This window comes from Streptomyces sp. NPDC107562 (assembly GCF_055657325.1).
This window is the reverse complement of the sequence record NZ_JBVKBE010000006.1, coordinates 228,026-283,646: the sequence shown is the minus strand read 5'-3', so window position 1 is coordinate 283,646 and position 55,621 is coordinate 228,026. Positions and strand designations below refer to the sequence as shown.

At 73.0% G+C, this 55,621-nt stretch carries 51 protein-coding genes and 1 pseudogene (2 of these 52 cut by a window edge); 24 read left to right on the top strand and 28 right to left on the bottom strand.

Features of this window, described 5'->3' with window-relative positions:
- Together ACZ7LV_RS19695 and ACZ7LV_RS19690 are read right to left on the bottom strand one after the other, a co-directional pair.
- Positions 1–178: the start of an ABC transporter permease gene (locus ACZ7LV_RS19695; protein ID WP_471940825.1), read on the bottom strand. The gene continues 740 nt to the left of window position 1, outside the view; the window shows 178 of its 918 coding nt (coding positions 1–178); the start codon lies at positions 176–178; its stop codon lies off the left edge, out of view.
- Positions 179–478: 300 nt separating this feature from the next.
- On the bottom strand, positions 479–562 hold the full coding sequence (locus tag ACZ7LV_RS19690) for a putative leader peptide (RefSeq protein WP_349817350.1): 84 nt from the start codon (positions 560–562) through the stop codon (positions 479–481).
- Positions 563–697: 135 nt separating this feature from the next.
- On the opposite strand from ACZ7LV_RS19690, the gene ACZ7LV_RS19685 reads away from it, so the two are divergent.
- Positions 698–1,120: a secondary thiamine-phosphate synthase enzyme YjbQ gene (locus ACZ7LV_RS19685; protein WP_471940823.1), complete on the top strand. Its 423-nt coding sequence runs from the start codon at positions 698–700 to the stop codon at positions 1,118–1,120.
- Between the two features lie 47 nt (positions 1,121–1,167).
- Here the strand turns inward: ACZ7LV_RS19685 and ACZ7LV_RS19680 are convergent, their stop codons facing one another.
- On the bottom strand, positions 1,168–1,815 hold the full coding sequence (locus ACZ7LV_RS19680) for a maleylpyruvate isomerase N-terminal domain-containing protein (RefSeq protein WP_471940821.1): 648 nt from the start codon (positions 1,813–1,815) through the stop codon (positions 1,168–1,170).
- Between the two features lie 195 nt (positions 1,816–2,010).
- Here ACZ7LV_RS19680 and ACZ7LV_RS19675 point away from each other — a divergent pair, with 195 nt between their 5' ends.
- Both ACZ7LV_RS19675 and ACZ7LV_RS19670 read left to right on the top strand, forming a co-directional pair.
- Entirely contained in the window at positions 2,011–3,000 is a 990-nt protein-coding gene (locus tag ACZ7LV_RS19675; RefSeq protein WP_471940820.1) for a pirin family protein, read from the top strand.
- A 193-nt stretch (positions 3,001–3,193) separates the two neighbouring features.
- Positions 3,194–4,720, top strand: a complete 1,527-nt coding sequence (locus ACZ7LV_RS19670) for a serine/threonine-protein kinase (protein WP_471940818.1) — start codon at positions 3,194–3,196, stop codon at positions 4,718–4,720.
- Between the two features lie 10 nt (positions 4,721–4,730).
- Here the strand turns inward: ACZ7LV_RS19670 and ACZ7LV_RS19665 are convergent, their stop codons facing one another.
- The 4 genes from ACZ7LV_RS19665 to ACZ7LV_RS19650 all read right to left on the bottom strand — a co-directional run bounded on the left by ACZ7LV_RS19665 (position 4,731) and on the right by ACZ7LV_RS19650 (position 11,078).
- Complete coding sequence (locus tag ACZ7LV_RS19665; protein ID WP_471940817.1) at positions 4,731–7,640, bottom strand: ATP-binding protein; 2,910 nt, start codon at positions 7,638–7,640, stop codon at positions 4,731–4,733.
- Positions 7,641–7,823: 183 nt separating this feature from the next.
- Positions 7,824–8,831, bottom strand: coding sequence for a (-)-alpha-amorphene synthase (locus ACZ7LV_RS19660; protein ID WP_471940815.1), 1,008 nt, complete (start codon positions 8,829–8,831; stop codon positions 7,824–7,826).
- A 28-nt stretch (positions 8,832–8,859) separates the two neighbouring features.
- Positions 8,860–10,254, bottom strand: coding sequence for a cytochrome P450 (locus ACZ7LV_RS19655; RefSeq protein WP_471940813.1), 1,395 nt, complete (start codon positions 10,252–10,254; stop codon positions 8,860–8,862).
- A gap of 248 nt (positions 10,255–10,502) precedes the next feature.
- Positions 10,503–11,078 (bottom strand): TetR/AcrR family transcriptional regulator, encoded by a 576-nt coding sequence (locus ACZ7LV_RS19650; protein ID WP_471940811.1) that lies wholly within the window; start codon positions 11,076–11,078, stop codon positions 10,503–10,505.
- A gap of 277 nt (positions 11,079–11,355) precedes the next feature.
- Between ACZ7LV_RS19650 and ACZ7LV_RS19645 the strand changes: the two genes are divergently transcribed.
- From ACZ7LV_RS19645 to ACZ7LV_RS19630, 4 genes are read left to right on the top strand one after another with little or no spacing between them, the layout of a single operon-like run.
- Entirely contained in the window at positions 11,356–11,928 is a 573-nt protein-coding gene (locus ACZ7LV_RS19645; protein WP_471940809.1) for a (2Fe-2S)-binding protein, read from the top strand.
- Positions 11,925–12,920, top strand: coding sequence for an FAD binding domain-containing protein (locus ACZ7LV_RS19640; protein ID WP_471940807.1), 996 nt, complete (start codon positions 11,925–11,927; stop codon positions 12,918–12,920). The genes ACZ7LV_RS19645 and ACZ7LV_RS19640 overlap by 4 nt, the downstream gene beginning before the upstream one ends.
- Positions 12,917–15,034 (top strand): xanthine dehydrogenase family protein molybdopterin-binding subunit, encoded by a 2,118-nt coding sequence (locus tag ACZ7LV_RS19635; RefSeq protein ID WP_471940805.1) that lies wholly within the window; start codon positions 12,917–12,919, stop codon positions 15,032–15,034. The genes ACZ7LV_RS19640 and ACZ7LV_RS19635 overlap by 4 nt, the downstream gene beginning before the upstream one ends.
- Entirely contained in the window at positions 15,027–16,142 is a 1,116-nt protein-coding gene (locus ACZ7LV_RS19630; RefSeq protein ID WP_471940804.1) for an XdhC family protein, read from the top strand. The genes ACZ7LV_RS19635 and ACZ7LV_RS19630 overlap by 8 nt, the downstream gene beginning before the upstream one ends.
- A gap of 51 nt (positions 16,143–16,193) precedes the next feature.
- On the opposite strand, the gene ACZ7LV_RS19625 is transcribed toward ACZ7LV_RS19630, so the two are convergent.
- Positions 16,194–16,580 (bottom strand): DUF5997 family protein, encoded by a 387-nt coding sequence (locus tag ACZ7LV_RS19625; protein WP_471940802.1) that lies wholly within the window; start codon positions 16,578–16,580, stop codon positions 16,194–16,196.
- A gap of 58 nt (positions 16,581–16,638) precedes the next feature.
- Here ACZ7LV_RS19625 and ACZ7LV_RS19620 point away from each other — a divergent pair, with 58 nt between their 5' ends.
- Entirely contained in the window at positions 16,639–17,430 is a 792-nt protein-coding gene (locus ACZ7LV_RS19620) for a LysR family substrate-binding domain-containing protein (RefSeq protein ID WP_471940800.1), read from the top strand.
- An 8-nt stretch (positions 17,431–17,438) separates the two neighbouring features.
- On the opposite strand, the gene ACZ7LV_RS19615 is transcribed toward ACZ7LV_RS19620, so the two are convergent.
- Together ACZ7LV_RS19615 and ACZ7LV_RS19610 are read right to left on the bottom strand one after the other, a co-directional pair.
- On the bottom strand, positions 17,439–18,134 hold the full coding sequence (locus ACZ7LV_RS19615; RefSeq protein ID WP_471940799.1) for an HAD family hydrolase: 696 nt from the start codon (positions 18,132–18,134) through the stop codon (positions 17,439–17,441).
- Positions 18,135–18,138: 4 nt separating this feature from the next.
- On the bottom strand, positions 18,139–18,630 hold the full coding sequence (locus ACZ7LV_RS19610) for an Lrp/AsnC family transcriptional regulator (RefSeq protein ID WP_471940798.1): 492 nt from the start codon (positions 18,628–18,630) through the stop codon (positions 18,139–18,141).
- 254 nt (positions 18,631–18,884) lie between these two features.
- On the opposite strand from ACZ7LV_RS19610, the gene ACZ7LV_RS19605 reads away from it, so the two are divergent.
- Both ACZ7LV_RS19605 and ACZ7LV_RS19600 read left to right on the top strand, forming a co-directional pair.
- A complete protein-coding gene (locus ACZ7LV_RS19605) occupies positions 18,885–20,381 on the top strand; it encodes an FUSC family protein (protein WP_471940796.1) in 1,497 nt (498 codons plus the stop codon).
- A 112-nt stretch (positions 20,382–20,493) separates the two neighbouring features.
- On the top strand, positions 20,494–21,513 hold the full coding sequence (locus ACZ7LV_RS19600) for a lactonase family protein (protein WP_471940794.1): 1,020 nt from the start codon (positions 20,494–20,496) through the stop codon (positions 21,511–21,513).
- Positions 21,514–21,589: 76 nt separating this feature from the next.
- Here ACZ7LV_RS19600 and ACZ7LV_RS19595 read toward each other — a convergent pair whose 3' ends face one another.
- The 4 genes from ACZ7LV_RS19595 to ACZ7LV_RS19580 form a co-directional block, all read right to left on the bottom strand.
- On the bottom strand, positions 21,590–22,513 hold the full coding sequence (locus ACZ7LV_RS19595; RefSeq protein ID WP_471940793.1) for a sirohydrochlorin chelatase: 924 nt from the start codon (positions 22,511–22,513) through the stop codon (positions 21,590–21,592).
- Positions 22,514–22,691: 178 nt separating this feature from the next.
- The gene (locus ACZ7LV_RS19590; RefSeq protein ID WP_471940791.1) at positions 22,692–23,699 is read right to left on the bottom strand and encodes an N-acetylglucosamine kinase; all 1,008 of its coding nucleotides are present in this window, start codon (positions 23,697–23,699) and stop codon (positions 22,692–22,694) included.
- A complete protein-coding gene (locus tag ACZ7LV_RS19585) occupies positions 23,696–24,373 on the bottom strand; it encodes a uracil-DNA glycosylase (RefSeq protein WP_471940790.1) in 678 nt (225 codons plus the stop codon). The genes ACZ7LV_RS19590 and ACZ7LV_RS19585 overlap by 4 nt, the downstream gene beginning before the upstream one ends.
- An 81-nt stretch (positions 24,374–24,454) precedes the next feature.
- The gene (locus ACZ7LV_RS19580; protein ID WP_471940789.1) at positions 24,455–25,594 is read right to left on the bottom strand and encodes a WD40/YVTN/BNR-like repeat-containing protein; all 1,140 of its coding nucleotides are present in this window, start codon (positions 25,592–25,594) and stop codon (positions 24,455–24,457) included.
- Between the two features lie 191 nt (positions 25,595–25,785).
- Here ACZ7LV_RS19580 and ACZ7LV_RS19575 point away from each other — a divergent pair, with 191 nt between their 5' ends.
- Positions 25,786–26,370, top strand: coding sequence for an Rv1733c family protein (locus ACZ7LV_RS19575; protein ID WP_471940787.1), 585 nt, complete (start codon positions 25,786–25,788; stop codon positions 26,368–26,370).
- 386 nt (positions 26,371–26,756) lie between these two features.
- On the opposite strand, the gene ACZ7LV_RS19570 is transcribed toward ACZ7LV_RS19575, so the two are convergent.
- Positions 26,757–28,412 carry a DNA alkylation response protein gene (locus ACZ7LV_RS19570; protein ID WP_471940785.1) on the bottom strand — a complete coding sequence of 552 codons (1,656 nt, stop codon included), beginning with the start codon at positions 28,410–28,412 and terminating at the stop codon, positions 26,757–26,759.
- A 76-nt stretch (positions 28,413–28,488) separates the two neighbouring features.
- Here ACZ7LV_RS19570 and ACZ7LV_RS19565 point away from each other — a divergent pair, with 76 nt between their 5' ends.
- From ACZ7LV_RS19565 to ACZ7LV_RS19555, 3 genes are all read left to right on the top strand, one after another.
- On the top strand, positions 28,489–29,235 hold the full coding sequence (locus ACZ7LV_RS19565) for a PaaX family transcriptional regulator C-terminal domain-containing protein (RefSeq protein WP_471940784.1): 747 nt from the start codon (positions 28,489–28,491) through the stop codon (positions 29,233–29,235).
- 168 nt (positions 29,236–29,403) lie between these two features.
- Positions 29,404–29,907 (top strand): hypothetical protein, encoded by a 504-nt coding sequence (locus tag ACZ7LV_RS19560; protein WP_471940783.1) that lies wholly within the window; start codon positions 29,404–29,406, stop codon positions 29,905–29,907.
- Positions 29,908–29,968: 61 nt separating this feature from the next.
- On the top strand, positions 29,969–34,456 hold the full coding sequence (locus ACZ7LV_RS19555) for an HAD-IC family P-type ATPase (protein WP_471940781.1): 4,488 nt from the start codon (positions 29,969–29,971) through the stop codon (positions 34,454–34,456).
- Positions 34,457–34,522: 66 nt separating this feature from the next.
- Here ACZ7LV_RS19555 and ACZ7LV_RS19550 read toward each other — a convergent pair whose 3' ends face one another.
- Positions 34,523–35,602: an NADH:flavin oxidoreductase/NADH oxidase gene (locus ACZ7LV_RS19550; RefSeq protein ID WP_471940780.1), complete on the bottom strand. Its 1,080-nt coding sequence runs from the start codon at positions 35,600–35,602 to the stop codon at positions 34,523–34,525.
- 120 nt (positions 35,603–35,722) lie between these two features.
- Between ACZ7LV_RS19550 and ACZ7LV_RS19545 the strand changes: the two genes are divergently transcribed.
- Entirely contained in the window at positions 35,723–36,088 is a 366-nt protein-coding gene (locus ACZ7LV_RS19545) for an ArsR/SmtB family transcription factor (protein ID WP_471940779.1), read from the top strand.
- On the opposite strand, the gene ACZ7LV_RS19540 is transcribed toward ACZ7LV_RS19545, so the two are convergent.
- The 3 genes from ACZ7LV_RS19540 to ACZ7LV_RS19530 all read right to left on the bottom strand — a co-directional run bounded on the left by ACZ7LV_RS19540 (position 36,005) and on the right by ACZ7LV_RS19530 (position 39,734).
- Positions 36,005–37,396 (bottom strand): nucleobase:cation symporter-2 family protein, encoded by a 1,392-nt coding sequence (locus ACZ7LV_RS19540; RefSeq protein WP_471940777.1) that lies wholly within the window; start codon positions 37,394–37,396, stop codon positions 36,005–36,007. The two genes, ACZ7LV_RS19545 and ACZ7LV_RS19540, sit on opposite strands and share 84 nt — an antisense overlap.
- 145 nt (positions 37,397–37,541) lie before the next feature.
- Complete coding sequence (locus ACZ7LV_RS19535; RefSeq protein ID WP_471940776.1) at positions 37,542–38,882, bottom strand: FAD-dependent oxidoreductase; 1,341 nt, start codon at positions 38,880–38,882, stop codon at positions 37,542–37,544.
- Between the two features lie 171 nt (positions 38,883–39,053).
- Positions 39,054–39,734 (bottom strand): DUF305 domain-containing protein, encoded by a 681-nt coding sequence (locus tag ACZ7LV_RS19530; protein ID WP_471940774.1) that lies wholly within the window; start codon positions 39,732–39,734, stop codon positions 39,054–39,056.
- 63 nt (positions 39,735–39,797) lie between these two features.
- On the opposite strand from ACZ7LV_RS19530, the gene ACZ7LV_RS19525 reads away from it, so the two are divergent.
- Positions 39,798–41,300, top strand: coding sequence for an LVIVD repeat-containing protein (locus ACZ7LV_RS19525; protein ID WP_471940772.1), 1,503 nt, complete (start codon positions 39,798–39,800; stop codon positions 41,298–41,300).
- On the opposite strand, the gene ACZ7LV_RS19520 is transcribed toward ACZ7LV_RS19525, so the two are convergent.
- From ACZ7LV_RS19520 to ACZ7LV_RS19505, 4 genes are all read right to left on the bottom strand, one after another.
- Positions 41,288–41,986: a TetR/AcrR family transcriptional regulator gene (locus tag ACZ7LV_RS19520; protein WP_471940770.1), complete on the bottom strand. Its 699-nt coding sequence runs from the start codon at positions 41,984–41,986 to the stop codon at positions 41,288–41,290. The genes ACZ7LV_RS19525 and ACZ7LV_RS19520 overlap by 13 nt on opposite strands.
- A 150-nt stretch (positions 41,987–42,136) precedes the next feature.
- Positions 42,137–42,820 carry a phosphatase PAP2 family protein gene (locus ACZ7LV_RS19515; RefSeq protein WP_471940768.1) on the bottom strand — a complete coding sequence of 228 codons (684 nt, stop codon included), beginning with the start codon at positions 42,818–42,820 and terminating at the stop codon, positions 42,137–42,139.
- Between the two features lie 130 nt (positions 42,821–42,950).
- Complete coding sequence (locus ACZ7LV_RS19510; protein ID WP_471940766.1) at positions 42,951–43,886, bottom strand: M56 family metallopeptidase; 936 nt, start codon at positions 43,884–43,886, stop codon at positions 42,951–42,953.
- Between the two features lie 72 nt (positions 43,887–43,958).
- Positions 43,959–44,510: a DUF5134 domain-containing protein gene (locus tag ACZ7LV_RS19505; protein WP_471940764.1), complete on the bottom strand. Its 552-nt coding sequence runs from the start codon at positions 44,508–44,510 to the stop codon at positions 43,959–43,961.
- 189 nt (positions 44,511–44,699) lie between these two features.
- On the opposite strand from ACZ7LV_RS19505, the pseudogene ACZ7LV_RS19500 reads away from it, so the two are divergent.
- A pseudogene (locus ACZ7LV_RS19500) lies at positions 44,700–46,401 on the top strand (FUSC family protein).
- A complete protein-coding gene (locus tag ACZ7LV_RS19495; RefSeq protein ID WP_471940763.1) occupies positions 46,398–47,018 on the top strand; it encodes a MarR family winged helix-turn-helix transcriptional regulator in 621 nt (206 codons plus the stop codon). Before ACZ7LV_RS19500 ends, ACZ7LV_RS19495 begins: the two are co-directional and overlap by 4 nt.
- A gap of 13 nt (positions 47,019–47,031) precedes the next feature.
- On the opposite strand, the gene ACZ7LV_RS19490 is transcribed toward ACZ7LV_RS19495, so the two are convergent.
- Both ACZ7LV_RS19490 and ACZ7LV_RS19485 read right to left on the bottom strand, forming a co-directional pair.
- The gene (locus tag ACZ7LV_RS19490) at positions 47,032–47,796 is read right to left on the bottom strand and encodes a VOC family protein (RefSeq protein WP_471940761.1); all 765 of its coding nucleotides are present in this window, start codon (positions 47,794–47,796) and stop codon (positions 47,032–47,034) included.
- Positions 47,797–47,880: 84 nt separating this feature from the next.
- Positions 47,881–48,273, bottom strand: a complete 393-nt coding sequence (locus ACZ7LV_RS19485) for a VOC family protein (RefSeq protein ID WP_471940760.1) — start codon at positions 48,271–48,273, stop codon at positions 47,881–47,883.
- Positions 48,274–48,483: 210 nt separating this feature from the next.
- Between ACZ7LV_RS19485 and ACZ7LV_RS19480 the strand changes: the two genes are divergently transcribed.
- Complete coding sequence (locus tag ACZ7LV_RS19480) at positions 48,484–49,023, top strand: GNAT family N-acetyltransferase (RefSeq protein ID WP_471940758.1); 540 nt, start codon at positions 48,484–48,486, stop codon at positions 49,021–49,023.
- A 3-nt stretch (positions 49,024–49,026) separates the two neighbouring features.
- Here ACZ7LV_RS19480 and ACZ7LV_RS19475 read toward each other — a convergent pair whose 3' ends face one another.
- Positions 49,027–49,710 (bottom strand): glycerophosphodiester phosphodiesterase, encoded by a 684-nt coding sequence (locus ACZ7LV_RS19475; RefSeq protein ID WP_471940756.1) that lies wholly within the window; start codon positions 49,708–49,710, stop codon positions 49,027–49,029.
- 246 nt (positions 49,711–49,956) lie between these two features.
- Here ACZ7LV_RS19475 and ACZ7LV_RS19470 point away from each other — a divergent pair, with 246 nt between their 5' ends.
- From ACZ7LV_RS19470 to ACZ7LV_RS19450, 5 genes are all read left to right on the top strand, one after another.
- A complete protein-coding gene (locus tag ACZ7LV_RS19470) occupies positions 49,957–51,354 on the top strand; it encodes a DUF6421 family protein (protein WP_471940755.1) in 1,398 nt (465 codons plus the stop codon).
- Positions 51,355–51,392: 38 nt separating this feature from the next.
- Positions 51,393–52,139 (top strand): SDR family NAD(P)-dependent oxidoreductase, encoded by a 747-nt coding sequence (locus ACZ7LV_RS19465; protein WP_401671594.1) that lies wholly within the window; start codon positions 51,393–51,395, stop codon positions 52,137–52,139.
- On the top strand, positions 52,136–53,206 hold the full coding sequence (locus tag ACZ7LV_RS19460) for a threonine aldolase family protein (protein WP_471940753.1): 1,071 nt from the start codon (positions 52,136–52,138) through the stop codon (positions 53,204–53,206). Before ACZ7LV_RS19465 ends, ACZ7LV_RS19460 begins: the two co-directional genes overlap by 4 nt.
- 109 nt (positions 53,207–53,315) lie before the next feature.
- Entirely contained in the window at positions 53,316–53,888 is a 573-nt protein-coding gene (locus ACZ7LV_RS19455) for a transglutaminase-like domain-containing protein (RefSeq protein WP_471940751.1), read from the top strand.
- 13 nt (positions 53,889–53,901) lie between these two features.
- Positions 53,902–54,603, top strand: coding sequence for a B3/B4 domain-containing protein (locus ACZ7LV_RS19450; protein ID WP_471940750.1), 702 nt, complete (start codon positions 53,902–53,904; stop codon positions 54,601–54,603).
- 21 nt (positions 54,604–54,624) lie between these two features.
- On the opposite strand, the gene ACZ7LV_RS19445 is transcribed toward ACZ7LV_RS19450, so the two are convergent.
- On the bottom strand, positions 54,625–55,353 hold the full coding sequence (locus tag ACZ7LV_RS19445; RefSeq protein WP_471940748.1) for a lysophospholipid acyltransferase family protein: 729 nt from the start codon (positions 55,351–55,353) through the stop codon (positions 54,625–54,627).
- Positions 55,354–55,540: 187 nt separating this feature from the next.
- Positions 55,541–55,621 carry the 3' end of a DUF4395 domain-containing protein gene (locus tag ACZ7LV_RS19440; protein ID WP_471940746.1) on the bottom strand. Its footprint extends 336 nt past the window's final position, so 81 of the gene's 417 nt are visible here — the last part of the coding sequence; its start codon lies beyond the right edge, outside the window; its stop codon occupies positions 55,541–55,543.

The window sequence follows — 55,621 nt, the reverse complement described above, 5'->3', positions numbered from 1 at the left end:
GGCGGAGCCAGCGGGGGACGCGGGTGCGGCGGGACGAGGTGGGGCGCAGGGGTTCGAGCCGGAAGCCGGGCTGGGCGTCGGAGGGACCTGCGGCGTTGGCGAGGGAGGCCGCACGGTCGGATGACATAGGCGAAATATCGGGCTCAGGTGAGTTGGGTGGGGCATGGCTGATGCTCATGACTGCTCCAGGGCTACACAGCGGCGACATAGTGGCGACAAGGCGGTGAGCAAGGCGACGACAAGGCGATACGGCGACAAACCGACACGACGAGCAGCGACGTGGCGACGTGGCGGCGAGGCGACAAGGCGGAGTGGCGACGAGGCGAAGTGAGGGGCCGCCGACCCCGCCGCCGGCGCGACACGGAGAAGCGGCGGTCAGGCAAGGAGCGGCTAGCCCTGTGCGCTCCCGCTCAGAGCAGGACCGGCTGACCCACCCCAGGCAGGGGTGGACGCGAGGGCGCGAGAAGGAAGAAGGGCGTCAGCAGCCGCGGCGACACGCGGCGGAAGCCACCCGCAGCAGGTCGATGTGACCGCGCGTGGTGAGCAGAGCTGAACGCAACATGCGGCTGAACGTAGCCAGATGGCGTGTCCGCGGTCAATGGCCGTCTCGCCCAGTGGACCTGGCGTATCGGCGTCCGGGCGCGCGACGGGCCGCAGAAGTCGAGGCGGGCGTCGGGGATGGGTCAGGATGGGATACATGTCAGACGCGTTCACCACCCGAGTCCTCCAGGTCTCCTCCGGCTCCGAGGAGACGGTCGTCGATCTCACCCGTGCCTGCGAGTCCTTCCTGGCGGAGGTGGCCGCGGGCCGCGACGGCCTGCTCAACGTCTTCGTCCCCCACGCGACCGCCGGGATCGCGGTCATCGAGACGGGCGCCGGCAGCGACGACGACCTCCTCGCCGCCCTGCACACCCTGCTCCCCGCCGACGACCGATGGCAGCACCGCCACGGCAGCCCCGGCCACGGACGCGACCACGTCCTCCCGGCGATCGTCCCGCCCCACGCGACCCTGCCGGTCGTGGACGGGCGGCTGGAACTCGGGACGTGGCAGGCGGTGTGCCTGGTGGACACCAACAAGGACAACCCGGACCGGCAGGTGCGGTTGAGCTTCCTGGGCTGATCGCGGCCGCCGACCAGGTGCCCGCCCCCGGAAGGGCGGAAGGCGGGTCACCCGAGGTACAAGGGCAGTCGTCCCCCCAGTTCGGCAGCCTCGGTGTCGGTCGGACGGCGCCGTCCCGTCCCGAGCAGCAGGACGTCGCGGTCGGTGAGGGACGCGGGGTACGCGCCCCCGGCGATCTCCTCCAGCATGGCGCGGCTGCGGGCGAGTCCCTCCGGGGGCGGGTCCGCCAGGTGCGGGAGGTGTGCGACCAGGTCGAGGTGGTGCAGCGTCCACTCCAGGACGTACGCCGAGAGGTAGGCGTCCGTGGTGAGCACCTGGTCGCGTGTGCTGATTCGGAGGCCGGGGTCGGCGAGCGCGGCGGCTCGTCCGGCGGCGGAGCCGACGTCGTCGAGGTGGAACGTGAGCAGCGAGGGCTCCTGGTATGCCGCCGCGAGCCGGACGATCAGCGCGTCCAGCGGGTCCTCGCCGGTCGGTGCGGTGTCGGCCACCTCCCAGTAGGTCACGGCGTCGCGGGTCGGCGGGGCCTCCGTGGGCGTTGCGAGGGTGATCAGGACGTCCTGGGCGTCGATGACCAGATGGCACACCAGGTCCCGTACGAGCCAGCCGGCGCAGCCCGAGGGCTGGGCGAAGTCCTCGTCCGCGAGCCCGGCGACCGCCGCGCGCAACGCGGACCACGACTGCGAGAAGAGATCCACCTCGGGACCGTAATGCGGTGCCGCGCGGGCGTACAAGCGCATTCCCGTCGACGCCTGTCAGTACGCTGAGGTCCATCAGGGGTCCCAGGGGTCAAGTGGTACCCGCCAGAATGGTTTAATTGTCAACCGTTTACACTTCCCCGTGGTGGACGAGGCGCGGTCGCTGACCGCGGGAGCGGGCGGAAGGTGATCGCGATGAGCAACGTGGAAGCGGAGCCCTCGGAGGTACGGTGCGGAGCGCTGGTCGACGACCGGCAGCCGGCCGAGTCGCCGCGTGTCGACGTGCTCTCGGCGCGGGAGGTCCCCCTCGGCGGGCCGCGGGCGATGCCGGTACGGCGGACGCTGCCCCAGCGGGCCCGGACACTGATCGGCGCCTGGTGCTTCGCCGACCACTACGGCCCGGACGACGTCTCCCGCACCGGCGGCATGGACGTCGCCCCGCACCCCCACACCGGCCTCCAGACCGTGAGCTGGCTCTTCAGCGGCGAGATCGAGCACCGCGACACCCTCGGGAGCCACGCCCTCGTCCGGCCCGGCGAGATGAACCTCATGACCGGCGGGTACGGCATCGCCCACACGGAGGTCTCCACCCCCGAGACCACCGTGCTGCACGGCGTCCAGCTGTGGGTGGCGCTGCCCGAGGAGCACCGCAACACCGCACGCGACTTCCAGCACTACGTACCCGGAACCGTACGGCTCGACGGCGCCGAGATCAGGGTCTTCCTGGGGTCGCTCGCAGGCGACACCTCCCCGGTGCGGACCTTCTCGCCCCTGCTCGGTGCCGAGATCGGCCTCGCACCGCACGCGGAGATCACCCTCCCCGTGGACGCCGCCTTCGAGCACGGCCTCCTCGTCGACAGCGGCGAGATCCGCCTCGCCGGCACCCCGCTGGCCCGGGCGGAGCTGGGTTACGTCCATCCCGGCGCCGACTCCCTGACGCTGGTGAACGAGTCGGACGCGCCCGCGCGGGCGGTGCTGCTCGGCGGTACACCGTTCGACGAGGAGATCGTGATGTGGTGGAACTTCGTCGGCCGCAGCCACGAGGACATCGTGCGCGCCCGCGAGGACTGGGAAGCGGCCTCCGACCGCTTCGGCACCGTCGAAGGCTACCCGGGCGACCGCCTTCCCGCCCCGAGCCTGCCCAACGCCGTCATCACGCCGCGCCGCAACCCTCCGCGCCGCTGAGCTTCGCACGACGCCCGTACGGGGTCCGGCAGCCTCACACCGGACGGCGCGATGCACCGGTGGCAACGTGCGGGCCGCGGCCGGCCCGCGGACCCCGCTCGGGCGCACATCGGCCGATCTTCACCCTTGGGTGCGAGGTGGATCAGGGAGGTCGCCCCGCGACCGTGCCGCTTCCTGCCCTAACCTATGGCGGGTGAACGCACCGGGGGACATGGTCGACGGACGCTTCCAGCTGATCGAGCGGCTCGGCAGCGGGGGGATGGGCACGGTCTGGCGGGCCCGGGACACCGTGCTGCATCGCGACGTCGCGCTGAAGGCCGTACGCCCGGACGCCGAGGCGTCCGAGGCCGTACGGGAACGGGTCATGCGCGAGGCGAGGGCACTGGCCCGGCTCAGCAGCCCCTACGTGGTGACGATCCATCAGATAGTCGAGGCGGACCCCCATCCGTGGATCGTGATGGAGCTGGTGCCGGGCGTCTCGCTCCAACGGCGTCTCACGGACGGCCCGTTGGGACCGGCGGAGGCGGCACGCGTGGGCCGTCAGCTGCTCTCCGGGCTGCGTGCCGCCCACGCCGCCGGCATCCAGCACCGTGACGTGAAACCGGCCAACGTCCTGCTCCGCCCCGACGGCACCGCCGTCCTCACCGACTTCGGCATCGCCGCCCTCCAGGGCGCGAGCGCGCTGACGGTCACCGGCGAACTCGTCGGATCCCCCGAGTACATGGCGCCCGAACGGGTCCGTGGCCGCGGCGACGACCCGGCGGCCGACCTGTGGTCCCTGGGCCTCGTCCTGTACGTCTGCGTGGAGGGCGTCAGCCCGTTGCGCCGGGAGACGACCCTCGCGACGCTGGCCGCGGTCCTCGACGACCCTGTGCCCCCGCCGGTCCGCTCCGGTCCCCTCGCTCCCGTCCTGCAGTCCCTCCTCGTACGCGACCCGGCGGCGCGGCCCGGCGCCGGGCAGCTGGACACGATGCTGGCGCAGGCCGAGTCCGGCGCCACTCCGCAGTGGGCCCAGCCGACGCTGACGGTGGCACCGGGTCCGCCGCCTCCGCCGCTCCCGACGCCGACGCCGACGCGGCTGGACACGCCGCGTCCGAGCACTCGGTCGCGTGGCCGTGGGCCGCTCCTGATCGCCGCCGTCTCGGCCGCGCTGGCGGTGGGCGTGGTCACCGTCCTGGCCCTCACCCTGTTCACGCCCGACGACGGCAAGGGGGACGACAAGCAGACCGTCGGAGTGCGGGGAAGTTCGACGACCACCTCCTCGGAGCCGGCCGACCCGACTCCTTCGCCCTCGCCCTCGCCCTCGACACCGACGCCCAGCGAAAGCCCGACGCCGACCCGGCCCGAGCCGCCCGCGCCCTCGCCCTCACCGTCGGCCCCGGCCGAAGCGGGCCGCTGGATCGCCCAGCTCTACTCCGAGCCGGTCTCCACGGGCACCGCGGCGCGCGACCAGCGCCTCGCCCGGGTACGCGAGTCGGTGCCCGAGGCCGTCTTCGTCCGCAGCGACGACTACGCCTCACTGCGACCGGGCTACTGGGTGATCTACGCCCCCGGCCCCTTCGCGGACGGCCGCGCGGCGCTGACCTTCTGCGCCGAACGCGGGCGCACCACGCCGAACGACTGCATGGGCCGCTACCTGAGCACCAGCCCGGCCGACTACGCCCTCCAGTGCCGGCCACCGGCCACGAGCCCGACGGGGCGCTGCACGCGCGGGAGTTAGAGGCGCGGGGTCACGACCGCTGCCGGGGAAACGCCTCCAACGCCCGTGCCAGCCCGGCCGCGTCCGTCCCGACCTTGCGATACACCAGGGACAGCAACTGCCGAACCCCCTGCTCGGTGAGCCGCAGCTCCTTGGCCACGACCGCCACCGGCTTGCCCAGCGCGGTCAACTCGGCGGCACGGCGCTCCTGTGCCGAGAGGGTGTCCGTCTGGGCGTAGCGAAGGGGCAGGGGGCGCAGACCGGCGGCGGAGAGCTCGTCCCGCGCACGCGCGGCCAGGGCCTCCGCGCCGCAGTGCACGGCCCCTTCCAGCCCCTGGTACAGCCGGTCGGCGGCCTCCTGCACCCGGCCGTTGCGAGAGAGCGCGGCACCATGACCGACCAGTGCCCGCGCGAGTTCGTACGCCGCGGGCGATCGCTGCAGTGCCTCCACGGCCTCGGCGTACAGGTCCAGTGCGGCAGGCCCACCGGTCACCTCCGCCTCGGTGTGGAGCGCCTGCCCGATGGTCGAGGCCGCGCCGAAGTCCCGGGCCCGCTTGACCGCGTCACGGGCCAGGCCGACCGCCCGTTCCGGCGTGGACGGCGCGACGGCGTACGCCAGGTTCAGCTGCCACGGGCACCAGGCGGGGTTGCGCCACGCCCGGGTCTCCAGGCGTTCCCCGACGGCGGTCAGCAGACGTTCCGCTTCCGCCTGCCGGCCCTCCGCCAGAAGCAGCTCGGAGTAGACCGTGCGCGGATCCGGGTAGATGACGGCGTTCGGGACGACGTCACCGTAGTGGTACGCGTCGACGAGTGCGCGGGCGTCGGCGGTGCGGCCACGGGCCAGCAGCGTCTGGATGAGGATGCCGATGGCGAACCACTGAGCGGGGACGGCGCCCTCCACCCGCTCGGCGGTGCGCAGGCCCTCCTTCACCCAGTGCTCCGCCTCGGTGAGCAGGCCTCGCCGGTAGCGGATGTAGCCGAACAGGGTCTGGCCGACGGCCAGGTGGGAGCCGCGCCAGCCCTTGCGCGCACACTCGGCCATGCCCTTGGTGAAGAGCTCTTCGGCCCGCCCCGGCTGGTCCCCGTACATGAACACGAGGGCGACGGAGACGGGTACTTCGAAGCCGCGGTTCTCCTCGGTCCAGCTCATGCCGTCGCGCAGGGCTTCCTCGGCGCAGGTGAGAGCGGTGTGCCGGGGCTCGCCACGGACCAGCGCGTCCCAGCCCCGCAGCCCCAGGATGTAGCGCTCCTCCAGGCCCCGGCCGGTCAGATGGTCGGCGAGCCGTGCCAGCCTGCGGGAGCGGGCGGGGGAGTCGGGTTCGTCGGCGCGGAACATGCTCCACACGAAGTGATCCGCCTGCATGCGCCATTTGACCCGCGCGTTGGTGGCCTGACGCGCCTCCTGCTCGGCCACGGCGGCCGCCTCCGCCATCTGGTCCGTGTGGGCCAGCGCCTGGGTGAGGCGGTAGACGATGGAGGCACGCAGGTCGGGCGGGATCCCCGGCTCGGTGAGCGCCTCCCGGAGATGCCTGACCGTGGCCGTCGGCTCGATCAGGAAGGTGGAGCAGGCCAGGTCATGGAGGAGTGCGGCACGGTCCTCCGCCTCGGGCGGCTCCTGCAGTGCCCGGGCGAGCAGCCGCCGGGCGGCCTCGGGGGCACCGGCGCGAAGGTACTCGCGGGCCGCCTCCCAGAGACAGGTGACCGCTTCGGCGTTGCTCTCGCAGGGCACTTCGAGCAGGTGCCGGGCCGCGGCGGTGGGGCCGAGCCCGGCGGCACGGACCGCCACCGCGGCCGCGTTGTGCATGCCGGCCCGGAACCGAGGGCGGATCGACCGGTAGACGGTGGTGGCGATCAGCGGGTGCACGAACTCCAGGCCGCCTCCCGGCCCGTGGCCCTCGGCCAGGATGCGGGCCGCCCGCAACTGCTCGGTGGCCTCGGTGGCCTCCTCGCTGCCGATGCACGCGATCGTGGCGGCGATGTCCGGTGAGAACGGGGCGCCCAGCACGGCGCCGGCCTCGGCGAAGTGGACGGCGCTCGTGCTGAGCCCTCCGAGGCGTTCGATGAGGCCCGGCCCTTTGACCGCCGTCGCGAGATCCCGCATGGCCGACAGGTCGTCCGTCGTGCCTTTCAGCTGTCGTTCACCGAGCCTGATCGCGAGTTCCACCGCCTCGAAGGGACTTCCGCTCGTGACTTCCCAGCATTCGTCGCAGAAGCCGTCGTCGGCCCCTTCGCCCAGCTCGTCGCGCACGATCCGCGCCACGGCGGCGCGGGTGAGCGGTGCCAGCGAGTAGGGGCGAATCCCCTGGCTCGTCACGAGAGCGCGGAAGGGGGCGGCCTCGGGCGGCAGTTCGTGGGGCCGGTAGGCGACGACGACGAGCAGCGGGAGGCCCTCGGCACGGGCGGCGAAGGAGGTGAGCCAGCCGAGGGACTCGATGTCGGCCCAGTGCAGGTCGTCCAGGAGCACGACCACGGGTGCCATCGTCACCGTCAGCCGCGTCATGACCCAGTCGAGCCCGTCGCGCACGCCGGCCGGATCGGGCATCTGGTCGGTCTCCGTCGCCTCCAGCCCGAGGGCGACCGCGACGATGTCGTACCAGCTCCCGAGGAAGGTGCGGAGCTGCTGCCGCTCCATGGTCGCGAGGGCGGGCTGAACGAGCTGGCGCACCACGTGGAACGCCAGCTCGTGCTCGTTCTCGCCACCTCTGCACGAGAGCACGGTGAACCCGTGTGCGACGGCCCGGGCACGTGCCTCCGCGAGCAGCCTGGTCTTGCCCATTCCGGCGGGGCCGGTGAAGGCGAGCAGTCTTCCCGGCCCCTGGTGCGGGGTGCCGTCGGCGGCACCGCGAAGCTCCGACAACGCGGCTTCGAGCCCTTGCAGTTCCCGGTCGCGCTCGAACAATGACCGGGGCTCCGTGATCGGTTGTCGCGATGCTGGCGCCATGTGCGCTACCGCTTCCTGTCATTGATCCTCGGAGGACAGAGCCGAGAGTACGCGCCGGTCGACGCTCCGTGGCCGAATCCCGGTGTGAGGATGACAGGTACGGGTGAATCGGGCGGCGGCACGGTTTGATTGTCAGTTCTTCGGGTAAAGTCCTCCGGTCCTCGCCTGTCGCGCCGCTGGACCTCATGGACCCACACGCGCCACGGCCGCGTCCTCGTACCGCGGTACGGTCCGCGACCAGTGGTAGCAGCCACGGATCCAGCCGATCATGCCTTCCACGTAGCCGGCGCCCGCAGGGCTCAACTCCGGTGCGATCCTCGCGTGCAGTTCCTCGAACTCATGAATGGTGTCGTTGATCTGCCGTACGGCCAGTGCGACCGCCGTCGGCAAGGAGCACCGTTGCGCGCGCTGATGGGCCAGGGCCAGATTGATCAACCCGCCGGCCCGCTGCTCCTTCACCGTGGAGAACAGGTCGGCCGTCCACACGGCCGCGTCGACCGACAGCCGCGTCATGCGCTCCATCACCGGATGGTGCAGCTCCTCGTCGCTCAGCTCGCGGGACTGCGCCGCCTCGTAGAGCGGGTAGAAGGGTTCGACGCCCGCGGTGAGGGACCGTACGGTCGTGCAGACACCGGTCGAGACGGGTGCGGAGTCCGTCTGGGCCACGGATTCGTGGAGCAGACCGTGTGCGTACTCGCGACTCCGCCAGCTCCACCGGGCCGCCTGCGCGGGGGTGCACCGCTCCTGTACCTGGCGGCGGAGGTCGGTGAGCGCGGCGCCCAGGGGGGTACTGGGAGCCCGGCCGTCCCGCAGAATTCCGATGGTCTCGCTCAGCATGGGCAGCAGCCTGCCCGGACGTCGGCGTCCGACTTCTTCGGCTCGGTCGTCGAAGACGAATTGATAGGCGATCTGATGCGCCACGATCTGGAGAATGTCGCGGTCCACCGTCGGGCTGTTGTAGGACGCGAGCTGGGCGGGCCGGGTGCGGACGATCATGTCCGCCACGGCCGGATCGTCGGTCAATCCCCATGCGCTCAGCCAGGCGTCGACTCCGGCCGCGACATCGGCCTCATGAGGATTGCTGAGAAACGGGAAGGGCATGTAGAGGGACGCGTCTATCAGGTCCTTGAGCGTGCCTCGGGAAAGTTCGCCGTACGTCCTGGTCGGGATCTTCTGGCGTACTGCGGGCATCTTTGTCACCTGCCGTTCGGAAGTCCTGTCATGCCTGACGTGGCTCGCAGATCATCGCGAGGGACCGCGGACCCAATGTCACCGCCGGACGCGGCCGCCTCTCCCGCCCCGGTACCGGCCGCAGACGCCAGTGAGCGGCCACCGACGCGACCCCCACCATCGCCTCCGCGACAGCGAACCGGTCGCCGATGCATTTGCGGTTGCCCGCGGCGAAGGGCAGCATCGCGCCCTTCGGGACGGCCGACTGCCGCTGCGGCAGCCAGCGTTCGGGAAGGAACCGTTCGGGCTCGGGGAAGGACGCCGCGTCGTGGTGCAGCAGATAGGGGCTGTACAACACCATCGCTCCGCGCGGCAGCCGTCGCCCGCCGAGCTCCGTCTCGCGCGTGGTGATCCGGGTGAACAGCCAGCCGGGCGGCCGCGCGCGCAGGGTCTCGGTGACCACGCACCGGGTGTACTCCAGCCGCGTCAGCTCCTCGTGACCCGGCGCCCGCCCGTCGGGGAGCACCGCGTCGACCTCGCGGTGCAGCGCGCGCTCCGCCTGCGGGTTCACCGCCAGCAGACCGAACGCCGAGGCCAGGCACATCGCCGTGGTCTCCACGCCGGTGAGCAGGAGGGTGAGGACCTGGTCGTGGATCTCCTGGTCGGTGATGCGGGGGAGTGCCGTCCCGCTGCCGTCCGGGGCGCCGTGGCCCGTGCCCTCCCGCGCGGCGAGCAGCGTGCCCAGGAGGTCCTCACGCGGCGGAGCCACGCGTCGCTCCGCGATGATCGTGTCGATCAGTCCGTGCAGCCGGCGCAGCGCGTCCCGGTAGCGCCGGTTCGCGGGCGTGGGGACGCGGAAGACGGCGTCGACCGGCACGACCGTGCGGACGAACAGGCCCCGCACCACGGCGGCGAGACAGTCCCGCACGACCGCCGACCGCTCGGCGTCCAGCGACCCGGAGAACAGCACCCGGCTGGTCACCCGCGTGGTCAGGGTCATCATCGCCGCGGTCACGTCCACCACCTCGCCCGCCCGCCACCCACGACACAGCGCGCCGGCCTCCTCGGCCATCAGCGCGGTGTACGCGGCGATCCTGGACGGCTGGAAGCCGGGCTGCAGGAGCGTGCGCTGGCGGCGGTGCTCGGACTGGGGGCAGGTGACGATGCCGTTGCCCATGAGCGCGCCGAGCCGGTCGTACTGCGTGCCGCCCTTGTCGAAGGTGTGCGGGTCCATGAGCATCCGGTGGACCAGCCGCGGATCGCAGAGCATCCAGGCGCGCTGCGGACCGAGGCGTAACTCGACCAGATCGCCTTGCGCGGGAAGGGAATTCAGAAAGTCGAGCGGGCGCCGGAACAAGGCAATAGCATGACTGACGGGCGGGAATATGCCTGGTGCAGTACCCACCTTCGATAGTCGCGTCGGATCGGTCACGGCACCGCTCATCGAATACCCCCTGCCTCAGCCGACACACGGAATGCCGATGACTGCTCACCGGCCCCGCTCTTGAATCCTTGTTCTGCCCAGTGCAACCCGGGACCGGGCCCGCGAATGCCTTTTTCCGGGGGCGCACGGGAGCACAAAGAAGCGTCGGTGAACGGCAGTTGATATCGCTTGCACGAAACGACTATTGACTTCGGCGAAATGCGGTGGACCGTCGACGGGCCGCGGTGCTCGACCTCGGCACGGGGGCCTCAGCGCCCCGGAGCCCCCGCCCGCAGTCCGTCCATCACGAGGTCCAGCAGCCGGGTGGCACGCGTCTGCCAGTCGGTGTGGGGGTCGAGCTGCCAGAGGCCGGAGATGGCGAGGGTGAAGTCGTCCGCGGTCACGTCGGGGCGGACGGTGCCGGCCTTCTGGCCGGCGCGCAGCAGGAGGTCGGCGGCGGCGATCACGGGGGTGGGGCCCGGCTTCTGCGCTCCCGACGAGCCGATGGCCTGCCGGATCGCCTCCGCCAGACCCGCCTTGGTCATGGCGAAGCGGGCGAGGTGGTCCATCCACGCCCGCAGCGCCTCGTCCGGCTCCCGGCTCTCCAGCAGCTCGGTCGCGCTGTCGGCGACCTGCTGCATCTCGTGCCGGTAGATCTCCAGGACCAGCGCCTCGCGGTTCGGGAAGTTCCGGTAGAACGTGCCCTGCCCCACGCCCGCCTTCTTGGCGATCGCGCTCAGGGGGGCGTTCGCGCAACGGGTCAGTTCGGCCACCGCGACCTCCAGGATGCGTTCGCGGTTGCGCTGGGCGTCCGAGCGCTGGGGCCCTGCCTGCTTCTCCTGCACTCGTCCTCCCCACGGGCCGTGCGCCGAGCCCGGTCTTGCTAAGCGGACAACTGTCCGTTACGTTGGATGAGAATGGACAGTTGTCCGGTTGACACCACCATAGCGGCGAGCGAGCGGTTTTCGCCATGTACAGCGCCCTTTGCGGCCCCCTCCGCCCAGCTCCGACCCCCCACCTCCGACCCCCACCTTCGCCGGTCTCCCCGCCCTCGCCTCCGACGTTCCACCTCGTCCGTTCTTCCTCGTCCGCGTGCCTCGGATACGTGAAAGAAGGCTGATCATGGCCCCCTCGACGTCCAGCGCCATTACCTTGAACATCAATGGCGAGAAATATCCGCTGTCCGTCGACCACCGCACCACCCTGCTCGACGCACTGCGCGAGCGCCTCGATCTGACCGGTACGAAAAAAGGCTGTGACCAGGGTCAATGCGGTGCCTGCACCGTCCTGGTCGACGGTCGCCGGACCGTGTCCTGTCTGCAGCTGGCGGTCGCCGCCGACGGGCGGGAGATCACCACCATCGAGGGCGTGGCCGACGCTGACCGGCTGCACCCGGTGCAGCAGGCGTTCCTCGACCTCGACGGCTTCCAGTGCGGTTACTGCACACCCGGACAGATCTGCTCGGCGATCGCCGTCATCGAGGAGCACGCGGCCGGCTGGCCGAGCGCGGTCACCGACGACGTACGTCCCGAAGCGGGTCCCCCACCCCTGACGCCGGAGGAGATCCGCGAGCGGATGAGCGGCAACCTGTGCCGCTGCGCCGCCTATGTGTCGATCGTCCAGGCCGTCGGCCGCGCGGCCGACCAGCACCACGCGTCCGACGTGCGCGACGAGACCGAGGAGGCGGCGGCATGAGGGAGTTCGGCTACGAGCGCGCCTTCGACGTCTCCGGGGCCGTCGCGCTGCTCGGCGACGACCCGGACGCCCGCTTCCTCGGCGGCGGCACCAACCTCGTCGACCTGATGAAGACCGGCGTCGAGCGGCCAGCCCGGCTCGTCGACGTGCGTGAGCTGCCCCTCGACCGGATCGAGCCGGCCGAGGACGGCGGACTGCGCATCGGCGCCACCGTCACCAACAGCGACCTCGCCGCCCACCCCGAGATCCGCCGCCGCTACCCCCTGCTGACGCAGGCGGTGCTGGCCGGCGCCTCCGGGCAACTGCGCAACATGGCCACCGTCGGCGGCAACCTGCTCCAGCGCACCCGCTGCGGCTACTTCGCCGACGTGACCCAGCCCTGCAACAAGCGCGTTCCCGGCAGCGGCTGCCCCGCCATCACGGGGGAGCACCACAACCACGCCATCCTGGGCGCCTCCGACGCCTGCGTGGCCACCCACCCCTCCGACATGGCGGTGGCGCTGGCCGCCCTGGACGCGGTCGTCTCCTACGAAACGGCGGACGGGCCCGGGGAGTTGCCGCTCGCCGAGTTCTACCGGCCGGTCGGCGACACCCCGCACCTGGAGACCACTCTGCCGCAGGGCGCGCTGATCACCGCCGTCACCCTGCCGCCCGCCCCGGTCGCCGCCCGCTCCCGCTACCGCAAGGTGCGTGAGCGTGCCTCGTACGCCTTCGCGATCGGCTCCGTCGCCGCCGCGCTCGACGTCGAGGACGGGACCGTACGAGAGGTGCGCCTCGCGTTCGGCGCGGTCGCCTCCCGGCCGTGGCGGGCGCGCAAGGCCGAGGAACTGCTGACCGGAGCCCCCGCCGACGCCGCGACCTTCGCCGCCGCGGCGGACGCCGAACTGGCCGCTGCCCAGCCGCTCCCGCACAACCGATACAAGGTGACCCTCATGCGCAACCTCGTGGTGGCCGTGCTGACCGAACTCGCCGAGGAGGCCGACGCCCGATGACCACCGTCACCCGCCCGACGTCCTCCGTCGGAACCCCCCACACCCGAATCGAGGGCCGGGACAAGGTCACCGGCGCCGCCCGCTACGCGGGGGAGATCCCCTTCGCCGAACTCGCCCACGGCTGGCTGGCGTTGTCCACGATCGCCCGTGGCCGCGTCAGTGCCCTGGAGACCGACCGCGTCCTCGCCATGCCCGGCGTCCTCACGGTGCTCCACCACGGCAACGCGCCCCGCCTCGACACCGACCACATCGGCCTCCTGGGCGTCCCGCCCGACCCGTCGGCCGCGCTCTTCCAGAGCGACCGGGTGCCGCACGCCGGCTGGCCGGTGGCGCTGGTCGTCGCCGAGACCTCGGAGCAGGCCCGGGAGGCCGCCGAGGCGCTGGTCGTGCACTACGCGCAGGAGCCGCACGAGGTCGTCTTCGCCGCCGACCACCCCGGGGCCCGGCCGCTGGAGGGCCACATGCCGGCGGTGACCGAGAAGGGCGAACTGGAAGCCGAACTCGCCGCGTCCGCTTTCGTCGTCGACGCCGAGTACACCACGCCGGAAGAGCACCACAGCCCGATGGAGCCGCACGCGACGACCGCCCGCTGGGACGGCGGACGGCTCGACGTCTTCGACTCCAACCAGGGCGCCACCTGGGTCCAGGACAGCCTCGCGAAGATCTTCTCCCTCGACCCGGGCGCGGTGCGGGTCCGCTCCGAGCACGTCGGCGGCGGCTTCGGCAGCAAGGGCGTCCGAGCCCACCAGGTGGCCGCCGTGATGGCCGCCACCGCCCTCCAGCGCCCGGTCCGGGTCGTCCTGACCCGCCGTCAGATGTTCACGCTGGCAGGCCATCGCAGCCCCACCACGCAGCGTCTGCGGCTCGGCGCGGACGCCGACGGACGACTGCGGGCCCTGGAGCACCGCTCCCTCAACCACACGTCGACGGTGTTCGACTACGTCGAGCCCAGCGCCGGCGTGGCCCGCGTGATGTACGACGCCGACGCCCACCGCACGGCCAACGAGGTCGTACGGCTCGACGTGCCGACCCCGACCTGGATGCGTGCGCCGGGCGAGGCACCGGGTGCGTTCGCGCTGGAGTCGGCGCTGGACGAGCTCGCCGAGAAGTGCGGCATCGACCCCATCGCCCTGCGCGCCCGCAACGAGCCCACCGCCGGACCCGTCTCCGGACTGCCCTTCAGCAGCCGCAACCTGCTCGCCTGCTTCGAGGAGGGCGCACGCCGCTTCGGCTGGGCGGACCGCGACCCGCGTCCCGGTGTCCGCCGGGACGGACGCTGGCTGATCGGCACCGGCACGGCGGCGTCCTCCTTCTTCGCCGGGGCGGCGCCCTCGACGGCCGCGATCACGGCCGAGGCGGACGGCACCTTCACGGTGCGCACCGCCGCCGCGGACATCGGCACCGGAGCCCGTACGGCACTGACCCTGGTGGCCGCGGACGCGCTGGAGGTGGCGCCGGACCGGATCCGGGTGCGGATCGCGGACAGCGACTTCGGGCCGGCGATGATCGCCGGCGGTTCGATGGGCACCCGGTCCTGGGCCTGGTCGATCACCGTCGCCGCCGGGGAACTCCGCGAGCGGCTCGCCCTGGGCGCGGACATCCCCCCGGAGGGCATCACCGTCCGGTCCGACACCACCGCGGCCCTGGGCGCCCTGTCCGCCAAGGAACGGCACTCCTTCGGGGCGCAGTTCGCCGAGGTCGCCGTGGACGTCACCACCGGCGAGGTACGGGTCCGGCGGATGCTCGGCATCTTCGCCGCGGGCCGGATCGTCAACCCGCTGACCGCGCGCAACCAGCTCGTCGGCGGCATGATCTGGGGCATCTCCATGGCCCTGCACGAGGAGGCCGTCCGGGACCGGGCCTCCGGCGCCAACGTCGGCGCCGACCTCGCCGGTTACCACGTCGCCGCCCACGCCGACGTGCCCCCCGTCGAGGCGGACTGGGTGGACGACCCCGACCCCGACGACCCCGTCGGCATCAAGGGCATCGGCGAGATCGGCATCGTCGGCGCCGCGGCCGCGGTCGCCAACGCGGTCTGGCACGCGACCGGCGTACGCCACCGCGACCTGCCCATCCGGCCCGACCGTGTCCTGCGGGCGGCCACCGATGCTTGACATCGCGGGCGAACTCGCGGACTGGGTGGCGCAGGGCCGTGACTTCGCCGTGGCGACGGTCATCTCCGCCGGCGGCAGCGCCCCGCGTGCCCCCGGCGCGGCCCTGGCCGTCGACACGGAGGGCGCGGTCATCGGCTCGGTCTCCGGCGGCTGCGTCGAGGGAGCGGTGTACGACCTGTGCGTCCAGTCCCTCCAGGACGGCGAGACGGTCGTCGAACGCTTCGGCTACAGCGACGAGGACGCCTTCGCCGTGGGCCTGACGTGCGGTGGCGTGATCGAGGTCCTGGTCACGCCGGTCACCCGTGAGTCACGGCTCGTCCGGGACGCGCTGGCGGCCGCGTCCCGGGGCGGGACGGTGGCGCTGGCGCGGGTGACGAAGGGCCCCGAGGGGTTGCTCGGCAGCCCGCTGCTGGTCCACGCCGACGGTACGTACGAGACGGAGGCGCCCCGTGAGGGGCGCGGTGCACCGGACGCGGCACACCGCACCCGCGCCGTGACCGAGGCCCACGCCATGCTGACCGAGGGCCGCACGGGCACGCTCGAACTCGACGGGCTCACCCTGTTCGTGGAGTCCGAGGTGCCCGCACCCCGCATGATCGTCTTCGGCGCGATCGACTTCGCGGCCGCCCTCGTCCGCACCGGCAAGCTCCTCGGCTACCACGTCACCCTCTGCGACGCCCGCGCGGTCTTCGCGACCCGTGCCCGCTTCCCCGAGGCCGACGAGATCGTCGTGGACTGGCCGCACCGCTACCTCCGGCGGACCCGGACCGACGGGCGCACGGTCCTGTGCGTCCTCACGCACGACGCCAAGTTCGACGTACCGCTGCTCACCGAGGCTCTTCGGCTGCCGGTCGCGTACGTCGGCGCGATGGGGTCCCGTCGCACCCACGAGGACCGCGAGCGGCGGCTGCGCGAAGCGGGGCTCGGGGAGCGGGAGTTGGCCAGGCTGCGCTCACCGATCGGCCTGGACCTCGGCGCCCGTACGCCCGAGGAGACCGCCGTGTCGATCGCTGCCGAGATCATCGCGGCCCGGCAGGGCGGCACGGGCCTGCCGCTGACCGGCTCGGGCACCCCGATCCACCGGAAGGAGGCCGCCGTGGCCGCGTAGCGCGGCGACGGCAGATCAGCCAAGCGACGCCCGGCAGGGGGGCGGGAGGCTTCAGGAGTCTTCTGCCTGAGCCTTCCGCTCCTTCAGCCGGGCCGCTTCCTTGCGTACCTCGGCCTGCGTGGCCTGTTCCTTCTCCAGCCACTCGGGACGTTCCTGCTTCAGTGTCTCGATCTGCTCGGTGGTGAGCGGCTCGGTCATCCCGCCGCGCGCCAGCCCCGCGATGGAGACGCCCAGCTTGGCAGCGACCACCGGCCGCGGGTGCGGGCCGTCGCGCCGCAGCTCCCGCAGCCACTCGGGCGGGTCGGCCTGCAGCTCGTTCAGCTCGGCGCGCGAGACCACGCCCTCCTGGAACTCGGCGGGGGTGGCGGGGAGGTACACACCCAGCTTCTTCGCCGCGGTCGAGGGCTTCATCGTCTGGGTGGTCTGGTGCGACTTCATGCACTCCAGACTATCCGCCGGATACGAGACATCCGACCACAGCCGGTAACCTGGCGGCGTGACAGGCACGGAAGCACCCTCCACGTTCCGGCTCGCGTACGTCCCTGGGGCGACACCCGGCAAGTGGGTGCGGATCTGGAACGAGCGCCTGCCCGACGTCTCCCTCTCCCTCCTCCCCGTGACGGCCGCCGAGGCATCCGATGTGTTGCGCGACGGGGGCGCCGACGCCGGGATCGTCCGGCTGCCCGTGGACCGTACGGTCTTCAGCGCGATCCCCCTCTACACCGAGACGACGGTCGTCGTGGTCCCCAAGGACCACCTGATCACGGCGGCGGACGAGGTGACCGTCGAGGACCTCGCCGACGAGGTCGTCCTCCACCCCCTCGACGACGTGCTCGGCTGGGAGCGGCCGCCGGGGGAGCCTGCCTTCGAGCGCCCCGCCACCACCGCCGACGCCGTAGAACTCGTCGCGGCGGGCATCGGCGTCCTCGCCGTCCCCCAGTCCCTGGCCCGCCTCCACCACCGCAAGGACCTCACCTACCGGCCGCTGGTGGACGCGCCCCAGTCGGGCGTTGCCCTGTCCTGGCCGGAGGACGCGCACACCGACCTGGTCGAGGACTTCATCGGCATCGTGCGCGGCCGGACGGTGAACAGCACCCGCGGCCGCACCCAGCCGGAGACCCGTCCGAACGACAAGCGCGGCGCCGAGGCCGCCGCGAGCCGCAAGCCGGCGGCGAAGCAGGCCTCACGGTCCGGCACCGCCAAGGGCGGCGGCAAAGGCGGTGCCAAGGGCAGCGGCAAGGGCGCTTCTCAGGGCGCCCGCCGCGGCAAGCCCCGGCGCCGTTCCTAGCGGCGAGGTCAGCGGGTGCGGGCCGAGTGGGTGAGCCAGTCGAACGCCGCCTGTGCCGTGAACTCCGCCTGTCCGCCGCGCACCAGCAGCCCGGCCGTCGCGAACTCCGGGCCGTCCGCCTGGTCGGCGACATAAGGCAGGGCGATGCAGCGCATGCCGGCCGCGTGGGCGGCGGCCACGCCCGGGGCGGCGTCCTCGACGACCACGCAGTCGGCGGGATCGGCCCCGAGGCGGCGGGCGGCCTCCAGGAACACGTCGGGAGCGGGCTTGCCGTGGGCCACCTCGTCGGCGGAGACCAGGGTGCGCAGGGTGCCGTCCAGGCCCGTACCGGCCAGCACCGCCGCGATGGCCTCGGGTGAGGAACCCGAGGCCACGGCCATCGGGACGCCGTCCGCGGCCAGCAGTTCCACGAGCTTGTGCATCTGCGGGTAGGCCCGCGTGGAGGCGTGGGCGAGTGCGAGGTAGCGCCGGTTCTTGGCGGCGAGCAAGTCGGCCACCGGGGCGCGCAGTCCGTAGCGTTCGCGCCAGTCGACGATCGTGTCCAGCGTGCTGATGCCGATGTACCGCTCGTGCTCGGCCCAGGTGTAGTCCGGCACGCCGTGCTCGGCGAGGGTCAGCCGGCCGGCCTCGTAGTAGTTCGGCTCGCTGTCCACGAGCGTGCCGTCGAGATCGAAGATGACCGAGAGGCCCGCGAGATTGCTCATGGGGTCATGATGGCAAGGGTGGTCTGCGGGCCGTCCGCCCGATCGACTCCACCAGCGGCAGCAGCCGGTGCGGGACGCGTTCGCGCAGCGCCACCTCGGTGCGGGTGCGGACCACGCCCGGCATGCTGATCAGCTTCTGGATCACGTCCTCGAGGTGCGCGTTGTCGCGGGCCACCACCCGCGTGAGCAGATCACCCCCGCCCGTGATCGAGAAGGCCTCGACGATCTCCGGTACGGCGGCCAGCGCGTCACCCACCTCGTCGAGGTGGCCCTGCGTGACCTCGACGTGGACGAAGGCGAGCACCGGGTGGCCGAGCGCGGCGGCGGAGAGCGCCGGACCGGTACCGGTGATCACACCGTCGCGCTCCAGCCGGTCCAGGCGGGCCTGGAGGGTGCCGCGGGCGACACCGAGGATGCGGGCGTACTCGCGCACGCTGGTGCGCGGCTGCTCCAGCAGCAGGCGCAGGATGCGGGTGTCCAGCTCGTCCACGGCCATGGTGCCCGGCCTCCTCCGTCGATCATTGCCGACTGTACCAATGGCCCAACCGCCGACTTTCTAGGCCCGCCCTCCGACGTGGGCCGTTGGCCCTGAGGCGACCCGACAGCGGTGGCCGCCCCTGGGCCAATGGCCCAGGGGAGCGCGGCCGACTTGAGCCACTGGCGGGAGAGATGCTGTCATGGGGGAGTCGATGGCGCTGCGGATCTCCGCGGCGCCTTTTTCATGCCGATGCGGAGCAGGGGCGGGAAGCAGTGCTGAAGAGGGTGTTCATGGCGCCGGACCCGGGGCGGGCGCGACTGCGCTTCGCCGGGCGGGCCGTGCTCGGCATCGGCCTCGCGGTCGTGGTCTGCGGGCTCGCCGGTCACTCCCTCGTCGGCGCCGTCACCGGGGGGCTGGCCGCGCTCCTCGCCCTGTTCACCGTCACGGACGCCACCGTGCGCGGGCAGGCCGTCACCACCGCGCTGCTGCCGGCCGTCGGGCTGCCGGTCCTGGCCGCCGCCGCCGTACTGCACGACCGCCCCGTCGCCCGTGACCTCGCCTTCCTCGCCGTGGTCGGCCTCGGCGTGTACGCCCGCCGCTGGGGGCCGCGCGGACACAGCCTCGGCGTGTTCGCCTTCATGACCTTCTTCATCGCGCAGTTCCTGCGGGCCACGCCCGACCGCCTGCCCGAGCTGGCGGCCGCCGTCCTGCTGTCCGTGCTCAGCGCGTCCGCGGTGCGCTTCGGGCTGTGGTGCTACGAGCGCCGGACGCCCCCGGCGACGGCCGTCGCCCCGGCGGGCGGCTCAGGGCTCTCCCGGATCACCACCCGGCAGGCGGTCCAGGCGACCGCCGGCGCCGGCTTCGCGCTCGTCGTGGGCCAGGCCGTGTCGGCGGAGCGCTGGTACTGGGCGGTCGGGGCCACCTGGTGGATCTTCGTCAACACCACGTCGCGCGGCGAGACCCTGGTCCGCGGTTTCCGCCGCGTCCTCGGCACCGTGCTGGGGATCGGTCTCGGCCTGCTGATCGCCGTCCCGCTGGACGGCGCCCCGGTGCCCTCGGCCGTGCTCCTCGCGGCCTGCGTGTTCGGCATCTTCTACACGGCCGCCGTGTCCTACACCTGGATGATGCTCTGCGTCACCGTGCTCGCCGAGCTGCTCTACGGCCTGCTGAACCTGCTCCACCCCGCCCTGCTCGCCGTCCGCCTGGCCGAGACCGGCATCGGGGCGCTGGGTGCCGTGCTGGCCGTGCTGTTCGTGCTGCCGGTCACCACCCACACGGTGAACAACGCCTCGATCCAGCGGGCCCTGCGCTGCGTCCACGCCTGCACCGCCGAGGCCGCCGCCCGTCTCGCGGGCGATCACACCGCCGACCCGGCGCCGCGGGTGGCGGAACTGGAGCAACTCCTCGGCCGGGTCCGGCTGGCCCTGGCACCACTCGTCCACCCGCTCAACCCGATGCGCGGCCGCAAGCGGCGCGCCCGGCAGGTCATCGCCCTGCTGGACGACTGCGCCCGCGAGATCCGCGGCCTCGTCGCCGTCGCCGCCGACCCGGAGGCCTCCCACGACGCCCGCCTGACCGCCGCCTGCTGGCGCGCGCAGGCCGCGGTGGAGGCCCTCACGGACGGTACGGCGGGCAGCGCCGCCTCCCTCGCGCCCGCACCGCACGCGCACGAGGGGGCCCTCGCACACCTGCACGGACTGGAACGCGCCCTGTCCGAACTCGCCGCCCCCCTGCGCGCGCCGTCGGGCTCGCCGCTGGTCGGGGCCTGACGGCCGGACCGCGCGCCCTCTCCGTCCGCCCCGCTCGCGCACCTTGGTCTAGACCGATGGGGATCAGCTGCTAGCGTCGCCCGCGACACCCGGCAATCGAGAGGGGACAGCGGTGGCGAACGGCGGGCGGGCGTTCATCGGGTCGTTCACGGCGGCGGGCGGCCCCGGCGTGGTGACCGCGGCGGTGGACGCCGCGAGCGGTGCTCTGAAGGTGCTGGGCAGCCTGAACGGCGTGCCGGACCCCTCGTACCTCGTCCTTTCGTCCGGCGGGGACACCCTCTACGCGGTCAGTGAGACGACCGACGGCGCGGTCGCGGCCTACCGTGTCACCGGCGCCGTACCCGAACCGGCCGGCCGCCCCGTCCCGGTCGGCGACGGACCCACCCACCTCAGCGTCGTCGCCGGTCACGTGCTGACGGCCAACTACGGCTCCGGCAGCGTCACCGCCGTGCCGCTGCGGCCCGACGGCACCCTCGGCGCCGCCCCGTCCGCCGTGCTGCGGCACTCCGGCTCCGGCCCCCACACCCTGCGTCAGCGGCGCCCGCACGCCCACCAGGTGCAGGGCGACCCGAGCGGACGCTGGGTCGTCAGCGTCGACCTGGGCACGGACTCCGTGCGCGTGTGCACGCTGACGGACGACGGTCTCGCCCTGCACCGGGAGACCGCGCTGCGACCCGGCTCCGGCCCCCGCCACCTGGCCTTCCATCCCGACGGCGACCGCGTCTACGTGCTCAACGAACTGAGCCCGAGCGTCACCGTCTGCCGCTGGGACGCCGCGGACGGTTCGCTGGAGCCGCTGACCGAGACGCCGGTCCTGCGTGGCGCCCCGGCGGGGGACGCCTACCCGTCGGGCATCGTCGCCTCCGCCGACGGCCGCTTCGTGTGGACCGCGACGCGCGGGGAGGACGTGCTGTCGGTGTTCGCGGTCGAGGGGGAGGAGGTACGGCTGACCGGGACCGTTCCGTGCGGAGGCCACTGGCCGCGGGCGATCGCCGTCTCGGGCGGTCACCTGTACGTGGCGAACGAGCGCTCCGGCGACGTGACCTGGTTCGCCCTCGACGCGGACACGGGGCTGCCCGAGCGGGCCGGCTCGGTCGCCGTGCCCGCGGCGTCCTGCGTGGTGTTCGGCTGACCGTCGCCGCCGAAGCCGGGGGCCCGCTCCGACGTCCGGAGCGGGCCCACCATCGGTACGGCTGTCGTGCGCCGGGTCAGCGCACCGGCGCACCCTGCGGCTGCTGCGGGGCGATGCCCAGCGCCGTCGTGTACTTGGCCAGCGCCAGCTTGCCGATCGCCGGGTAGGGGCCGAGCGCCTCGGCGGCGGCGCAGCCCACCTCGGCCGCGGCCTCCTCGACCAGACCCGGGTCGATCTCGGGGCCGATCAGATACGGGGCGAGCGCCAGCTGCTGCGAGCCCGAGGAGCGCAGCTGCTCGGCGACGGACGAGATCGAGCCCTCCTGGTCGAGGGCCGCCGCCATCACCGGCACGGCGAGCCGCGCGGCGAGCAGCATGCCGGTGATACCGGCCGCCTGCACGGCCTCCTCGCCGCCCACGGAGGCCAGGATGATGCCGTCCGCGGCCGTCGCCACGGTGAACAGCCGGGCGCGGTCGGCGCGGGCCAGGCCGGCTTCCGACAGGCGCACGTGCAGCGCCTCGGCGAGCAGCGGGTGCGGGCCGAGGACGTCGGTCAGCTCCGCGGCGATCCGGCTGTCCATCACGGCCTGACGGATGTGGCGCAGCAGCGCGCCGTCCGGGCCGGCGAGCAGCGGCACCACGACGGCGACGGGACCGTCGGGCTCCTTGACGTCCATTCCCGCGGCCCGCGCCTGCTCGTAGCGGGCGGTGCGCTCCTCGGCGGCCTGCGTGAGCACGGCCTGCAGGGTGGGGAACTCCGAGCCGTCCCCGTCGACGTAGCCGATCCGGGCGTCCAGGCCGGGGAGCTCGGAGCGGGCGATGCTCACGACCTCCTCGGCGAGGCCGCGCGTGGCGGCGCTGGGCGTGCCGGGGACCGCGAGGACGAGCGCGGGCGCGCCCTCGGGAGCCGCCAGCGGCTCGGGTCGGCGGTGCCGCCCGGGCTGGCGGGGTCGCGGCATTCGTACTGGCAGGCCGGACGCGGGTCCAGTGGGGGAGCTCATGGCGCCGCATGTTACTGGCTTACTGGGCTCCTCTGTTCGGGGAGGGTGCAGGTGAGCGGTATCCGTCCTGTTTTGTCTGATGAGTTACGTCCGAATGGGGAGTGATCAGCGGGTTTCCCTGCGGCGGGCGGCGGCATGTGCAGGACGAAAGGGGGATGCACGGGGGCAACTCGGAGGATCAGTCCTCCTGCGCGGTCACCACGTACAGCATCTTCTCGTCACGCGGCAGACCGAGCGCTCCCGTCGCCAGGTCGGTCGCGATCCGCACCGCGCCGTGCAGCGGATCACCCTCGGCCGCCACCCGCCGTGCCCGCGGCAGCCGCGTGGACAATTCCTCGTCCAGCGGCGCGAGGAGCGGCGCACCGATCTTGAACAGGCCGCCGGTGAAGGCCACTTGGGGCTCGCCCTCCGCCGGGCAGACGGCGCGTGCGGAGTCGGCCATGTGACCCGCCGCCGCGCGCAGCACCTCCACGGCGACCGGGTCGCCCTCGCGGGCGCAGTCCGCGACCCGGGGGGCGAAGGAGGCCAGGACGGCGGGCCGGTCCGGGCGTGGGTACAGCTTGCCGGGCAGGGCCGGCATCGGGCCGAACAACTCCTCGGCGCACCGCAGCAGTCGGGCCGAGCCGCCCTCCCGTCCGTCGTGCGCCCGCAACGCGGCCTCCAGCCCGGCCCGCCCGATCCAGGCGCCACCGCCGCAGTCGCCCAGCAGATGCCCCCAGCCATCCGCCCTCCGCCAGCGGGTGAGGTCGGTGCCCACGGCGATCAGTCCCGTACCGGCGGCGACGACGGCACCGGGCCGTGACCCCAGCGCGCCCGCGTACGCGGTGACCGCGTCGGCGGCGAGGGCCACCGCCCGGATCCCGCACTCGCGGCGCAGCGCACCGGGCAACTCGGCCCGCAGGGCGTCACCGAGCGTGCCGAATCCCGCGGCGCCGACAGCGGCGGTGCCGAGTGCCGGGAGCCCGGCCTCGGCAGCCGAGGACCGCACCAGGGGCACCAGTTGCTCCATCAGGTGCCCGGCGTCGATGCCCCGGTCACCCGTCCGCACCGGCACCGGGGACTCGCGCACGGCGAGCGGCCCCCGTGCGACGTCCCCGACGACCACACGGAGTCCGGAGCCGCCGGAGTCGACGGCGAGGAAGCCGCCTTCACCGACCGATGCGTCGGCGCGCCGCTCGCCCGTCACGGCAGACGCCAGTCCACCGGCTGACCCCCCTGGCGCATCAGCAGGTCGTTGGCGCGGCTGAACGGGCGTGAGCCGAAGAAGCCGCGGTCGGCCGACATGGGGGAGGGATGCGCGGACTCCACCGAGGGCAGATCGCCGAGCAGCGGGCGCAGATTGCGGGCGTCACGCCCCCAGAGGATCGACACCAGCGGCTTGCCGCGCGCGGCCAGGGCGCGGATGGCCTGTTCGGTGACCTCCTCCCAGCCCTTGCCCCGGTGCGCGGCCGGCCGTCTCGGGGCCGTGGTGAGCGCCCTGTTGAGCAGCAGCACGCCCTGCTCGGTCCACGGGGTCAGATCGCCGTTCGTGGGCTCGGGCAGCCCCAGGTCGGTGTTCAGCTCCCGGTAGATGTTGATCAGACTGCCGGGCAGCGGGCGCACCTCGGGCGCGACGGAGAAGGACAGGCCCACCGCATGGCCCGGAGTCGGATAAGGGTCCTGCCCGACGATCAGGACGCGTACCTCGTCGAAGGGCTGCTGGAAGGCTCGCAGCACATTCTGCCCGGCCGGGAGATAGGTGCGTCCCGCGGCGATCTCCGCGCGCAGGAAGTCACCCATCTCCGCGATCCGTCCGGCCACGGGTTCCAGGGCCTGCGCCCAGCCCGCCTCGACGATTTCATTCAAGGGTCGTGGTGCCACGGCGTCACCCTACTGCCGTACAGGCGGCGGCGATCAACCTATGGCCGACGCGGCACGATCCCGTTCCCCCCGGTCGCCTCATCAGATCGCCGCGGCCCGCACACAGAGCACGTCCGGCAGATGCGACGCCAACTGCCGCCAGCTGTCGCCGTCGTCGGCCGACGCGAAGACCTCGCCGTTGCGGTTGCCGAAGTAGACGCCCGCCGGGTCCGCGTCGTCGGTGCACAGGGCGTCGCGCAGCACGGTGCCGTAGTGGTCCTCCTGGGGGAGGCCCGCCGTCAGCGGTTCCCACGACTTGCCCGCGTCCGCCGTGCGGAAGACCCGGCAGCGCCGGTCCGCGGGCACCCGGTCGGAGTCGGCGGTGATCGGGAAGACGTACGCCGCCTCCGCACGGTGCGGATGGGCCGCGGCGGCGAAACCGAACGTCGACGGCAGGCCCTCACCGATGTCGGTCCAGTGCGCGCCCGCGTCGTCGCTGCGGTAGACGCCCCAGTGGTTCTGCAGATACAGCCGGTCCGGCGTCCCCGCGTCCTGCGTGACCTTGTGCACGCACTGGCCGAACTCGGGGTTCGGATCCGGCAGGAACACCGCCGCGACACCGGAGTTGGAGGGGGCCCAGGTCTCGCCGCCGTCCGTCGTGCGGAACACGCCCGCCGCCGACACCGCGACCGTGACCGCCCTCGGGTCGCGCGGGTCGGTGACCACGGTGTGCAGGCCCTCACCGCCGCCGCCCGGCTCCCACCGGGCCCGCGTGGGGTGCTCCCACAGGGGACGGATCAGTTCGAACGTCTCTCCTCTGTCCCGCGAGCGGTACAACGCGGCGGGTTCCGTGCCCGCGTAGACCACGTCCGGTTCCGCGGCGGCCGGGTGCAACTGCCACACGCGCTCCAGGGAGGCGCCGGTGTCCTTGGGGAACTTCACGGCCGGCTGCGCCGGTTCGGCCCACGTCCGGCCCAGGTCGTCGGAGTGGAACACCGACGGCCCCCAGTGGGCGCTGTCGCCCCCGGCCAGCAGTCGTGGGGTCGTACCGCGCGTGTCGATGGCCACCGAGTAGACGGCCTGGGCGTTGAAGTAGGGGCTTTCGTCGAACTCCCAGGCGCTACCGCGCCGGCGCCCGATGAAGAGGCCTTTTCGTGTACCTACGGCGAGCAGTACTTCGGTCATGCCGATCACCTCCGCGACGTCTTTGTCCCAGACATCGGCCAGTCTGCACCCCAGCACTGACAGTGACCCCCGAAACCCGCTGCGTCGCAGGTCGGCACGGTGTCGCCGGACGGACGCGGGACGTGCGCGGGGTCGGTCGGCCTCCTTGGCCCGGGCGTGGTGGCCCGGGCCGTGAGCAACGGCGGGCCGTGCGCCGTATGGGAGGGCGGCCGGGGGAGGTTCGCGCGCTCACGAGGAGGAAGCCTGCGATGGCGTTCGCTGGTCCGAGGGTGTGGCTGTGGCGCTGGCGGCGGAACCCGCTCAGGCGCCGCTCCGACAGGGTGGAGGCCTGGGTCCTGCTCCTTGGCTGGGCGCTCGGCGTGCCGGGCGGCGTGCTCGTCGGCCTGACGGTGAGCGGGACCGTCGAGGCGGAACTGGCCCGCGAGCGCGTCGAGTGGCGCCCGGTGCAGGCACGGCTGACCCAGCCGGTGCCCGGATCGTCCCTCGCGCGCTCGGGGGTGCCTGGCATCGAACGGGTGTGGGCCGAGGTCCACTGGTCCGCGTCGGACGGTTCCGACCGGCGCGGTCAGGCCAGGGTGCGGTCCGGCAGCCCCGCCGGCGCCCCGGTCACCGTGTGGACCGACCGGCAGGGCCGTCTGGTCGCCGAGCCGACCACCCCGTCCGAGGCCCGCGTCCGGGCCGTCCTGACCGGCGCCTTCGTGGGCGTCGCGGCCGCCGCCCTGCCGCTCGCCGGCGGCCGCCTGCTGCGCGTCCGGCTGGAACGCGAGCGCCTGGAACAGTGGGAGACCGACTGGGCCCGCTTCGACGCACGGTGGCGCCGCAGAGCGAGCTGACACCGGGCCCGCGGCCGGGCCCCGGGCGCGCACTGCGAGGCGGCTGCGGGCCGCGGCGGGCCCGAGCGCGCCCCCGGCCGGCGTGCACATGGACGCGCGGGTCGGGCCCCTGCGGGACCGGCGGGTCGCCGCACCCGACGTCCGGGTCCGGCCCTGGCGGTCCCGTCGTGCCGGAAGGCCGGGTTGCGCAGGCAGTTCCCGTCAGGCTCGACGACGGGACAGGACACCGCCTGCGCCGCTGCCGTGCCGGAAGGCCGGATGGGCACCGGCAGTCCCGTCACGCTCGCCGACCCGGCAGGACACCGCCTGCGCCGCTGCCGTGCCGGAAAGCCGGATGGGCACTGGCAGCCCCGTCACGCTCGCCGACCCGACAGGCCCTGGTCCCCTCACGCCGGAGGCAACCCCCTGTCCAGGATCGCGTCGAGATCCGCCCCCTCGGGCAGCGTGCCGAAGGCGTGCCCCCAGTCGCCGCCGAGCCGCGTCGCGCAGAACGCGTCGGCGACCGCGGGCGGCGCGTGCCGGACCAGCAGCGACCCCTGAAGGGTGAGCGCCATCAGCTCCACCAGCCGCCGGGCGCCCGACGGCGAGCCCTGCGCCAGCGTGTCCTTGAGCCGGGTCACCGCGGCGTCCAGCCGGGCGTCCGCCCCCTGTGCCAGGGCCAGTTCGGCGAACAGGGCCTGTGCCGTGCCCGGTTCGCGGCTCAACGCGCGCAGTACGTCGAGCGCGTTGACGTTCCCCGAGCCCTCCCAGATCGACAGCAGCGGCGCCTCGCGGTAGTGGCGGGGCATGCCCGAGTCCTCCACGTAGCCGTTGCCGCCGAGGCACTCCAGGGCCTCCGCGGTGAAGGCCGGGCCCCGCTTGGTGACCCAGTACTTGCCCACGGCGGTGGCGATCCGGCGGAACGCCGCCTCGTCCGTGTCCCCGCGCACCGCCCGGTCGGCCGCCCCCGCCAGCCGCAGGGTGAGCGTCGTGGCCGCCTCGGACTCCAGCGCCAGGTCGGCCAGCACGTTGCGCATCAGCGGCTGGTCCACCAGGCGCGCCCCGAACGCGCTGCGGTACCGTGCATGGTGCCCCGCCTCCACCAGCGTCTTGCGCATCAGCGTCGCCGAGGCCATCACGCAGTCCAGCCGGGTGCAGTTGACCATCTCGATGATCGTCTTGACGCCCTGTCCCTCGGGGCCGACCAGCCAGGCGACGGTCCCGTCGAACTCGGGCTCGGACGAGGCGTTCGAGCGGTTGCCGAGCTTGTCCTTCAGACGCTGGATGCGGAAGGTGTTGCGGCCGCCGTCGGGCAGCACACGCGGCACCAGGAAGCAGGACAGCCCGTCGGGAGCCTGCGCCAGCACCAGGAACACATCGCACATGGGTGCCGACGTGAACCACTTGTGCCCCCGCAGCGTGTACACGCCGGGCTCGGCGGTCGGCGTGGCGACGGTGGTGTTCGTGCGGACGTCCGAGCCGCCCTGCTTCTCGGTCATCCCCATGCCGGCCAGCAGTCCGCTCTTGTGCGTCGGCACGCCGAGCTCGGGGTCGTACTCACGGCTCGTCAGCAGCGGCTCGTAGACCTTTGCCAGGTCCGGCTGTCGGCGCAGGGCGGGGACGGCGGCGTACGTCATGGACGTCGGGCAGCCGTGTCCCGCCTCGGTGTGCCCCCACACCAACCCGCCCGCCGTACGGGCGACATGGGCTCCTATCCGGTCGTCCGCCCACGGGGCGCCCGCCAGGCCCTCGGCGACCGCGACGCGCATCAGGTGGTGCCAGCTCGGGTGGAAGTCGACCTCGTCGACCCGGTTGCCGTACCGGTCGTGGGTGCGCAGCACCGGCTCGTGCCGGTTGGCCAGCTCACCCCATTCCTGCGCCTCCTCGCTGCCGGCCTGCCGGCCGAGCCGCCGGATGCCGTCCTCGGCCCACCCGGCGCCCTCGCGCCGCAGCCCCTCCAGCAGGGCCCGGTCGTCGGACGCGTCGTACGGGGTCAGGGCGGGGGGCTGGTTGGTGACGACGTGCGTGGCGCCACCGGAGGGACCGTCATGAGTCGAGACCATACGGGCGAGTGTTGCACTCGTGCTGCGGTCGCAGCAATACTGCAACAGCAAAATCCGGCCCGTACAGTACGACCTCATGCGCATCGAGGAGACCGCTCCGCCCGGCGACGCCGCCCTGCGCCCGCTGTCGGCCCGGTCCGTCGTGCTGAGCCTGCTGCTCGGCGCCCATCCGCCGGAGCTCTCGGGGCGCGATCTCGCCCGCGCGGTGGAGCCCTTCGAGGTCGGCGGCTCCACGCTGCGGGCCGCGCTCAGCCGCATGACGGCCGCCGGCGACCTGGTGCGCACCGACACCGGGTACCGGCTGAGCGAGCGGCTCCTGGACCGTCAGCGCCGTCAGGACGACGCCCTGGACCCCCGCACGCGCGCGTGGGACGGCGACTGGGAGATGGCCGTGATCACCGTGACCGGCCGCGGCCCCGCCGAGCGCGCCGATCTGCGCACCCGCCTCGGGGCCCTGCGGCTCGCGGAACTCCGTGAGGGAGTCTGGCTCCGTCCGGCCAACCTGCGCCGTCCCCTGCCCGGCGACCTGGCCGCCGTGCTCCAGCCCTTCACGAGCCGCCCCGCAGGACCCGCGCGCGACCTCGCGGCGGCCCTGTGGCCGCTGGAGACGTGGGCCGCCACGGCGCGCGTACTGCTCGGCCACATCGCGCGCGTGGAGCGTCCCGCCGACCGTCTCACCGCCTACGCGGCCGTCGTGCGCCATCTGCTCACCGACCCCGTGCTGCCGCCCGCGCTCCTGCCCGCCGACTGGACGGGTGCCGCGCTGCGCACCGCCTACGCCGACTACCAGCGTGAGCTGACGGGGGCTGCGCGGCGGGCGTGACGTGACGGTGCGCGCCCCGCACGCGACCGCCTCGACACCTCCTCACATAGAACGACATAAAACGTGATTCATCCGCTTGTCGGACTTTTCGTCATTCGTACGGATGACACCCCGTATCACGGGAACCCGGCCGGGTGAGACATGGATCTGCCAGGGAGCGTGAGTGTCATGGCACCGCAGAAGACTTCGTCCGAGCTCCCGGCACCGCTGCGCGCACCCGTGACGGCGCTGCGCAAGGTGCCCGGGGCAGGGGTGGTGACCAAGGCGGCCGGTGGTGCGCTGGACGCGGTGGGCACCGTGTCGCCGCGCGGTCGCCGTGTCGCCGTGTACACCGGGGCAGGGCTGCTCGGCGTCGCGGGTGTCGTGGAGTGGCCCATCGCCCTCACGGTCGCCGGCGTGGCCTGGCTGACCCAGCCGAAGCCCGGCCACGAGGGCAACGGCGGGGCCACCACGGCGGGCGCCGCCACGAGGACGACCGCCACGAAGACGGCTGCGAAGAAGACGGCCGCCAAGAGGACGGCCGCCAGGACGACGTCCTCCGGGTCGTCCACGGCCAGGCGCTCGACGAGCGGCCGTGGGAGCGGGAAGACGACGACCGCCGGTCGGCGCTCGACGTCGGCGAGCAAGCGCACGACGTCCGGCGGCCGGCGCAAGGCGACCACCGGCGGGTAGGCAACGGCGGGCCGGGGCCCTGTTCCCCCGGCCCGTCTCGGGTACGAGCAGAGGGCGAGACATGGGGCTTTGGTTGCTGACCGGCTCATCGGCGGCCGTCTCCGACATCGTCATGGCCGGTCCGCGCCTTCTGGTGCGTGGCACCGCCCCCGCGGTCGGGGCCGCCGCCGGTGCCGTGGCCGGGACCGCGCGCGCCGGGGTGCGCGGCGCGGAGGCCATGGTGCGGGTCTCACGGGTGGCGCGTGCGGCGCTGCCCGGAGGCGGACGCCACTGGAAGGCCGGCAACCGGGTGCATCTGGCGCTGCGGGCGGCCCCCGACTTCGGACCGGAGGAGTGGGCGGACGGTGCCGCGCCGACGGACTGGGCCGAGGAGACGGACCTGTTCGACGAGGCGGACCGCACGGAACGCGCGCTCCGTGCGAACCAGGACCTGGCGGACCGGGGCCCGGAGCAGGACGAGGCCGGCGAGCAGGGCGCGGCGGGACGCGCCGGCCCTGCCGGGGCCACCACGCGGGCGGCCCGGCGCATGGCCGAGGAACTCGCCGAACACCCGGACGTGCTCTGCGCGTACTGGGACGGCGGGCTGGCCCGGCTGGTCGTGGTCGCGTGCGAGAGCGCCCTGACCGACGGGGTGCTGGACCACGCCAACGACATCGCCGACCGGTACGGACTGGTGCCCGCGGACGTCCCGGTCGAGGAGTTCGCGCACCCCGGCGACCCGGGCGAGGTGCGCACCGTGTCCGCGGCGATCGTGGCCGACGCCGCGGGCATCGTCGTCGCGATCACCGGGTCCATGCTGCGGCTGCCGCCCTCGCCCCGGTTCGTGACCGCCGCCGTCACCCTGCTGCGCGAGAACCCCCGCTTCCGTGGCTTCCTGCGATCCCGGTTCGGCGCCTCCTCCACGGACCTGATCCTGGCGGTGGCCAACGCGGCCGCGCACGGCGTCGGGCAGACCCCTGCCTCCCTCGTGCTGGACGGCGCCCTGCGCTCCCTCCAGCTCGCCGAGGCGCTGGCGCGGGGTGCCGCCTTCGACTCGGTGCACGACCAGGTGGTCGGACCCGGCAGGGACGACGTCGCCGCGCACCGCTTCCCGCGCCCTCCGCTGCGGACCGCTCCGGCGCAGGAGTACGCCATCCACGCCGAGACCGGCAGCCTGGTGGGCGCCGCCGTGACGCTGCTCGTCAAGCACAGCGGCGCCGAAGCGGCCGAGGCGATCCTCGCGGGCTCCCCGAAGGCGGCACGCTACGGCCCCGCCGCCTTCCACGCGGTCCTCGGCTGCGCGCTGGCCCGCACCGGAGTGCTGGTGCGCAACATGGACCGGCTGCGGCAACTGGAGACGGCCGGTACCGTCTTCCTGCATCCGAGCGCCCTGCACAGCGCGGACGGCAGCGCGGACCCGATGGCCGAGGCGGTCCTCGACGCGGCGCGCCGCGCCGGACTGCGCGTCGTGGTCGTCGCCGATCCCGAGCTCGGCGAGTTCGCCGCGCTCGCGGACCACATCGTCCCCGCCGACCGGCCCACCGGCGAGGTGGTGGCCCGGCTACGCGGCCGTGGCGGCGTCATCACCGTGGCCCGTCCGTCCTCCTCGGACGACACCGACGCGTTGGCCGGCCTGCTCGCCGGGGACGTGGCCGTCGCGCTCGCCGACGCGGACGCGGCCGTCGCCTGGGGCGCGGACCTCGTCGCGCCCGGCGGTCTGGGCGACGTGTGGCGGCTTCTCAGCGCGGTGCCCCCGGCCCGCGGGGTCGGCCGGCGCGCCCAGGTCCTGGCCCGCTCCGGCGCGGCCCTGTCCGGACTGCTGGTCGCCGTCGGCGAGTCGGGCAGCGGTACCGGCATCCCGCTGGTCGGTCTGCGGCACGCGCCCGTCGACATCGGTGCCGCGCTCGCGCTGGTGAGCGGCACCCGGGCGGCGATCGGCGTCGCGGTGGCCCGCGCGCCGCACCCGCGGCCCCGGGTGCCCTGGCACGCCCTGAAGGTGAGCGACGTCCGCGCGCGCCTGGAAGGCCGGGCGAACGAGCAGGGAACGGGCGTCGCGTCGGCCGGCGACGGGGTCCGCAAGGCGGCGCGCACCGTCGTACGCGCCCCCGGCATGGCACCGGTGCGCTGGACGCTCGATCTCGGCCGGGCCGTACGCGGCGAACTGGACGACCCGCTGACACCTGTGCTGGCCGTCGGCTCGGCGGCGTCCGCGATCCTCGGCTCCATGGTGGACGCCCTGCTCGTCGTCGGCGCCCTCGACCTGAACGCGCTCGTCGGCGGCGTGCAGCGGCTGCGCGCCGAACGGGCGCTGTCCGGGCTGATCGCCGAGCAGAAGCAGAAGGCCCGCGTCAGCAACGGCGACGCGGGCGGCTCGCACACCGTGGACGCGGGCCGGCTCCACCCCGGCGACGTCATCGAGCTCAAGGGCGACGACGTCGTACCGGCGGACGCGCGCCTGCTGTGGGAGGACGGTCTGGAGGTCGACGAGTCCGCGCTGACCGGCGAGTCCCTTCCCGTGGACAAGCAGACGGAGCCCACGCCGAGGGCCGCCGTCGCCGACCGCCGCTGCATGGTGTTCGAGGGCACGACCGTGGTCGCGGGACAGGCGCGGGCCGTGGTGGTGGAGACGGGCGAGCGTACCGAGGCGGCGCGGGCCGTCCACCTGGCCGCCCGTAAGCCCCCGGCTGCGGGTGTGCAGGCCCGGCTGCAGGAACTCACCGCCAAGGCACTGCCGTTGACGATGGCGGGCGGCGCCGCGGTGACCGGCCTGTCCTTGCTGCGCGGCGCTCCCGTCCGGGAGGCCGTCAGCGGTGGGGTGGCGGTCGCGGTGGCCGCCGTTCCCGAGGGTCTGCCGCTGGTGGCCACGGTGGCGCAGCTGGCGGCCGCCCGTCGGCTGAGCCACCGTGGCGTCCTCGTACGGGCGCCGCGCACCCTGGAGGCCCTCGGCCGGATGGACACGGTCTGCTTCGACAAGACCGGCACCCTCACCGAGAACAAGCTGCGCCTGGTGCGGGTGGCCGACGCCGACAGCGTGACCCGTACGGTCGACGAGGCGGAGGACACCGAGACAATGCGGGTCGCCGTACGGGCCTGTCCCCAGCCGGAGGAGGGCCCCGAGAAGCCGGTGCACGCCACCGACGAGGCCGTGCTGGCCGCTGCCCGGCCCGACCCCGAGTGGGTGCAGACCGAGGGCCGGCCGTTCGAGGCGGGCCGCGGCTACGCCGGAGCCGTGGGCCACGAGGGCGACGGCAGGCGGGTGTTCGTGGTCAAGGGCGCGCCCGAGGTGGTGCTGCCGGCCTGCCGTGACGTCCCCGACGAGGCGTACGACCTGGCCCACGACCTCGCCCGGGACGGACTGCGCGTCCTCGCGGTGGCCCAACGCCCGCTGGCCGACGGGGAGAAGGACGAACAGGTCGGTGAAGAGCCCCTGAAGGGGCTGGAGTTCACCGGGCTGCTCGCGCTGGCGGACGTGCCGCGCGAGTCGTCCACGGCGCTGGTGCACGGACTGCGCGAGGCGGGCGTGCGCCCCGTCATGCTGACCGGCGACCACCCGCAGACCGCGCGGGCGATCGCCGTCGAGCTGGGTTGGCCCGAGGACACCGACGTGGTCACCGGCGACGAACTGGCCGCCGCGGACCGCTCCGAGCGGGCCCGGATGCTGCACGACGTGGGTGTGGTCGCCCGGGTGGCGCCCGAGCAGAAGCTCCAGGTCATCGAGGCGCTCATGGACTCCGGCCGGGTGGTCGGTATGGTCGGCGACGGCGCCAACGACGCCGCCGCCATCCGCGCCGCCGACATCGGCGTCGGCATCAGCGCCCGGGGTTCGGCGGCCGCCCGCAACGCCGCCGACCTGGTCCTCACCAACGGCGACATGACGGTGCTCGTCGAGGCGGTCTCCGAGGGCCGCGCGCTGTGGCACAGCGTCGCCGACGCCGTCGCCATCCTGATCGGCGGGAACGCGGGCGAGGTCGGCTTCGGGATCGTCGGCAGCCTCCTCGGCGGGGCGGCGCCGCTGTCGACCCGTCAGATGCTGCTGGTGAACCTGTTCACGGACCTGTTCCCGGCGATGGCGGTGGCGGTCACACCGCAGAAGGACGTGCGTGAGGAGGCGAGCGCGGGCAGCGGCCCGATGGGCACGTCGCTGCTCGGCACGCCCCTGATGCGGCAGATCCGGCACCGGGCGCTGACCACGTGCCTGGGCGCGGTCACCGCCTGGCTGATCGGCCGCTTCACCCCCGGCACGATCCGCCGCAGCACGACCATGGCCCTGTGCGCCGTGGTCGGTACGCAGCTGGCGCAGACCCTCGCCGACCGCCGCGACAGCCCCCTCGTACGCCTGACCGTCATCGGTTCGGCCGTGGCCCTGGTCGCCGTGGTGCAGACCCCCGGCGTGAGCCAGGCCCTCGGCTGCACGCCTCTCGGCCCGGTCGCCTGGGCGGGCGTCCTGGCGGCCATCGCCCTGGCCGTCGCGGGTCAGCGCGCGCTGCCCCACATCGAGCGGGCGGTCGTGCACCTGAGTGAGGGAGCGCCCGACGGCCTCAAGCAGGCGCTGGCCCGCCTGGGCGCGTGAGGCGAGGCACGGGCCAGGTGCGCGGGGCGTGTTCCTCGGTCTGCTCGGCCCTCGCCGGCGCCTCGTTCACACGGACCGGTGGTACTGCTCCGGCACCCGCACCTCGCCCCCCAGCGCCCGCGCGGCGAGCCTCGCCCACGAGGGGTTGCGCAGCAGCTCACGGCCCAGCAGGACGGCGTCGGCCTCGCCGTTGGCGATGATCTTCTCCGCCTGTCCGGTCTCCGTGATGAGCCCGACCGCCGCGACGGGGAGGGGCGCCTCGGCCCTGACCCGGGCCGCGAAGGGCACCTGGTAGCTCGGGGCGGCCGGGATGGGGACGCCGGAGGCGTTGCCGCCGGTGGAGACGTCGAGGAGGTCCACGCCGTGGGCCCGCAGATCGCGGGCGAGGCGGACCGTGTCGTCCCCGGTCCAGCCGCCGTCCGCCAGCCACTCCGTCGCCGAGACACGGAAGAACAGCGGCTTGCCGTCGGGCCACACCTCCCGTACCGCGTCGACGACTTCGAGGGCGAACCGGGTCCGGTTCTCGTAGGGGCCGCCGTACGCGTCGGTGCGGTGGTTGGAGTGCGGTGAGAGGAACTCGTTGATCAGGTAGCCGTGGGCACCGTGGATCTCCACGACCTCGAACCCGGCCGCCAGCGCCCTGCGCGCCGCGTCCGCGAACTGGCCGACGATCTCCTGGATCCGGGGCACCGTCAGCTCGGTCGGCACCGGGTGCCGCTCGTCGAAGGGCAAAGCGCTGGGCGCCAGCGGCTGCCACCCGTGGGCCCCCGGCCCGACCGGCGCGCCGCCCTTCCACGGACGGTCGGTGGAGGCCTTGCGCCCGGCATGGGCGAGCTGGACGGCCGGCACGGTCCCCTGCGCGCGCAGGAACCCCGTGATCCGGCGGAACGCCTCGACCTGGGTGTCGTTCCAGAGCCCGAGGTCCCACGGCGAGATCCGCCCCTCGGGGCTCACCGCGGTCGCCTCCACGACGATCAGCCCGGTACCGCCGGTTGCGCGGGCGGCGTAGTGCGCGAAGTGCCAGTCGTGCGGCACCCCGGCCTCCGGACCCTCCGGCACCGCCGAGTACTGGCACATGGGCGGCATCCACACCCGGTTGGGGATCGTCACATCGCGCAGGGTGAAGGGCTCGAAGAGCACACTCACGGCGGACTCCATTCGTCACGGGACCGGTGGACCAGTCGTACGATAACCACCGTAGTACGGTAGGCGTCAAACTATGATGGTTCTCGTACGATGGGGACTCCCGGACGAACTGGAGCCGCCGTGACACCCGCCGCCCCCCTTGCCGGCAGCCGTCTCCTGCCGCACCCGGCACGTGAGGACATCCGGCTGGAAGGCGTGCTGCACGCGCTGTCCGACCCGATGCGCCTGCGCATCGTGCGCGAGCTCGCCGCCCACGCCACGGACGAGCTCTCCTGTTCGCACTTCGACCTGCCGGTCACCAAGTCCACGACCACGCACCACTTCCGGGTGCTGCGCGAGAGCGGGGTGATCCGGCAGGTCTACCGGGGCACGGCCAAGATGAACGGCCTGCGCCAGGACGACCTAGACGCCCTCTTCCCCGGGCTTCTGGACAGCCTGCTCGCCGCCGCCGGCCGGCAGGCCGCCCGGCTCGCCGGCCCCGTCTGAACCACCCTTCGCGGGCAGGTGGTTGAAGAGCAGGTTGAGCAGGATCGCGGTGAGGCAGCCCGCGCTGATCCCGCTGTGCATGACGGTCTGGAACCAGTCCGGGAACCGGTCGTAGATCGCCGGTACCCCGACCGGCAGCAGACCCACCGCCACCGAGACGGCCACCACGGTCAGGTTGTGGTTGCCGCGGAAGTCGACCTGGGCCAGCGTCCGCACACCGCTCGCCGCGACCGTCCCGAACATCACCAGTCCCGCGCCGCCGAGCACCGGCTCGGGAATCGCGGCCACCACCGCGCCGAGCTTGGGCAGCAGCCCGAGCAGCACCAGCATGCCGCCCGCCGCCGCGACCACCCAGCGGCTGCGCACCCGGGTCATGCCGACCAGGCCCACGTTCTGCGCGTAGGCCGTGTACGGGAAGGTGTTGAAGACACCGCCGAGCACGGTCGACAGTCCGTCGGCGCGCAGCCCGTCCGCCAGCGGGCGCGGCTCGATGCGCCGCCCGGTCATCTCGCCGACCGCGATGAAGTCACCGGTCGTCTCGGTCATGGTGACCAGGGCGACCACCAGCATCGACACGATCGCCGACACCTCGAACACCGGCGCGCCGAAGTGGAACGGCGTGCTGATCCCCAACCAGTCGGCGTCCTGGACGCCACCGAAGTCCGTGAACCCGAACGGCACCGCCACCGCCAGCCCCACCGCGATACCGATCAGCACCGCGATCCGGCTCAGGAACGCCGGCGCGAACCGCTGCACGCCCAGCACCACCGCCAGCACGAAGGCGGCCAGCGCGAGGTTCTCCGGTGCCCCGAAGTCCTCGGAACCCGCGCCGCCGGCCACCCAGTTGCCGGCCACCGGCAGCAGCGAGACGCCGATGATCAGGATCACCGTGCCGGTGACCAGCGGCGGGAAGAAGCGCAGCAGCCTCCCGAACACGGGCGCCAGCAGCAGTATGGCCAGGCCCGCGACGATCACCGAGCCGTAGATGGCGGGCAGTCCGCCGCCCGTCGTCCCGATCAGCACCATCGGCGACACCGCGGCGAACGTGCACCCCTGCATGATCGGCAGCCGCACGCCGAACCGCCAGAAGCCGACGCACTGGATGAGCGTGGCGACGCCGCACACCAGCAGGTCCGCGGTGATCAGGTACGCCAGATCCGCGGGCGACAGCTTGAGGGCACCCCCCACGATCAGTGGAACGGCCACCGCGCCCGCGTACATCGCGAGCACGTGCTGCAACCCGAAAGCGGCCAACTGCCGTACGGGCGGGACCTCGTCGACGGGGTGGACGGGGGCGGTCGTTGCCATGGGGACTCCAGAGCGGCGAGCGGGAACGTCCGAACAGCCTGAGACCGTAGGGGGCTTCCACCATGTGTCGATGTCCGGTGCGTTGCCACGGTGTGTCAGGGGCGGCCGGGTGCCGGGACTCCGCCGCCCCGTGGGGCGCGGGCGGTCACGGTGCGCCGCGCGCCGCCTCCCGCAGGGCCGCCCAGCCGGGCAGCTTGACCGTACCGCGCCCGAGCGAGGCGCCGAGCTCCGCCTCGGCCCGCTCGATGGCCCGCCACCCCGACCACTCGACCGGCTCGAGGCCCAGCTTCCGCAGCGCCCCCAGCGGGTCGTCCGGGACGTCCTTGCGTACGAGTACGGCGGCGTCCTCGACCAGCGACAGCACCGTCTCCTTGGCGCACGGCCGATTGGTGCCGATGACACCCGTGGGGCCGCGCTTGATCCAGCCCGCCACGTACTCACCCGGCGCGACGACACCGCCGCGCACCACCCGCCCGGCCAGATGCGGCACGGTGCCGGTCAACGGGTCGAACGGCAGCCCGTCCAGCGGCACCCCGCGGTATCCCACCGACCGCAGCACCAGCTGGGCCTCGACGTCCTCGTACCGGCCCGTTCCCCTCACCCCGCCCCGCCCGTCCGGCAGCGTCCGCTCGAACCGCACCGCGCCCACCCGCCCGCCGTCCTCCAGCAGCTCCACCGGGCGCAGGAAGAACCGCAGCCGGATCCGGCGCGGCAGCGCCTTCGCCGGCTCGGCGGCCCAGCCGCGCAGCACCTCCACGTTGCGGCGCTGTGCGGCGGGCAGCGCGGACGGGTCGGCGTACGCCGGATCCAGCGCCAACTCGTCGGGGTCCACGTCCACTTCGGCGTCCGGCAGCGCACCCAGCTCGCGCAGCTCCTTGGTGGTGAACCGGGCCTGCGAGGGGCCCCGGCGCCCCACCATGTGGACGATGCCCACCCGGCTCGCCGCCAGTGCGGTCAGCGCCGCCTGCGGCATGTCGGTGGGGCTCAGCTCGGCCGCCGCGCGCGCCAGGATCCGGGTGACGTCCACGGCGACGTTCCCCACGCCGATCACCACGGCCGAACGGGCGCCGAGCACGAAACCGTCGGTCAGGGCGTCCGGATGGGCGCTGTACCAGGACACGAACTCGGTCGCCGAGAAGCTGCCCGGCAGGTCCTCGCCCGGGATGCCGAGGTGGCGGTCGGTGGCGGCGCCCACGCAGTACACCACCGCGTGGTACATCTCCCGCAGCCGGACGGCCGCCACCCCGCCCGCGCCGATCTGCACACCGCCGAGGAAGCGCACCCGCTCGTGCTCCAGGACCGCCCGCAGGTTGTTCTGCAGCGACTTGATCTTCTCGTGGTCGGGTGCCACGCCGTACCGCACCAGTCCGTACGGGCAGGGCAGCCGGTCCAGCACGTCGACGAGCACGGTGGGATCCTGCTGGACGAGCGTCTGGGCGCAGTAGACCCCGCTCGGTCCGGAGCCGACGACGGCGACACGCAGCACGGCGGAACTCCTTCGTCCGGTGGGTCACCGGTGGATCGCCGGTGCAGCACAGGAGATCGCTGATGGCTCCAGCATCGCACCGGCCAGGCCCCACTGACAGGGTCCGGTACGCAATGGGCCGCGTGTCCGTCCGAATGGAGGGCGACCGGGACCGGCCCGGTCGCCGGCCCCTCACAACATCGTGCGCATCCGTGTGATCTCGCTGGTCTGCTGGGCGATCACGTCGTCGGCGAGTTCCTCGATCCGGACGTTGTTGCCCTGGGCCTTGACGTCGGCGGCCATCGTCACCGCACCCTCGTGGTGAGTGATCATCAGCGTGAGGAAGAGCCGGTCGAACGCCTCGCCGCGTGCCGCCCGGAGCTCGGCCAGTTGCGCCTCGGTCGCCATGCCGGGCATCGCCGCATGGTCGTGACCGCCGCCCTGCTCGCTCTTGCCGTGCTCCTTGAGCCAGCTGCGCATGACGTCGATCTCCGGGCGCTGTCCCGCGTCGATGCGCTCCGCCACCTTGCGCACCTGCGAGGACCGGGCGCGGTCCGCCGCGAGGCCGGTCATCTCCAGTGCCTGCGTGTGATGCTCGATCATCATCCGCGCGTAGTCGGCGTCGGCGGAGTTCGGGGAGTCGTCGTCGGCACGCTGTTGCGCCGCGTCCTCGGCCGACAGGGTCCGGTTCGCCTCGCCGGGCTTGCCGGGCACGATCACCGACGCCCCGCCGGCCCCCTTGGGTTCGGTGTCCGCATCGGAGTCACAGGCCGTCAGGGCGAGCACGGCCAGCGCGGTCAGCGGCACGACGGAACGGAGCGCCCGGACGAAAACCTGCGGCACATCTCGCTTTCCCTCTTTTGATCTGTGCATGGTGAAGACGATACTGCGGAGATCCGTAACCCGTTCCTCGCGAACGGAAACTGGGAGGACGCAGTGATCCTGTCGAACGATCCCCGAACGCGGCGCAGACGCCTGGGCGTTGCCGCTGCCGCCGCCGGACTGCTGGCCGCGCTGCTGACGGCGCAGCCGGCGGGCGCGACCCCCGACCCCGGGGACGGCCCCCCGGCCGCCAAGGAGGTCCCCAGCAGCACCCGGGCCGAGGTGCGCGACGCGCTGGAGTCCGGCGACATCCCCGGCGTGGACGAGATCGTCCACTCCCGCAACATCGAGCACCTCACCAACATCCCGAAGGACGTGCTGCCCAACACCAACTCGGACCTGGCCTTCCAGGGTCGCTACGCCTTCGCCGGCAACTACGACGGATTCCGCATCTTCGACATCAGCAACCCGAGGGCGCCCCGCACCGTCGCCCAGGTGCTGTGCCCCGGCTCGCAGAACGACATCTCCGTCTCCGGCGACCTGCTGTTCCTGTCCACCGACTCCTCGCGCAGCGACAGCAGTTGCAACAGCACCACCCAGCCGGTGACCGAGAAGTCCTCCTGGGAGGGCATGAAGGTCTTCGACATCAGCGACAAGCGCAACCCGCGTTACGTCGCCGCCGTCGAGACCGCCTGCGGCTCGCACACCCACACGCTGGTCCCCGAGCGGCGTGACGTCTACGTCTACGTCTCCTCGTACTCCCCGAACGCCGCCTACCCGGACTGCCAGCCGCCGCACGACGGCATATCGGTCATCAAGGTGCCGCGTCACGCCCCCCAGAAGGCGGCGGTCGTGGGCTTCCCGGTGCTCTTCCCGGGTGAGGGTCCCGACGGCGGTGGCAACCCCGGCGGACCCGTCAACCCGGGCGTGTCCAAGACCACCGGCTGCCACGACATCACCGTGCTGCCCTCCAAGGACCTGGCGGCCGGCGCCTGCATGGGTGACGGCATCCTGTTCTCCATCAAGGACCCGGAGCGCCCGAAGGTCATCGACCGCGTCCAGGACAACGTCAACTTCGCGTTCTGGCACTCGGCGACCTTCAACCAGGGCGCCAACAAGGTCATCTTCACCGACGAGCTGGGCGGCGGCGGCGCCGCCACCTGCAACGCGGAGATCGGCCCCAACCGGGGCGCCGACGGCATCTACGACGTGGTGGGCAAGGGCGACCGGCGCAAGCTCGTCTTCCGCAGCTACTACAAGATCCCCCGGCACCAGGCGGACACCGAGAACTGCGTCGCCCACAACGGTTCGCTGATCCCCGTCAGGGGCCGGGACATCATGGTCCAGGCCTGGTACCAGGGTGGCGTCTCGGTCTGGGACTTCACCGACTCGTCCCGCCCCAGGGAGATCGCCTACTTCGAGCGCGGCCCGCTCAGCACCGAGCAGCTCACGGGCGGCGGTTCCTGGTCGGCGTACTACTACAACGGCTACATCTACTCGAACGACATGGCGAAGGGCTTCGACGTCCTGAAGCTCGACGACCGGCGCACCGATCCGGCGCGATGGGTCAGGCTGAGTGAGCTCAACGTGCAGACCCAGCCGGACTACTTCGACTGACCGTCGGCGGGCGGCACGGCACCCGCCGGGTCGCCCGCTCCGATCGCGAAGAAGCGCGACACATCCACGTCGCAGCTCCCGCCGGGCCCCTCGGTGTCCGGCGGGAGCCCCTGCTCGCGGTCGAGGCCGTAGCGCCGGAACAACTCGGCGCGCAGGGGTGCGAGCGGCATGCCGACGTTCGGCAGCACCATCGCGTAGACCGCGCCCATCAGCAGCGCGCGCAGCATCGGATAGTCGGTCGCGGTGTCGCAGGAACCGTGCCGGGCGACGGTGTCCCGAAGCAGTTCGGCGAGGCGCTGCTGCTCGGGGCACTGCACGAAGCCCTCGGTGTCCAGCAGCCCCGCCATGTGCTGGCGCATCAGCACGGTCCGGTCCCGGGCCAGCCCCAGGATCGCGTCGATGGCCCGCGCCATCCGCTCCCGGCCGTCCTCCGTGCGGGGCTCGCGCTCCAGCGCCTCCTCCAGGGTGCGGTGCATCAGCCGGTGCACGGCGGACTGCACCAGCTGGCGCTTGCCGGGGAAGTAGTACGACACCAGCCCGCGCGCCGATCCGGCCCGGTCCGCGATGTCGGCGAGGGTCGTCGCGTCGTACCCGCGCTCGCTCACCAGCTCGACCGCCGCCTGCAGAAGCCGCTCCCGGGAACGCCGCCGCAACTCTTCATTGACCGAGGCGCTACGGGGGGTCATGCTGTAACTCCTGCGTTGACTGGCTGCCAGCCAACTATACTCAGAGCGTCCGGACCGGGCCCTTTCGTGCACGGTTCGGCGGTGCCGTCCTGCCCCGGGCGACGCGGGGGATCGTCCGGGGTGGGCGGCGTTTCTTCAGCGGGCGCGTCCTCACCGGTCCTCCGCGGGGCGCCGTCGCTCGTGGACGGTCACGGCCACCGCCACCACCATCACCCCGAGCACCCAGCCGGCCACCACGTCCGTCAGCCAGTGCACGCCGAGCCAGACGCGCGTCAGCCCGACGCCGACCACGGAGACGGCGGTCACGGCGAGGGCCGCGCGGACCAGGGTGTGGCCGGCGCCGTGGTGGTGCAGGAGCCACAGCAGCAGGCCCAGGACCACGGTGGCCGTCATGGCGTGGCCGGACGGATAGGCCGCGTAGTGCGCCGAGTCGACGGGGTCGGGCCACTCGGGACGGTCGCGGCCGACCGCGGCCTTCATGGCCTGCTGCACCCCCGTGGTGACCGCGACGGTGACCACCAGCCACAGCGCCGTCCACCACGCCGAGCGGCGCAGCACCAGCCACAGCACGACCGCCGCACACAGGAGGCGCATCGTCAACGGGTCCCAGACCCAGTCCGTGAGGATCCGGAAGGCCTGCGTGAGCCCGGACTCCTCGACGGCCCAGTCGTGGGTGGTCCGGGCGACCACGCGGTCCAAGGTCATCAGAGGGCCCCAGTCGGTGACGACCAGGACGAGGAGCAGCAGCGAACTCAGCGCCGACGCGATCGCGGCACGGACGGCCGTGGAGGGCTCGGACGTACGGGGCGGGGTGTCGACCGACTGGTTGTGCATGCTGAGATCTTTACCAACTCTTGGGGCGGGAGGCCACCGTCCGAAGGTTCCGGGACACAAGAAGGCCTGATGTCGGCCCAGGTTCGCCGCGTGCCCCGCGGGCGTCGCGCCAACCGCGTGCCACCCGTCGCTACCCCAGTGCCCGCAGACCCGGCACGAACGCCACCAGCACCGGCACCACCGGCACCAGGGCGGCCGTCGCCGTCAGGCGCAGTCTGCGGGCCGCGGTGAGACGGGCCGGGGGAGTGAGCAGGCGGTGCACCCGCTGCGGCACGTGCCCGTGCGGGGCCGGGCCGGGACCGAACACGCCTCGGTCCTCGTTCAGTTCGACGAGCGCGAGCGCGGTGGTCAGCCGGCCGAAGCGGCGCGAGGCCACGTCGTCCGCGGCGAGCTCGACCAGCCGGTGCATCTCGTCACGGAACGCGGCGAACACCGGCACCCGCGGGAATCCGCCCGCCAGCGCCGCGGAGCAGTGCAGCAGCCAGTCGTGCCGGGCCCGCGCGTGGCCCTGCTCGTGCGCGAGGACGGCATCCAGCTGCCGCCCCTTCAGCCGGCGCAGCGCCGAGGTGGTGACGACGAGCCGCGGCGGCGTACCGGGCAGCCACCAGGCGTCCGGCCGCTCACCCTCCAGGACGACGAGCCGCCCGTCGGCCGGTTCCTCGCCGGGCAGCAGCGGGGCCCGGACCAGCAGCTCCGCCCGCCGCAGCCGGCGCAGCGCCCGCGCCCGTACGACCTCCCTCACCAGCATCGCCGCGCTCCACACCGCCCCGCAGGCGAGCGCCGTCGCGGTCGCCGCCGCCCAGGGGACCGCCACGCCCAGCGCGTACGCCTCGACGACCGCGCGCGGCGCCGGCGCGAACACATGTCCCCGCACCGCGTGCCAGGCCGCCGCCGCGCTGAGCGTCATCGACAGGGCGCAGCACAGCAGGACGCCCGCCACCACGCACTGCCACACCCACAGGGCCACCACGGGTTCGCGGTCCGGCCAGTCGGCCCGGGCGAGCAGCCGTGGAGCCAGGACGGCGGTCAGGGCGCCGAGCAGCAACAGTGCGGCGGGGACCATCATGGGAACACCCTATGAGCGGCGGGCTTCCCAGAGGCATGACTGATCGCCCAAGTGACGCAGGACACGTTTCGGTCACAGGGCGATGAGCATCGCGACCATCGCGATCCCCATGGACAGGCGGCAGGCCTGCGCCAGTTCGGGCCGGTCCCCCCATCCGGTGGGGCCGGTGCCGCCCGCCACGGCCGGCACCGGGATCAGCCGGGCTCCGGTCAGCAGGACGTACCCGGCGAAGTACAGCAGGAGCACACCGGTGACCAGGGGAAGGCCGGAGCCGTGGGCATGGCCGGGTGCGGCGACGGGCGAGACGGCCATGGCCCACGCCATGTAGACCATCGCCGCGGCGCCCACCAGGTGGTGCAGATGGTGCCGGCCGGTGCGCGCCACCCACAGGGCGCGCAGCGCCGCCGCCCCGAAGACGGCCGCGAACACGGGCCACGCCCACTGCGGTGGGCTGTACACCGCGGCCGGTACGGCCATCGCCGCCATCCCGAATCCCATCAGCGCCTCGTCGCCCGCGGTGCGGCGCTGCTCCTCGACACCGCTGCGCAGACGCAGCAGACAGTAGGCCCCGGTCGCCGCGCACAGCGCGACCAGCAGCCAGCCCGACGCGGCCGGTCCGTGCACACGCACCTCCCCGCTCGACGGTCGGTCAAGGGTCGCTCGCTGGATAGGTGTGCCCGTTTCGTGCGGCGCGCACGCGAGCGCAAGGGGGTATGCGGGGGCGTTCGGCGGAGCGCATTCACTCTGGCGTGGGGCTTCGCCGGGATGTCCTTGCCAATGCTTTACGAGTAAAACACCTGTTAACCTTCTGGGATGAGCAGTGCGCCCCCCACCTCTCCGCCCCCACCCACGCGTCGGCCCCCACGCCCGTGCCGGCTCCCGCTCACCGGCGTGCTCCGCGTCGGCCGGCCGTCCGACATCTGGTTCAAACCGGCGCTGAGCGTGGTGGCCGCGCTCGCCCCGCCGAACCTGACCCTGCTCGCCCTGGACCGCCTCGACCTGGCCATGTACACGATGGCCGGATCGCTGTGCGCCCTGTACGCCCACCACCGTCCCTACGCCGTCCGGGCCCGCGTACTTGCCTGGGTCGTGCTCGGCATGCTCGGCGGCCTCGCCGTCGCGCTGGTCACGGCGTCGCTCACCACTGACGCCGTCGTCCTGGTCACCGTCGGCGCCGTCCTGGCCGCCGTGCAGAAGGCACTGTGCGACGCCACCCGGATCGGCCCGCCCGGGAACGTCGTGCTCACCTTCGTCAGCTCGGCCGCGCTCTTCGCCCCGCAGTCCCTCCACCAGGTGCCCGGGCATCTGGCGCTGGGCCTCGGCGCCGGGGTGTGGGCCTGGCTCGTCGCCATGGCGCCCGGAAGGGCTCGCCCGCACGGCCCCGAGCGTCGCGCCACCGCGCAGGCACTGAACGCCGCCGCCGCGTACGCCGCGACGCGCGGCAAGGGGGACGGGCACGCCCGGGCCCGGGCCGCCGCGGCCGCCGCGGTGCAGGCCGCCTGGCAGACACTGCTGTCCACCGGCGCCTGCCCGGCCGACCGCTCGCGGACCCGGCGTGCGCTGCGTGCTCTCGTGATCCGCGCCGAGGTCGCCCTCGCCGTGCCCGCCGACACCGACCCCGCCCGCCTGCGTGCCTGGGCCCGCGACCTGCGCGGCACCCGGCCGGTGCCGTACGTGGGTGACGTGGATGGTAGGGCGCGGCGTGGAACTGGAGCTCGCGGCACCGCCCCGGCCGTGGCGGAGCGTCGTGGCCTCCCTCGGGCCGATCGCCGCGCGCACCGCCCTGGGGTGCGCTCTGGCCGGGTACGCCTCCCTGGCCCTCGGGATCGGCCGCCCGTACTGGGCGCTCGTCACCGCGGCAGCTCTGTACCAGGCCAACCTCACCCTCACCTGGAGCCGGTGCGTCCAGCGCGTCGTCGGCAACCTCGCCGGGGTGCTGGTCTTCGCCGCCCTGACGCCGCTCGCCCACCTCGGGCCGGCGGCGCCGGTGGTGTGCTGCCTCGCGTGCAGTTTCGGCGCGGAGGCGCTGATCAGCCGCAACTACTGGCTCGGCAGTGTCTGCGTGACCCCGATGGCGCTGCTCATCACCGAGTTCACCGGCGTGAAGGACCCGGGTGCGCTGATCACCGAGCGGGTCGTGGACACCCTGGTCGGCGCGCTGGTCGGCCTCGCCGCCGCGATCGCCGTCACCGACCGGGGCGCGGGCGCCCGTCTGGAGCACGCCCTCGCCGCCGCCGAACAGGTCCGCGGGGACACCACCCGGCTGCTGGCCACCGTGCCGCGGCCGTCGCGGGCCTCGCTGGACGCCGCCCGCCGGGGGCTCGTCGCCGCCCTCGTCGACCTGCGCGCCACCGCGGACGCCGCGTCAGGCGAGTGGTGGCAGCCGGCCCTGCCCCAGGAGCGGGTCGTCCACGCCGAGCAGGCAGGACACCGTACGCTCGCGGCGACGGTACGACGCCAGGGGCTGCTCCTGGACGCGGACGCGCGCAGGACGACGGAGGACGCACAGCCATGACGGGGACCAACGGGCCGGGGGCCGACGGGGCAGACGCGGCCACCGAGGAGCCGCGCGACACCGCGGGCCCACCCCGCGCCGACGCCCCCGGTGGCCTGGCCGGTGGGACCGGGCGTCGTGACACCGTCGCGGCCGTCGTGCGCCAGTGGCGGACCGTGCACCCCGAGCTCGACACCGGCCCCATGGAGATCATCGGCCGGGTGAACCGCTGTGCCGCCCTGCTCCAGCAGGCCGAGGACGCCCCGCTGCGGCGGGCCGGGCTCAGCCGGCCGGAGTTCGATCTGCTGGCCGCGCTGCGCCGCACCGGGCATGAACTGACCCCCAGCGAACTGGCCCGCGAGACCTTCTCCTCCGGCGCCGCCGTCACCAAACGCCTCAAGCAGCTCACCGAACGCGCCCTCGTCGAGCGACGGGGCGACGACCGTGACCGCCGGGTCGCCCACGTCCGCCTCACCGGGGCCGGGCGTGACCTCGTGGACGCGGTCCTGCCCGAGCAGCTCGCCTACGAGGGCGCCGTGCTGTCCGGCCTCGACGAGCCGCGGCAGGGCGAACTCGCCGCCCTGCTGGGTGAGTTGCTCGGTCAGCTGGAGGGGCGACTGGGCGCCTTGCGAGGCTGATCCCGCCGTCCGCTCAGCCCACGTCCCCTGCGCGGTAGACGCCGAAGACCGCTCCCTGCGGGTCGCGCAGCACCGCGATCCGGGGGCCGTCCGGCACGGAGGTGGGCTCCATCAGCGCCGTGCCGCCCGCCCCGGTCGCCGTCGCGGTGGCGGCGTCGACGTCGGCCACCGCGAAGTACGGCAGCCAGTGCGGCGGCACCTCGTGCGGGAACGTGTCGTCCATGGTCATCATGCCGCCGAAGTCCTGACCGGCGAGGCCCCACTGGGTGTAGCGCTCGGAGGCGTTCACGGTCCACCCGAAGACGGTCGTGTAGAAGTCGCGCGCGCGTGCCGGTTCCCGGGTGAGCAGCTCCACCCAGCCGAGCGCGCCGGGCGCGTTGAAGACCCCGGCGCCCTCGAAGGCCCGGGGCTGCCACAGCGTGAAGACCGCGCCGGACGAGTCGGCGGCCACCGCGAAGCGGCCCATGTCGAACACGTCCATCGGACTCATCAGCACCGACCCGCCGGCCGCCGTCACCTCCCGCGCGGTCTCGTCGGCGTCCCGGACCGCGAACGACACGGACCACGCCACCGCCTGCCCCTCCTGGTACAGCGGCGTGAGCGCGGCCACCGGCGCGTCCCCCAGGTGCGCCACGGTGTAGCCGCCGGCCTCCGGACGCGAGTCCGTCTCGGACCGCCAGCCGAACAGCTCGGCGTAGAACCGCTCGGCGTCCGCCGTGTCGTTCGTGCCCAGCTCGACCCAGCAGGGGCCGCCGACCACCGGCTTGTGGAGCTTCATCCGACGTCCTTCCGCAGCGGGAATCTCGATCAGCACGCTAGCCCCGGCCACCGGCGGTGGCCATCCGGCCGGTACGAGGAGGTGTCAGATGCCCGGCCGACAGCGGATCGGATGATCGGCCGGCACCTCCACGAGCACGATCGGCACGTCGTCCGGATCCGCGATCCACATCTCGATCAGGCCCCACGGCTCGCGCACCGGCGGTCGTACGATCGCCACGCCCTTCTCGCGCAGCTCGTCGTGGGCCGCGGACACGTCCTCGACCTGGAGCCAGAGCCGGACGGCCGGGGACGGCGGGGCCTCGGAGCGCCCGGAGAGCTCCAGATGGCCACCGCCGAGGAAGTAGACGGTCCCGCGATCCGGTCCGGTGCCGAACTCGCGGTAGACGGCGAGACCCAGCTGCTCGCCGTAGAAGGCACGGGACCGCTCGGGGTCGGTGGGCCGCAGCAGGACGCGTCCGCTCAGTACATGCACCATGCGCCCGGAGCTTAGGGCCTGTCGTCCGGATCAGCCGCGGAGGATCGACGGTGGTTCGTCAGCGCCGGTGAGCGGGGTCCGGTGCGTGCAGCTGCGAGGCGGAGGAGGGCGTCGGCTCAGTACGCACCATGCGCCCGGATCCCGGGGGCTGATGGCGGCGTTACCCTCGTGCGTGCCAGAGCCGCGCCGGAGAATTCGGAGAGACACCTCATGGAGAGCGCCGCCCACGGACTGACCTTCCGCGATGCCACGGACGCCGACGTGGACGTGCTGGTCGCGCTCATCGAGTCGGCCTACCGGGGCGACTCCAGCCGGGTCGGCTGGACCACCGAGGCGGACATCCTCCAGGGGCAGCGGACCGACCCGCAGGGCGTGCTGACCGTGATCAAGGCGCCGGACAGCAGGCTGCTGACCGTGGAGCGGGACGGCATCGTCGTCGCCTGCTGCCAGCTCGAACGCCGTGACGACCACGCCTACTTCGGCATGTTCGCCGTCAGCCCCACCCTCCAGGGCGCCGGCCTCGGCAAGGTGATCATCGCCGAGGCGGAGCGGCAGGTCCGCGTGGGCTGGGGCGCGACGCGGATGCACATGACCGTGATCTCCGTCCGCGAGGACCTCATCGCCTGGTACGAGCGTCGCGGCTACCGCCGTACGGGCCGGATGACCCCCTTCCCGTACGGCGACGAGCGCTACGGCATCCCGCAACGCGACGACCTGCGGTTCGAGCTGCTGGTCAAGGAGCTCGCGTAGCCCCTACGCCGTGAACCGGCCGGTCCGTTTGATCTCCGGGTGGTCGGTCGTCGCACCGTCCAGTTCCAGTGCCCGTACGAGACGCAGGTGCTCCTGAGTGTTCACCACCCAGCCGATGATCCGCAGGCCGGCCTCGCGCGCGTGCTCGACGACCTCCAGGGTGAGGCGGCGGATGTTCAGGCAGACGGTCGCCGCACCGGCCGCGACGGCCCGTTCCACGACGTCCGTGCCGTACCTGCTCGCGATCAGCGCCGTGCGTACCCCCGGCACGAGCCGGGCCGCCTCGGTGATCGCCTCGTCGTGGAACGAGGACACCTCGACGCGCCCGGTCAGATCTCGCCGCCGTATGACGTCGGCGAGGGCCCGCGCCGCCCGCACGTCCTTGATCTCGGCCTGCAGCGGCGCCCGCACCGCGTCGAGGACCTCCTCGAACACCGGGATCCGCTCGCCCCGGCCCGCGTCCAGGGCGCGCAGCTCGGCGAGGGTCTTCTCGGCGACGGGGCCCGAGCCGTCCGTCGTGCGGTCCACGTCGGTGTCGTGCATCACCACGAGGGTGCCGTCCTTGCTCAGGTGCAGGTCGAGTTCGATCGCGTCGAGACCGGCCTCCTGGGCCGCCAGGAACGACCTGAGGGTGTTCTCGGGTTCGACGCCCATGACTCCGCGGTGACCGATGGTGAGGAAGTTCAAGGTGTGACTCGCTTCCGTCGACGGCGGCGGTGGAAGCCTCGCGGCTCCCTTGGAAGGTATCGCCTGGGCCGTTCCGGGCAGAGGGTGACGACGGGGCCATGTGTCTTCGCCGTCGCCGTGTCCGACAGGAAAAAATGCGGTGACGGCGGGGGTACCACAGAATATTCTCCCGAGGTTCCCCTTGCTGGGTGAAACTCGGTGTGTATACGGTCTCCTTACGCGAGGTTCTCCCGTGGAGGATGGGACATGACGGAAATTCTTGTGCAGGTGGGTACGGAGGAGCAGCTTCCTCCCGTGGTCAGGGTGGTGGAGCACCCGGCATGGCCCGTGCTCAAGGATGCCGTGGAGGAGATCCGGCCATGGCAGTCCAAGGACGGATCGATCGACTTCGAGGCCGAGGGCGCCCCCGACATGGCCCGGGCAGAGGACGCCGTACGACGGGTCGTCGAGGCCGTCGAGACCCTCTCCCCGCTCCTGCCGCACGACACGGCCTACCACGCGGCCCTCGTGCGGGACCTGCGCCGCTGGGCCGACGAGGGCTTCGACGTGCCCGACTTCCTGGACTCGCTGCTCGCCTTCCAGCCGGCCGCGAACCGCCAGGACGGCCTGCAGCACCTGGTCGTCTTCCCCATGTACACGCAGAACGGCAACCCCGACCGCAACCTCGAGGCGGTCGTGCTGCGCATGGTCTGGCCGCAGTGGCTGGCCGAGCTGGAGCGCACCCGCTACGACAACCCGCTGTTCTGCGGCATCACCTTCGAGGACTTCACGGCCGGGTACGACACCAACTCCGCCGTCCTCTTCCCCGAGACCATCGCCGTGCGCCAGGCGCCCGAGCGCTTCTCCTGGGGCGGCATCTTCTGCGACCGCGAGGCCGCCCGCTTCCGCCGGGTCACCGACGCGGCCGTCGGCCTGCTGGGCCTGGAGCTGCCCGAGGACATCGCCGCCATGGTCCACGACCAGAAGCGCTGCGAAGAGGCGTTCGTGCTCTGGGACATGGTCCACGACCGCACCCACAGCCACGGCGACCTGCCGTTCGACCCGTTCATGATCAAGCAGCGCCAGCCGTTCTGGATGTACGGACTGGAGGAGCTGCGCTGCGACCTCACCGCCTTCAAGGAGGCCGTGAAGCTGTCCGGCGAGGGCGTCCCGCAGGCTCGTGACGTGCAGTACGCGGTGCTGTTCGACCGCATGTTCCGCTTCCCGGTCACCGGCGAGCGGGTGCGCAACTACGACGGCCTCGGCGGTCAGCTGCTCTTCGCCTACCTGCACAAGCACGACGTCGTCCGCTGGATCGACAACAAACTGTCGATCGACTGGGAGCGCGCGCCTCAGGTCACCAACCAGCTCTGCGCCGAGATCGAGACGCTCTACCGGGACGGCATCGACCGCCCCAAGCTCGTGCACTGGTTCGCCGGGTACGAACTCGTCTCCACCTACCTCGCCCCGCACCCCGGCTCCAAGTGGGCCAAGGGCCCCGATGCCCTGGACCTGACCCTGCCGCCGCGCAAGCTGGTCGATGACGTGCTTCCGGACGAGTTTCCGCTGAGCATGTTCTATGAGGCGCTGTCCAAGAAGCTCAAGAACGTGATTGCCTCGACCAAGGGCATCACGGCGGACCCCGCCGAGCGGGTCGCCGCGTGAGCGTCCGCACCAAGAACGCTGCTCAGGAGGCGAGGATCATGGGGAACGGTGCTCTCAGCGGTGCGGTGATCGCGGTGGCCGGCGCGGGTGGCCCCGCCGGCCGGGCGACCCTGCAGCGGCTGGCCGACGCGGGCGCGATCGTCGTCGGCTCCGACAACGATCCGGAGCGGCTCGCCGAGGCCGTGGACGCGGCCAGCTACGCGCACGGCGGCGCCACCGTCGTCGGCGACACGGTCGACCTGCTCGACCGGCAGGCGGCCCAGGACTGGGCCGACCGCATCGAGAAGGACTTCGGACGGGTCGACGGCCTCGTCCATCTCGTCGGCGGCTGGCGCGGCAGCGAGACCTTCACCAAGACCCGGCTCGACGACTGGGACCTGCTGGAGCTGCTGCTCATCCGTACCGTGCAGCACACCTCCCTCGCCTTCCACGAGGGGCTGCAGCGCAGCGACCGCGGCCGCTACGTCCTGATCAGCGCGGCCGGGGCCAGCAAACCCACCGCGGGCAACGCCGCGTACTCCGCGGCCAAGGCCGCCGCCGAGGCGTGGACCCTGGCCATGGCCGACTTCTTCGCCAAGGCGGGGGGTGAGCAGGGGCCGAACGCCGCGGCTGCGATCCTGGTGGTGAAGGCACTGGTGCACGAGGCCATGCGCGCCGACCGCCCCAACGCGAAGTTCGCGGGCTTCACGGACGTCGACGACCTGGCGGAGGCCATCGCCGGAGTCTGGGACAAGCCCGCCGCCGAAGTGAACGGACAACGTCTGTGGCTGACCGAGAAGCCGTGAACCCTCCGAAGACCGACGCGCGTCGCCATCACGACCCGCAGGTCCGCGGTTTCGCCAGTGACAACTACGCCGGGGTCCACCCCGAGGTGCTCGCCGCCCTGGCCGTGGCCAACGGCGGGCACCAGGTGGCCTACGGCGAGGACGCGTACACCGAGAACCTGCAGCGCGTCGTCCGCGGCCACTTCGGCGCCACGGCGGAGGCGTTCCCGGTGTTCAACGGCACCGGTGCCAACGTCGTGGCCCTCCAGGCGGTCACCGACCGCTGGGGTGCGGTGATCTGCGCGGAGAGCGCGCACATCAACGTCGACGAGGGCGGCGCCCCGGAGCGGATGGGCGGCCTCAAGCTGCTCACCGTGCCCACGCCGGACGGCAAGCTCACCCCCGAGCTGATCGACCGGCAGGCCTACGGCTGGGAGGACGAGCACCGCGCGATGCCGCAGGTCGTCTCCATAGCCCAGGCCACCGAACTGGGCACGGTCTACACGCCCGACGAGATCCGTGCGATCTGCGACCACGCCCACGCGCACGGGATGAAGGTCCACCTGGACGGCTCGCGCATCGCCAACGCGGCCGCCTCCCTCGACGTCCCGATGCGGACCTTCACCAACGCGGCCGGCGTCGACATCCTCTCCCTGGGCGGCACCAAGAACGGCGCCCTGTTCGGCGAGGCGGTCGTGGTGATCGACCAGGACGCCGTCAGCCACATGAAGCACCTGCGCAAGCTGTCCATGCAGCTGGCCTCCAAGATGCGTTTCGTGTCGGTGCAGTTGGAGGCCCTGCTCGCCAGGGACCTGTGGCTGCGCAACGCCCGGCACTCCAACGAGATGGCCCAGCGCCTCGCCGAGGGTGTCCGGGCGGTGCACGGCGTCGAGCTGCTCTACCCGGTGCAGGCGAACGCGGTCTTCGCGCGGCTGCCCCATGACGTCAGCGAGCGCCTCCAGAAGCGGTTCCGCTTCTACTTCTGGGACGAGGCGGCGGGCGACGTGCGCTGGATGTGCGCGTTCGACACCACGGAGGACGACGTGGACGCGTTCGTCGCGGCCCTCAAGGAGGAGATGGCGCGGTAGTGCCGTCAGGTGGGAGCGGCACACGCCGCGGCCCCATGGAACGTATAGGTATACGGTCACCCGGAAATTCATTGACGCTCGGGTGGCCGCGTTCCTATGCTCTGCGGGCATGGAGCTCATCCAGGAAACCTCCGACCTGTCCGCCTACTTGGCCGCGGACGAGGCCGTCGACCACGACCACCCGCGAGTCCGGCACACGGCCGCCCGCCTCGCGGCGACGGCGACGGACTCGTATGACTATGCGCGGGCGGCGTTCGAGTTCGTGCGGGACGACGTCACGCACTCCCAGGACGTCGGTGATCCCCGTGTCACCTGGCGCGCGTCCGACGTCCTGGAGCAGGGCACCGGCATCTGCCACGCCAAGGCCCACGCGCTGACCGCGCTGCTGCGGGCGGAGGACATCCCGACGGCCCTGTGCTACCAGAGGTTCGACGTGCTGCACGGGCTGGTCGCCGTGCGCTTCGACGGCGCCTGGCACCGGCAGGACCCCCGCGGCAACAAGCCGGGCGTGGACGCGCGGTTCTCCCTGGACGGCGAACGCCTGGCCTTCACGCCCGACCCGGAGTCCAATGAGCTGGACCATCCGGTCTTGTATGCTGCACCGCATCCAGGGGTCCTCGCGGCACTGAGAAGCGCGCCCGACCGGGCGTACCTCTGGCGGCACCTCCCCACCGCACTCTGAGGCAAGGCGCACCATGACGTTCCCGCTGACCGTGTCCGACGAGGTGCGCGCACTCGCACCCGGCTTCACCCATGTCGCCGTCGAGGCGCACGGACTCGTGAACGGACCCAGCACCGACGCCGGCGCGGCACTCCTCGACGACGCGGCCCGCCGTCTCACCGCCCGCCTGGACGGGCGCGCGCCGCACGAGGACCCGCACATGGGGGCCTGGCGCGAGGTCTACACGGCGTTCGGTTCGAAGCCGTCGCGCACCCGCAACTCGGCGGAGGCGCTGGCCCGCAGGGCCCTCACGGACGCCGGGCTGCCCCGGATCAACCTCCTGGTCGACCTCTACAACGCCGTCAGCGTCGCCCACCTGATCCCGGTCGGCGGTGAGGACATCGACCACGTCCAGGGCGGCATGCGACTCGTGCGGGCCACCGGCGACGAGGACTTCGTGACCGTCGCCGGCGGCGAGGAGGTCGTCGAGCGTCCCGACGCCGGCGAGGTGGTGTGGCGCGACGACGTGGGCGTCACCTGCCGTCGCTGGAACTGGCGCCAGGGCCCGCGGACCCGGCTCACCGAGGCGACCGTCTCGGGCATCTCCCTGCTGGAGACCCTGGCCCCGATGCCGGTCGCCGAGGCCGAGCGGGCCGCCGCCGAACTGGCCGGGCTGCTGGAGAAGTTCAGCCCCGGCGCCCGCGTCACCGTGCACGCCCCCGAGCCGGCGCGCTGAGCCCCGCCGGCCCGGCGGGGCTCAGCGCGCCTCGGACTCGCGGACCTGCTCCGGGGTCGGGGCCGTGCCGCCGAGGTGGGCGGGGAGCCACCAGTGGTCGTCCGCGCCGCGAGGGCGGCCCGGGTAGGCGCGCTGGGCGACCTCCAGCAGATCCTGCACCCGCTCGCGCAGGCGGCGGGTGATCGCCCCCGCGTACTGGTCACGGGGGGCCTCGACGGCCTCGCCCACCCGGATGGTGACCGGGAGGTGGCTGCGCTTGAAGTTGCGCGGATGCCCCTTGGTCCACAGCCGTTGCGTGCCCCACAGGGCCATCGGGATGAGCGGGACCCCCGCCTCCTGGGCCATCCGCGCCGCACCCGACTTGAAGCTCTTCAGGGTGAACGACTGCGAGATGGTGGCCTCCGGGAACACCCCGACGATCTCACCGGATCGCAGCGAGTCGAGGGCGTGCTGGTAGGCCGCCTCACCCTGCTTGCGGTCCACGGGGATGTGCCGCATGCCGCGCATCAGCGGACCGGAGATCCGGTGCCGGAACACGGACTCCTTCGCCATGAAACGCACCAGGCGCTTCTGCGGGAGCGCGGCCAGGCCGTCGAAGACGAAGTCCAGATAGCTGATGTGATTGCTCACCAGCACGGCGCCGCCCGAGCGCGGGATGTTCTCCGACCCCTTGCAGTCGATCTTCAGGTCCCAGACCTTGAACAGGGTCTGTGCGAGACCGACGACGGGGCGGTAGACGAGTTCTGCCATGGGCGGGGTGGACCCTTCCTGCTCTGCCCGGGGAGGTGCTCCCCGCCAGAAAGTTACGTAGCCGTAGGTTTACGGCATCTCGCAGATCGTGCCCCAAGAACGGTCGGGGAGCCAGCCCCCGTGCCCTGTCGACGCGAGATCCTCGTCACGTCGGCGTACATTTTCACCTCGGGCTTTTACGACGGCTTTACTCCACGCGTACGGTGACCCGTTGGGCGAGCAGGTACATCTCGCATGCCACGCAGAACCCCGACACCGCGTGCAGAAA

What these genes read in the sequence shown, in the direction of transcription:
- ACZ7LV_RS19690 (WP_349817350.1), bottom strand. Translation starts at nt 562, where the DNA reads ATGTTGCGTTCAGCTCTGCTCACCACGCGCGGTCACATCGACCTGCTG.
- ACZ7LV_RS19685 (WP_471940823.1), top strand. Translation starts at nt 698, where the DNA reads ATGTCAGACGCGTTCACCACCCGAGTCCTCCAGGTCTCCTCCGGCTCC.
- ACZ7LV_RS19675 (WP_471940820.1), top strand. Translation starts at nt 2,011, where the DNA reads ATGAGCAACGTGGAAGCGGAGCCCTCGGAGGTACGGTGCGGAGCGCTG.
- ACZ7LV_RS19665 (WP_471940817.1), bottom strand. Translation starts at nt 7,640, where the DNA reads ATGGCGCCAGCATCGCGACAACCGATCACGGAGCCCCGGTCATTGTTC.
- ACZ7LV_RS19660 (WP_471940815.1), bottom strand. Translation starts at nt 8,831, where the DNA reads ATGCCCGCAGTACGCCAGAAGATCCCGACCAGGACGTACGGCGAACTT.
- ACZ7LV_RS19655 (WP_471940813.1), bottom strand. Translation starts at nt 10,254, where the DNA reads ATGAGCGGTGCCGTGACCGATCCGACGCGACTATCGAAGGTGGGTACT.
- ACZ7LV_RS19645 (WP_471940809.1), top strand. Translation starts at nt 11,356, where the DNA reads ATGGCCCCCTCGACGTCCAGCGCCATTACCTTGAACATCAATGGCGAG.
- ACZ7LV_RS19640 (WP_471940807.1), top strand. Translation starts at nt 11,925, where the DNA reads ATGAGGGAGTTCGGCTACGAGCGCGCCTTCGACGTCTCCGGGGCCGTC.
- ACZ7LV_RS19635 (WP_471940805.1), top strand. Translation starts at nt 12,917, where the DNA reads ATGACCACCGTCACCCGCCCGACGTCCTCCGTCGGAACCCCCCACACC.
- ACZ7LV_RS19630 (WP_471940804.1), top strand. Translation starts at nt 15,027, where the DNA reads ATGCTTGACATCGCGGGCGAACTCGCGGACTGGGTGGCGCAGGGCCGT.
- ACZ7LV_RS19625 (WP_471940802.1), bottom strand. Translation starts at nt 16,580, where the DNA reads ATGAAGTCGCACCAGACCACCCAGACGATGAAGCCCTCGACCGCGGCG.
- ACZ7LV_RS19615 (WP_471940799.1), bottom strand. Translation starts at nt 18,134, where the DNA reads ATGAGCAATCTCGCGGGCCTCTCGGTCATCTTCGATCTCGACGGCACG.
- ACZ7LV_RS19610 (WP_471940798.1), bottom strand. Translation starts at nt 18,630, where the DNA reads ATGGCCGTGGACGAGCTGGACACCCGCATCCTGCGCCTGCTGCTGGAG.
- ACZ7LV_RS19595 (WP_471940793.1), bottom strand. Translation starts at nt 22,513, where the DNA reads ATGAGCTCCCCCACTGGACCCGCGTCCGGCCTGCCAGTACGAATGCCG.
- ACZ7LV_RS19575 (WP_471940787.1), top strand. Translation starts at nt 25,786, where the DNA reads ATGGCGTTCGCTGGTCCGAGGGTGTGGCTGTGGCGCTGGCGGCGGAAC.
- ACZ7LV_RS19570 (WP_471940785.1), bottom strand. Translation starts at nt 28,412, where the DNA reads ATGGTCTCGACTCATGACGGTCCCTCCGGTGGCGCCACGCACGTCGTC.
- ACZ7LV_RS19565 (WP_471940784.1), top strand. Translation starts at nt 28,489, where the DNA reads ATGCGCATCGAGGAGACCGCTCCGCCCGGCGACGCCGCCCTGCGCCCG.
- ACZ7LV_RS19560 (WP_471940783.1), top strand. Translation starts at nt 29,404, where the DNA reads ATGGCACCGCAGAAGACTTCGTCCGAGCTCCCGGCACCGCTGCGCGCA.
- ACZ7LV_RS19555 (WP_471940781.1), top strand. Translation starts at nt 29,969, where the DNA reads ATGGGGCTTTGGTTGCTGACCGGCTCATCGGCGGCCGTCTCCGACATC.
- ACZ7LV_RS19540 (WP_471940777.1), bottom strand. Translation starts at nt 37,396, where the DNA reads ATGGCAACGACCGCCCCCGTCCACCCCGTCGACGAGGTCCCGCCCGTA.
- ACZ7LV_RS19530 (WP_471940774.1), bottom strand. Translation starts at nt 39,734, where the DNA reads ATGCACAGATCAAAAGAGGGAAAGCGAGATGTGCCGCAGGTTTTCGTC.
- ACZ7LV_RS19520 (WP_471940770.1), bottom strand. Translation starts at nt 41,986, where the DNA reads ATGACCCCCCGTAGCGCCTCGGTCAATGAAGAGTTGCGGCGGCGTTCC.
- ACZ7LV_RS19515 (WP_471940768.1), bottom strand. Translation starts at nt 42,820, where the DNA reads ATGCACAACCAGTCGGTCGACACCCCGCCCCGTACGTCCGAGCCCTCC.
- ACZ7LV_RS19510 (WP_471940766.1), bottom strand. Translation starts at nt 43,886, where the DNA reads ATGATGGTCCCCGCCGCACTGTTGCTGCTCGGCGCCCTGACCGCCGTC.
- ACZ7LV_RS19495 (WP_471940763.1), top strand. Translation starts at nt 46,398, where the DNA reads ATGACGGGGACCAACGGGCCGGGGGCCGACGGGGCAGACGCGGCCACC.
- ACZ7LV_RS19490 (WP_471940761.1), bottom strand. Translation starts at nt 47,796, where the DNA reads ATGAAGCTCCACAAGCCGGTGGTCGGCGGCCCCTGCTGGGTCGAGCTG.
- ACZ7LV_RS19485 (WP_471940760.1), bottom strand. Translation starts at nt 48,273, where the DNA reads ATGGTGCATGTACTGAGCGGACGCGTCCTGCTGCGGCCCACCGACCCC.
- ACZ7LV_RS19480 (WP_471940758.1), top strand. Translation starts at nt 48,484, where the DNA reads ATGGAGAGCGCCGCCCACGGACTGACCTTCCGCGATGCCACGGACGCC.
- ACZ7LV_RS19470 (WP_471940755.1), top strand. Translation starts at nt 49,957, where the DNA reads ATGACGGAAATTCTTGTGCAGGTGGGTACGGAGGAGCAGCTTCCTCCC.
- ACZ7LV_RS19465 (WP_401671594.1), top strand. Translation starts at nt 51,393, where the DNA reads ATGGGGAACGGTGCTCTCAGCGGTGCGGTGATCGCGGTGGCCGGCGCG.
- ACZ7LV_RS19455 (WP_471940751.1), top strand. Translation starts at nt 53,316, where the DNA reads ATGGAGCTCATCCAGGAAACCTCCGACCTGTCCGCCTACTTGGCCGCG.
- ACZ7LV_RS19450 (WP_471940750.1), top strand. Translation starts at nt 53,902, where the DNA reads ATGACGTTCCCGCTGACCGTGTCCGACGAGGTGCGCGCACTCGCACCC.
- ACZ7LV_RS19445 (WP_471940748.1), bottom strand. Translation starts at nt 55,353, where the DNA reads ATGGCAGAACTCGTCTACCGCCCCGTCGTCGGTCTCGCACAGACCCTG.